56 protein-coding genes and 4 tRNA genes (1 of these 60 running past the window's edge) are annotated in these 57,671 nt (G+C 35.8%); 23 read left to right on the plus strand and 37 right to left on the minus strand.

Annotated elements, in window-relative coordinates; genetic code table 11:
- Window positions 1–78: 78 nt before the first annotated feature.
- From ACTJIP_RS22485 to ACTJIP_RS22580, 20 genes are all read right to left on the minus strand, one after another.
- Window positions 79–152 (minus strand) — tRNA-Asp (locus tag ACTJIP_RS22485).
- Between the two features lie 124 nt (window positions 153–276).
- Window positions 277–594 (minus strand): thioredoxin, encoded by a 318-nt coding sequence (trxA, locus tag ACTJIP_RS22490; RefSeq protein WP_047380983.1) that lies wholly within the window; start codon window positions 592–594, stop codon window positions 277–279.
- A gap of 83 nt (window positions 595–677) precedes the next feature.
- Window positions 678–1,853 (minus strand): cysteine desulfurase family protein, encoded by a 1,176-nt coding sequence (locus ACTJIP_RS22495; protein WP_077415683.1) that lies wholly within the window; start codon window positions 1,851–1,853, stop codon window positions 678–680.
- A gap of 2 nt (window positions 1,854–1,855) precedes the next feature.
- A complete protein-coding gene (locus ACTJIP_RS22500; RefSeq protein ID WP_077415685.1) occupies window positions 1,856–2,323 on the minus strand; it encodes a hypothetical protein in 468 nt (155 codons plus the stop codon).
- Between the two features lie 24 nt (window positions 2,324–2,347).
- On the minus strand, window positions 2,348–2,935 hold the full coding sequence (locus ACTJIP_RS22505; RefSeq protein WP_077415687.1) for an HAD family hydrolase: 588 nt from the start codon (window positions 2,933–2,935) through the stop codon (window positions 2,348–2,350).
- 6 nt (window positions 2,936–2,941) lie between these two features.
- Window positions 2,942–3,667, minus strand: a complete 726-nt coding sequence (locus tag ACTJIP_RS22510) for an SDR family NAD(P)-dependent oxidoreductase (RefSeq protein WP_077415689.1) — start codon at window positions 3,665–3,667, stop codon at window positions 2,942–2,944.
- Window positions 3,667–4,986, minus strand: a complete 1,320-nt coding sequence (locus ACTJIP_RS22515; RefSeq protein ID WP_180565314.1) for an FAD-binding oxidoreductase — start codon at window positions 4,984–4,986, stop codon at window positions 3,667–3,669. Before ACTJIP_RS22515 ends, ACTJIP_RS22510 begins: the two co-directional genes overlap by 1 nt.
- The gene (locus ACTJIP_RS22520; protein WP_077415693.1) at window positions 4,983–5,870 is read right to left on the minus strand and encodes a decaprenyl-phosphate phosphoribosyltransferase; all 888 of its coding nucleotides are present in this window, start codon (window positions 5,868–5,870) and stop codon (window positions 4,983–4,985) included. The genes ACTJIP_RS22515 and ACTJIP_RS22520 overlap by 4 nt, the downstream gene beginning before the upstream one ends.
- 107 nt (window positions 5,871–5,977) lie before the next feature.
- Window positions 5,978–6,667 (minus strand): OmpA family protein, encoded by a 690-nt coding sequence (locus ACTJIP_RS22525; protein WP_180565313.1) that lies wholly within the window; start codon window positions 6,665–6,667, stop codon window positions 5,978–5,980.
- A 25-nt stretch (window positions 6,668–6,692) separates the two neighbouring features.
- Window positions 6,693–7,184: a lipocalin family protein gene (locus tag ACTJIP_RS22530; protein WP_077415696.1), complete on the minus strand. Its 492-nt coding sequence runs from the start codon at window positions 7,182–7,184 to the stop codon at window positions 6,693–6,695.
- 125 nt (window positions 7,185–7,309) lie between these two features.
- A complete protein-coding gene (locus ACTJIP_RS22535) occupies window positions 7,310–8,992 on the minus strand; it encodes a S8 family serine peptidase (protein WP_440705123.1) in 1,683 nt (560 codons plus the stop codon).
- 86 nt (window positions 8,993–9,078) lie between these two features.
- Complete coding sequence (locus ACTJIP_RS22540; RefSeq protein WP_410493597.1) at window positions 9,079–9,702, minus strand: WbqC family protein; 624 nt, start codon at window positions 9,700–9,702, stop codon at window positions 9,079–9,081.
- A 59-nt stretch (window positions 9,703–9,761) separates the two neighbouring features.
- Entirely contained in the window at window positions 9,762–11,408 is a 1,647-nt protein-coding gene (lepB, locus tag ACTJIP_RS22545; RefSeq protein WP_077415700.1) for a signal peptidase I, read from the minus strand.
- A 127-nt stretch (window positions 11,409–11,535) separates the two neighbouring features.
- On the minus strand, window positions 11,536–12,237 hold the full coding sequence (gene dapB, locus ACTJIP_RS22550) for a 4-hydroxy-tetrahydrodipicolinate reductase (protein WP_077415913.1): 702 nt from the start codon (window positions 12,235–12,237) through the stop codon (window positions 11,536–11,538).
- 61 nt (window positions 12,238–12,298) lie between these two features.
- Window positions 12,299–12,937, minus strand: coding sequence for a DUF5683 domain-containing protein (locus ACTJIP_RS22555; protein WP_047380957.1), 639 nt, complete (start codon window positions 12,935–12,937; stop codon window positions 12,299–12,301).
- Window positions 12,937–13,827 carry a ParB/RepB/Spo0J family partition protein gene (locus ACTJIP_RS22560; RefSeq protein ID WP_047380955.1) on the minus strand — a complete coding sequence of 297 codons (891 nt, stop codon included), beginning with the start codon at window positions 13,825–13,827 and terminating at the stop codon, window positions 12,937–12,939. The genes ACTJIP_RS22555 and ACTJIP_RS22560 overlap by 1 nt, the downstream gene beginning before the upstream one ends.
- Before the next feature lie 69 nt (window positions 13,828–13,896).
- The gene (locus ACTJIP_RS22565; protein ID WP_047374161.1) at window positions 13,897–14,670 is read right to left on the minus strand and encodes a ParA family protein; all 774 of its coding nucleotides are present in this window, start codon (window positions 14,668–14,670) and stop codon (window positions 13,897–13,899) included.
- Between the two features lie 164 nt (window positions 14,671–14,834).
- On the minus strand, window positions 14,835–15,680 hold the full coding sequence (locus ACTJIP_RS22570; RefSeq protein ID WP_180565310.1) for an energy transducer TonB: 846 nt from the start codon (window positions 15,678–15,680) through the stop codon (window positions 14,835–14,837).
- A 251-nt stretch (window positions 15,681–15,931) separates the two neighbouring features.
- The gene (locus ACTJIP_RS22575; RefSeq protein WP_180565309.1) at window positions 15,932–16,219 is read right to left on the minus strand and encodes a hypothetical protein; all 288 of its coding nucleotides are present in this window, start codon (window positions 16,217–16,219) and stop codon (window positions 15,932–15,934) included.
- Window positions 16,220–16,426: 207 nt separating this feature from the next.
- Complete coding sequence (locus ACTJIP_RS22580) at window positions 16,427–17,713, minus strand: adenylosuccinate synthase (RefSeq protein ID WP_077415708.1); 1,287 nt, start codon at window positions 17,711–17,713, stop codon at window positions 16,427–16,429.
- Between the two features lie 180 nt (window positions 17,714–17,893).
- On the opposite strand from ACTJIP_RS22580, the gene ACTJIP_RS22585 reads away from it, so the two are divergent.
- Genes ACTJIP_RS22585 through ACTJIP_RS22595 form a run of 3 tightly spaced genes read left to right on the plus strand, consistent with a single transcriptional unit; the run spans window position 17,894 to window position 20,027 of the window.
- Complete coding sequence (locus tag ACTJIP_RS22585) at window positions 17,894–18,478, plus strand: hypothetical protein (protein ID WP_077415710.1); 585 nt, start codon at window positions 17,894–17,896, stop codon at window positions 18,476–18,478.
- A 13-nt stretch (window positions 18,479–18,491) separates the two neighbouring features.
- The gene (locus ACTJIP_RS22590) at window positions 18,492–19,418 is read left to right on the plus strand and encodes an alpha/beta fold hydrolase (RefSeq protein ID WP_428168118.1); all 927 of its coding nucleotides are present in this window, start codon (window positions 18,492–18,494) and stop codon (window positions 19,416–19,418) included.
- 51 nt (window positions 19,419–19,469) lie between these two features.
- Window positions 19,470–20,027: an AAA family ATPase gene (locus ACTJIP_RS22595; RefSeq protein ID WP_219072325.1), complete on the plus strand. Its 558-nt coding sequence runs from the start codon at window positions 19,470–19,472 to the stop codon at window positions 20,025–20,027.
- A 182-nt stretch (window positions 20,028–20,209) separates the two neighbouring features.
- Here ACTJIP_RS22595 and ACTJIP_RS22600 read toward each other — a convergent pair whose 3' ends face one another.
- The gene (locus tag ACTJIP_RS22600) at window positions 20,210–21,799 is read right to left on the minus strand and encodes an ABC-F family ATP-binding cassette domain-containing protein (protein WP_219072324.1); all 1,590 of its coding nucleotides are present in this window, start codon (window positions 21,797–21,799) and stop codon (window positions 20,210–20,212) included.
- A 398-nt stretch (window positions 21,800–22,197) separates the two neighbouring features.
- On the opposite strand from ACTJIP_RS22600, the gene hpt reads away from it, so the two are divergent.
- The 6 genes from hpt to ACTJIP_RS22630 all read left to right on the plus strand — a co-directional run bounded on the left by hpt (window position 22,198) and on the right by ACTJIP_RS22630 (window position 27,556).
- Window positions 22,198–22,752 carry a hypoxanthine phosphoribosyltransferase gene (gene hpt, locus ACTJIP_RS22605; RefSeq protein WP_077415717.1) on the plus strand — a complete coding sequence of 185 codons (555 nt, stop codon included), beginning with the start codon at window positions 22,198–22,200 and terminating at the stop codon, window positions 22,750–22,752.
- Window positions 22,753–22,879: 127 nt separating this feature from the next.
- Entirely contained in the window at window positions 22,880–23,458 is a 579-nt protein-coding gene (locus tag ACTJIP_RS22610; RefSeq protein ID WP_077415719.1) for an adenylate kinase, read from the plus strand.
- 63 nt (window positions 23,459–23,521) lie between these two features.
- Complete coding sequence (gene obgE / locus ACTJIP_RS22615) at window positions 23,522–24,505, plus strand: GTPase ObgE (protein WP_077415721.1); 984 nt, start codon at window positions 23,522–23,524, stop codon at window positions 24,503–24,505.
- A gap of 341 nt (window positions 24,506–24,846) precedes the next feature.
- Window positions 24,847–25,335, plus strand: a complete 489-nt coding sequence (locus ACTJIP_RS22620) for a DUF6438 domain-containing protein (protein WP_180565304.1) — start codon at window positions 24,847–24,849, stop codon at window positions 25,333–25,335.
- A gap of 96 nt (window positions 25,336–25,431) precedes the next feature.
- Window positions 25,432–26,070: a porin family protein gene (locus ACTJIP_RS22625; protein WP_077415723.1), complete on the plus strand. Its 639-nt coding sequence runs from the start codon at window positions 25,432–25,434 to the stop codon at window positions 26,068–26,070.
- A 178-nt stretch (window positions 26,071–26,248) separates the two neighbouring features.
- Window positions 26,249–27,556, plus strand: coding sequence for a DEAD/DEAH box helicase (locus ACTJIP_RS22630; protein ID WP_077415725.1), 1,308 nt, complete (start codon window positions 26,249–26,251; stop codon window positions 27,554–27,556).
- Window positions 27,557–27,613: 57 nt separating this feature from the next.
- Here the strand turns inward: ACTJIP_RS22630 and ACTJIP_RS22635 are convergent, their stop codons facing one another.
- From ACTJIP_RS22635 to ACTJIP_RS22665, 7 genes are all read right to left on the minus strand, one after another.
- Complete coding sequence (locus tag ACTJIP_RS22635; protein ID WP_077415727.1) at window positions 27,614–28,378, minus strand: TatD family hydrolase; 765 nt, start codon at window positions 28,376–28,378, stop codon at window positions 27,614–27,616.
- Window positions 28,379–28,383: 5 nt separating this feature from the next.
- The gene (locus ACTJIP_RS22640; protein WP_077415729.1) at window positions 28,384–28,905 is read right to left on the minus strand and encodes a DUF4269 domain-containing protein; all 522 of its coding nucleotides are present in this window, start codon (window positions 28,903–28,905) and stop codon (window positions 28,384–28,386) included.
- Window positions 28,906–29,856 carry a GSCFA domain-containing protein gene (locus ACTJIP_RS22645; protein WP_077415731.1) on the minus strand — a complete coding sequence of 317 codons (951 nt, stop codon included), beginning with the start codon at window positions 29,854–29,856 and terminating at the stop codon, window positions 28,906–28,908.
- Window positions 29,857–29,931: 75 nt separating this feature from the next.
- On the minus strand, window positions 29,932–30,903 hold the full coding sequence (locus tag ACTJIP_RS22650) for a polyprenyl synthetase family protein (protein ID WP_077415733.1): 972 nt from the start codon (window positions 30,901–30,903) through the stop codon (window positions 29,932–29,934).
- Between the two features lie 101 nt (window positions 30,904–31,004).
- Complete coding sequence (locus tag ACTJIP_RS22655) at window positions 31,005–32,147, minus strand: inorganic phosphate transporter (protein ID WP_077415735.1); 1,143 nt, start codon at window positions 32,145–32,147, stop codon at window positions 31,005–31,007.
- A 13-nt stretch (window positions 32,148–32,160) separates the two neighbouring features.
- Window positions 32,161–32,799, minus strand: coding sequence for a DUF47 domain-containing protein (locus ACTJIP_RS22660; RefSeq protein WP_047374124.1), 639 nt, complete (start codon window positions 32,797–32,799; stop codon window positions 32,161–32,163).
- A 152-nt stretch (window positions 32,800–32,951) separates the two neighbouring features.
- Window positions 32,952–34,664: a DEAD/DEAH box helicase gene (locus ACTJIP_RS22665; protein ID WP_077415737.1), complete on the minus strand. Its 1,713-nt coding sequence runs from the start codon at window positions 34,662–34,664 to the stop codon at window positions 32,952–32,954.
- Between the two features lie 227 nt (window positions 34,665–34,891).
- Here ACTJIP_RS22665 and ACTJIP_RS22670 point away from each other — a divergent pair, with 227 nt between their 5' ends.
- The 7 genes from ACTJIP_RS22670 (at window position 34,892) to ACTJIP_RS22700 (ending at window position 42,844) form a co-directional block, all read left to right on the plus strand.
- Window positions 34,892–36,202, plus strand: coding sequence for a TolC family protein (locus ACTJIP_RS22670; RefSeq protein ID WP_428168120.1), 1,311 nt, complete (start codon window positions 34,892–34,894; stop codon window positions 36,200–36,202).
- Between the two features lie 3 nt (window positions 36,203–36,205).
- Window positions 36,206–37,471, plus strand: a complete 1,266-nt coding sequence (locus ACTJIP_RS22675) for an efflux RND transporter periplasmic adaptor subunit (protein WP_440705124.1) — start codon at window positions 36,206–36,208, stop codon at window positions 37,469–37,471.
- A gap of 44 nt (window positions 37,472–37,515) precedes the next feature.
- Window positions 37,516–38,265 (plus strand): ABC transporter ATP-binding protein, encoded by a 750-nt coding sequence (locus tag ACTJIP_RS22680; RefSeq protein WP_077415743.1) that lies wholly within the window; start codon window positions 37,516–37,518, stop codon window positions 38,263–38,265.
- Between the two features lie 23 nt (window positions 38,266–38,288).
- Window positions 38,289–39,518 (plus strand): ABC transporter permease, encoded by a 1,230-nt coding sequence (locus ACTJIP_RS22685; RefSeq protein WP_047380899.1) that lies wholly within the window; start codon window positions 38,289–38,291, stop codon window positions 39,516–39,518.
- Window positions 39,519–39,610: 92 nt separating this feature from the next.
- Window positions 39,611–40,276 (plus strand): DUF2461 domain-containing protein, encoded by a 666-nt coding sequence (locus ACTJIP_RS22690; RefSeq protein ID WP_077415745.1) that lies wholly within the window; start codon window positions 39,611–39,613, stop codon window positions 40,274–40,276.
- Window positions 40,277–40,540: 264 nt separating this feature from the next.
- The gene (locus ACTJIP_RS22695) at window positions 40,541–41,335 is read left to right on the plus strand and encodes an FkbM family methyltransferase (protein WP_077415747.1); all 795 of its coding nucleotides are present in this window, start codon (window positions 40,541–40,543) and stop codon (window positions 41,333–41,335) included.
- A 9-nt stretch (window positions 41,336–41,344) separates the two neighbouring features.
- Window positions 41,345–42,844, plus strand: a complete 1,500-nt coding sequence (locus ACTJIP_RS22700; protein ID WP_077415749.1) for a lipopolysaccharide biosynthesis protein — start codon at window positions 41,345–41,347, stop codon at window positions 42,842–42,844.
- A gap of 59 nt (window positions 42,845–42,903) precedes the next feature.
- Here the strand turns inward: ACTJIP_RS22700 and ACTJIP_RS22705 are convergent, their stop codons facing one another.
- The 4 genes from ACTJIP_RS22705 to ACTJIP_RS22720 form a co-directional block, all read right to left on the minus strand.
- Entirely contained in the window at window positions 42,904–43,944 is a 1,041-nt protein-coding gene (locus ACTJIP_RS22705; RefSeq protein WP_440705125.1) for a hypothetical protein, read from the minus strand.
- Between the two features lie 121 nt (window positions 43,945–44,065).
- The gene (locus ACTJIP_RS22710) at window positions 44,066–44,920 is read right to left on the minus strand and encodes a glycosyltransferase (RefSeq protein WP_219072318.1); all 855 of its coding nucleotides are present in this window, start codon (window positions 44,918–44,920) and stop codon (window positions 44,066–44,068) included.
- Between the two features lie 86 nt (window positions 44,921–45,006).
- On the minus strand, window positions 45,007–46,407 hold the full coding sequence (gene aspA / locus ACTJIP_RS22715; protein WP_077415755.1) for an aspartate ammonia-lyase: 1,401 nt from the start codon (window positions 46,405–46,407) through the stop codon (window positions 45,007–45,009).
- 72 nt (window positions 46,408–46,479) lie between these two features.
- Complete coding sequence (locus tag ACTJIP_RS22720; RefSeq protein WP_077415757.1) at window positions 46,480–47,505, minus strand: N-acetylmuramoyl-L-alanine amidase; 1,026 nt, start codon at window positions 47,503–47,505, stop codon at window positions 46,480–46,482.
- Window positions 47,506–47,640: 135 nt separating this feature from the next.
- Here ACTJIP_RS22720 and ACTJIP_RS22725 point away from each other — a divergent pair.
- From ACTJIP_RS22725 to ACTJIP_RS22735, 3 genes are all read left to right on the plus strand, one after another.
- Window positions 47,641–47,725: transfer RNA gene (locus ACTJIP_RS22725), tRNA-Ser, on the plus strand.
- Window positions 47,726–47,739: 14 nt separating this feature from the next.
- Window positions 47,740–47,814: transfer RNA gene (locus ACTJIP_RS22730), tRNA-Pro, on the plus strand.
- Between the two features lie 32 nt (window positions 47,815–47,846).
- Window positions 47,847–47,920, plus strand: a tRNA-Arg gene (locus ACTJIP_RS22735).
- Window positions 47,921–48,488: 568 nt separating this feature from the next.
- Here ACTJIP_RS22735 and ACTJIP_RS22740 read toward each other — a convergent pair.
- The 3 genes from ACTJIP_RS22740 to ACTJIP_RS22750 are packed head-to-tail and all read right to left on the minus strand — an operon-like array spanning window position 48,489 to window position 50,722.
- Complete coding sequence (locus ACTJIP_RS22740; RefSeq protein ID WP_077415759.1) at window positions 48,489–48,800, minus strand: hypothetical protein; 312 nt, start codon at window positions 48,798–48,800, stop codon at window positions 48,489–48,491.
- Window positions 48,801–48,831: 31 nt separating this feature from the next.
- Entirely contained in the window at window positions 48,832–49,254 is a 423-nt protein-coding gene (locus tag ACTJIP_RS22745) for a transposase (protein WP_077415761.1), read from the minus strand.
- Window positions 49,255–49,294: 40 nt separating this feature from the next.
- Entirely contained in the window at window positions 49,295–50,722 is a 1,428-nt protein-coding gene (locus ACTJIP_RS22750; protein ID WP_077415763.1) for a hypothetical protein, read from the minus strand.
- 551 nt (window positions 50,723–51,273) lie between these two features.
- Between ACTJIP_RS22750 and ACTJIP_RS22755 the strand changes: the two genes are divergently transcribed.
- Window positions 51,274–52,278: a helix-turn-helix domain-containing protein gene (locus ACTJIP_RS22755; RefSeq protein ID WP_219072315.1), complete on the plus strand. Its 1,005-nt coding sequence runs from the start codon at window positions 51,274–51,276 to the stop codon at window positions 52,276–52,278.
- A gap of 686 nt (window positions 52,279–52,964) precedes the next feature.
- Here ACTJIP_RS22755 and ACTJIP_RS22760 read toward each other — a convergent pair.
- A complete protein-coding gene (locus ACTJIP_RS22760; RefSeq protein ID WP_428168123.1) occupies window positions 52,965–53,648 on the minus strand; it encodes an MBL fold metallo-hydrolase in 684 nt (227 codons plus the stop codon).
- A gap of 54 nt (window positions 53,649–53,702) precedes the next feature.
- Window positions 53,703–54,290 (minus strand): Crp/Fnr family transcriptional regulator, encoded by a 588-nt coding sequence (locus ACTJIP_RS22765; protein WP_077415771.1) that lies wholly within the window; start codon window positions 54,288–54,290, stop codon window positions 53,703–53,705.
- A gap of 466 nt (window positions 54,291–54,756) precedes the next feature.
- Here ACTJIP_RS22765 and ACTJIP_RS22770 point away from each other — a divergent pair, with 466 nt between their 5' ends.
- The 3 genes in view from ACTJIP_RS22770 to ACTJIP_RS22780 are tightly spaced (each overlapping or abutting the next) and all read left to right on the plus strand, a layout consistent with a single transcriptional unit that may run on beyond the window.
- On the plus strand, window positions 54,757–56,031 hold the full coding sequence (locus tag ACTJIP_RS22770) for an erythromycin esterase family protein (RefSeq protein WP_077415773.1): 1,275 nt from the start codon (window positions 54,757–54,759) through the stop codon (window positions 56,029–56,031).
- Window positions 56,031–56,933, plus strand: coding sequence for an ABC transporter ATP-binding protein (locus ACTJIP_RS22775; RefSeq protein ID WP_180565292.1), 903 nt, complete (start codon window positions 56,031–56,033; stop codon window positions 56,931–56,933). The genes ACTJIP_RS22770 and ACTJIP_RS22775 overlap by 1 nt, the downstream gene beginning before the upstream one ends.
- A protein-coding gene (locus ACTJIP_RS22780; protein ID WP_440705126.1) for an ABC transporter permease crosses the window boundary here: on the plus strand, window positions 56,926–57,671 show its 5' portion. It continues 40 nt past the right edge of the window; 746 of the gene's 786 nt are visible here — the first part of the coding sequence; the start codon lies at window positions 56,926–56,928; its stop codon lies beyond the right edge, outside the window. Before ACTJIP_RS22775 ends, ACTJIP_RS22780 begins: the two co-directional genes overlap by 8 nt.

Here is a 57,671-nt window from a genome sequence, read left to right on the forward strand (position 1 = left end):
CCTCCGCCGTGACAGGGCGGCATTCTAACCAGCTGAACTACCGGATCAATTTTTTAAAAGAAATTGAGAAAACTTCTGCGATCCGGACGGGACTCGAACCCGCGACCTCCGCCGTGACAGGGCGGCATTCTAACCAGCTGAACTACCGGATCATTTTTTAAAGAACGTTGTTTCTTTTTCGTGGTTGCAAAATTACACCTTTTTTTGTTATCTGCAAATTATTTTAAAAAAAATGCCTCCCAATACTGGAAGGCATTCATTATCAAACTTATTTTTTTATAAGTGAGCGCTTAATTTTTCAGCGATTACCTCTTTTGGAGCCACACCTACTAATTTATCTACCACTTCCCCATTCTTAAAAATAAGAACTGTAGGGATATTTCTGATACCATACTGCATAGAAATCTCTTGGTTGTTGTCTACATCTACTTTCCCAACGATTGCTTTACCTTCAAAATCTGATGCTACTTCTTCGATGATTGGTCCTAAAGTTCTGCATGGTCCACACCATACTGCCCAAAAATCCACTAATACCGGTTTGTCAGATTTTAAAACCGTATCCTGAAATGAGCTGTCTGTAATTTCTAAAGCCATTTTTGTTTCTTTTATTTTAATTAATATTATTTTCTTTTAATCCTCTATTGGATGTTCAAAATTACGATTTTTAAAGCATAAGACTATCTATGCTCAACATTAGTTTTTTCTATAGTATAGTCGCTTGAAATTTCTTTCAGAGCCTTCACTAATGTATCGATATCCGCTTTGGTTGTCATATGGCTGAAAGAGATACGCAATGGTGTACAATGATCCATTTCGTCTTCAGAAAGCACCATCATCATAACCATTGAAGGTTTTGAAGCTCCTGATGAGCATGCACTTCCCTGAGAGATTGCAATTCCTTTCATATCCAACTGAAGTCCTATCAATGGATTTTTATAAGGTAGTAAAGCACTTAAAACCGTATAAAGGCTGTTTTCTTTTTCAGCACTTCTTCCGTTGAACTTAATTCCTTCAATTTCAGCAGAAAGTTTTTCAATTGCGTAATTTTTAATATCCTGCATATGGTTGGTATATTCATCCATATGATTCAGAGAAAGCTCTAACGCTTTACCCAGTCCTACGATGCCGCTAACATTTTCAGTTCCGGCTCTAAGGCTTCTTTCCTGAGGTCCTCCGGTAATAATTCCTTTTAAGCCCGTTGCTTTTCTGATAAATGCAAAACCAGCTCCTTTTGGTCCGTGAAACTTATGGGCACTACAGGAAGCGAAGTCTACAGGAATATCAGAGAAATCAAGATTCATATGAGCCATCGTCTGTACCGTATCCGAGTGGAAAAGGGCATGATGCTCTTTGCACAACTGGGCAACTTGTTTAAGATTAATGATATTTCCGATTTCGTTGTTGGCATGCATTAAGCTTACCAATGTTTTTTTATCTGAGGCTTTTAAAAGCTCTTCTAATTTTGTAAGGTCAATATCTCCTTTTTCATTCGGACGGATGTAGTTTACTTCTACTCCTTTTCTGTTTTTCATGTCCAAAATACTTTCAGAAACACATTTATGTTCCAGAGGAGAGCTGATGATTCTTTCTACTCCAAGGTGTTCTACCGAGGATTTGATGATCATATTGTTGGATTCGGTTCCACAGGAAGTAAAAATGATCTCAGCAGGAGTTACATGAAGATAGTCTGCAACCTGTCTTCTTACATTTTCAATAAGGATTTTTGCTTCCTGGCCAAAGCTGTGCGTTGAAGACGGGTTTCCGAAATTCATCTTCATAGTGCCCACCATTGCATCTATAACTTCTTCTGCAAGCGGAGTGGTTGCGGCATTATCTAAATATACTTTATCCATTATTATTTTGAATATTTTAATTCTACGGAGGTAAACTTGTAATCTGTGGGAACAGTAAAAATAAACCATGGACTGGAGATCACCTGAATTTCCATTCCACCGGAGGGTTCTCCTGCCGGAACTTCTACATAGAGAATCTGATTTTTTACAGAGATACTTTTGATTTCTTCAATTTTGTGACTTCCTGATCTGAAGGTTCCCAAATTGTATATAACAACTTTTTTATTTTTCGGAAATTTCGGATAGCTGACATAAGAATCTTTTCCCAGATCTGCGGTACCAAAACTTCCACTGATAATGTTACGAAACTCTTTTTCGTCTTCAATTATCTTAAAGCCTGGTTTATCAGTTCCTCCCTGAGATTCAGAAACAAGGAGTTCAGTATTTCCCTGCATAGCAGAAGACTTCTGAGATGAAGTGCTTGCACAGCTCATCAATATTACTGTACATGCAATTATCAGGCTTTTCATTTTTTACAATTTTATCTCCCAAAATTAGTGAAAAAATTGATAATGTCCTTCATTTGCCCATTTCAACATTGCCCGATCCCCTGAAGTATCCCCAAATGCAATAATTTTATCGTATTTAGAATTGTTTATTTCTTCTTTAATTCTTACCAGTTTTTCTTTCCCATTACAGTTTTTCCCTACAAAGTTTCCTGTGAAAATTCCGTTCTTAAACTCTGCCCGCGTAGAAACAAGCTCCATTTTAAGTTCCTCAGCGAAAGGCTTTACCCAAATATCTAAGGATGCGGTCACCAATAAACTTTGTGTATTATTCCTATCGATATTTTTTATAAAGTCTAATGCATTTTCCCTTACAATTTTAGGATAGTGAAGTTCAAAAAATTGTTTAGATTTCATTTCGATCTTTTCTTGAGACTGTCCTTTTAAAATAGACCCGATAAAACTTTTTTTCACTTTTTCTGTTTCGGCAAGCTTTAACTTCAATAGAATGAAAAGCGGTACATGTCTTAAAAATTGTATCCGGTATTTTGTAGAATCGTAGAATTTAAGATACATAAACATAGTATCCTTGTAGGTCAAAGTTCCGTCAAAATCAAAACAATACAATTTTTTCATTTCTCTTTAAAGCTTTAATTTTTTGAATATAAATTCAGGGATATTCCTGATAATCATCATAATAATACTCCAAACCGGCAAAACATATGCCACGTTTTTCTCCTTTTTAAAGGCTTTATAAATACAGGCAGCCGCTTGTTTCGGCGTTGCGGTCAGTTTTGGATTTAAAGGCAGACCTTCAGTCATTTTGGTTGCCATAAACCCAGGTTTTATCGTAAGAACGTGTACTTTTTTATCAAAGAGATAGTTTCTCAAACCACTCAGATAGGCTGTAAACGCAGCTTTTGCACTTCCATAGATAAAATTACTCTGTCTTCCCCTGTCTCCTGCTACTGATGAAAGCCCAATGATCGTTCCGGATCTTCTGTTTTCAAATTTATGAGCAAAATAGTTCATTACGGGAACCAGTTTTGAATAATTAATATCTATAATGCGTTCCGTATTCCTGTTATCATACAGTCCTTCTTCTGTTCCTTCTCCTAAATACCCTACGGCACAAAATAATACATTTGAATTGATATTATCAAATCTGTTGTAATCAATTTCTTTCGTCAGATCCAGTTCAATAACTTCTGCCTGCTGCAGAAATTTCACATCAATATGTCTTGCAAACCGTTCTGTAGTTTCTTTATTTGAGGTAAAAAGATAGATTTTTTCAAACTTTTCTCCTTCCTGAAGTGCTTTTTCCACAAAAGCCTGTGCCACTTCAGATGTGCTTCCCAGAACTATCATTATGAGTTGTTGTTTATGATTCTTTTGTGCTGTAAAGACACAAATTTAGGATTTTGAATATTTTTCAGATAATTGGTAAGTGATGATCTGCTCATACTGTCTTTGGTAAGGTAAATTCTTCCTCCGAACTCCTGAACAATTGCATCAAGCTGGTCTACCAGTTTTTTCAGTTTTGAATTCACTTTAAAATCCAAGGCCAGTGTATACCCTTCCACCGGAAATGAGTTATAAGCCTCCGGATTATGTTTTCCAAAAAGTTTTAAAACTGCTAAGAATGATCCATTCCCACTACTGGCAATCGTTTCAAGGATTTTTTTCATTCCTTCTTTTCCCGCTTCTTTAGGAATCACCATCTGATATTGTATAAAACCGGATTTCCCATAGATTTTGTTCCAATCATTAATAGCATCCAAAGGATAGAAAAATGTTTCGTAATCAATAAAGTTCTTGACTTCCTTCTTAGACTGTTTTTTATAATATAGCCAGTTGAATATTTTTACCGTAAGTGCATTCAGTACAAATCCCGGAAAATAAAAAGGAACTGTAGGTTGTAATTTTTTCTTTAATCTTAAAGGAGTTTTCGAAAGACTCTGGGGAAGCTCATGTTGGAAGGCATGCTCACCTCTCATCAGGATACTTCTTCCAATATTTTTTCCTTTCTGAAGACAATCGATCCATGCAACGGTATAAGTCCAGTTTTCACTTTCATCAAATAGTTTAAAGATTTCATCCAGGTTTTCTGCTTTGATACTTTCCTGGCGAATGTATGCGGATTCTATATTTTTAAGCTTAAATTTTGCTGTAAGAATAATCCCTGTAAGTCCCATTCCACCAATAGTAGCCCAGAATTTCTCTGAATTTTCTTCTCTGGAACAGGTAATAATTTGTCCGCTCTCAGTCATGAGCTTAAATTCAATCACGTATTCTGAAAAACATCCTTCTGCATGGTGGTTTTTCCCATGAACATCGGAAGCAATAGCTCCTCCCACTGATATAAACTTTGTCCCGGGAGTAACGTATAGAAAATATCCCTGCGGAACAGCAATTTCCAGAACATCTGAAAGCAGTACTCCGGATTCGCATTCTATCACCCCGTTTAAACGGTCAAAATTGATAAACTTATTTAATTTTTTTGTTGAAAATATAGATTCTCCCAACGAAGCATCTCCATAGCATCTTCCGTTTCCTCTGGCAATAATCTCGTTGTGATTGAGTACAAATTCTTTTATTTTTTTGAAACTGTCCTCTGATCTCATTTCTTTCTCCACTACCGGGTAATTACCCCAGTTTGTAACTTTCTGTGTGAAATTCGGCTTCATTTCTTAAAATAAATTTGAATTAAAAATGCAGCAACCCAAAGTAATAGGGTAACCTGTATATAGCGGTCCCGGTACACAATTTTTGTAGGAGATTCCGTTCTGTTGTAGACCAATGTCTGCTGAAGATATCTTAATAAGGCAAAAACCACGAAGATTACCGTATAAAAAACCCTTTCATGGAATCTTTCCTGAACTTCCGGTGACAGGGTAAACATCAGGTAACATACAATAGCCAGCGTAATAGAAATAGATAATGCAATATCTGCAAACTGAACATTATACCCGTCCAATGCCCGTCTTGTTTTTCCTGAAACCTGTGCATTGATCAATTCTCCTCTTCTTTTTCCAATAGCAAGCACGAGTGCCAATACAAACGTTAAAAGAATAGCCCATTGTGAAATACTGATTCCAGTAATATAACCTCCAGCCAATACACGAAGTACAAATCCTATGGCAATAATAAAAATATCGATGATCGGAACATGCTTAAGTCTAAATGTATATGCCAGATTCATCACTACATAGAATCCTATTATAATCGCAAACTTCCATAGCAACTCATGGAAATAGAATCGTGTAAAAAATACAAGAACAATATCTGTAATAATCAGACCGATAAGAATTCCTATAGCTGTTGCTTTTGAAATAGCACCACTCGCCAGAGGTCTTCTCCTTTTTTCAGGATGTTTTCTGTCTGCTTCAATATCATTATAATCATTCAGAATATATACAACACTAGCCGCAAGCGAAAATATTACAAATGCGAAAATGCTTTTAGTAAGCAGATCTATGTTGGTAATGTTACCTGAAAAGAAGAGCGGGACAAATACAAAAAGGTTTTTCACCCATTGCTCTACGCGGAGCAGCTTTAAATATTTCTTCATTTATGTTGTTTCAAGTGCAAAAGTAATCAATTCAAAATTTCTAGCATAAAAATACAAAAAAAACCGCCGGGGCGGTCTTTTACGAAAATATTTATATGTAAAATTAATTACTGCCCTTGCTTGGCATCATTAATCATTTTTTCATTTGCAGTGATCGCAAATTCAACTCTTCTGTTTTTAGCTCTTCCTTCATCAGTATCATTGCTGGCTACCGGCATATTTTTACCTTCCCCTTTTGTGAACATTCTGCTTGATACAATTCCTTTTCCTACTAAATAAGATTTCACGGCATCTGCTCTTCTTTGAGAAAGCGCCACGTTGTAAGCATCTTTACCTACGCTGTCTGTATGTCCGTAGATATTGATATTGGTATCAGGGTTATTCACTAATACCTGAGCCAGTTTATCCAGGTTAGTCTGTGCAACAGAAGTAAGGTTTGAAGAGTCGAATGCAAAATTAACGATACTTTCGTTCATTGTTACTTTAATACCATCTCCTACTCTTTCTACCTGAGCTCCTGGTAAAGTTTCTTTAATATCTTTAGCCTGCTTGTCCATTTTGTTACCGATAACATTACCAGCTACACCACCGATAATACCACCTAATACAGCACCAATAGCTCCATTTCCTCCTTTTCCTACATTGTTACCCAAGATACCTCCAAGTACTGCTCCTGAAGCAACACCTACTGCTGTACCTCTTTGTTGGTGATTTGAATTCTGAACCGCCTCACAGCTTGTCAATAATAATGCTGATGACAAGAAAAGGGCTCCTACGTATGTTTTATTAAAATTCATTTTTTTGATCTTTTATGTTGATAAATTATTTCATTCCTGCTCTCTGGAAGTTGTAAACTACTTTTACATTGCCTCCTTCAAAAGGAACATCTTGCTGAAGAGAAAACTGATCTGTAGTCTGGCTGATTAACGTCATTGTATAACCGGCTGTATTTTGTTTTGCTTTAGTACCTTGAGCAATTTTTTTAAACATAAACGTGTTACCGTCTTTTACTTCAAACTTGATAGGTTGTGTAATTGCCGGGCAATCTCCACCTCCGTTCAAAGTATACGCTCCTGTCCAGTTGTTAGGAATCAGTCTCCAGTGGCTTCCTACGAAACACTGCGCATCTGCACCTTCATCAAAAGGTTTGATTTTATAGCCTTTTTCATAATCTACGCTCACGATCTGCCAATCTCCTTTTAATTTAAGGAAGTCTGCTCTTTGATTTTGAGATGTAGCTGCTTTGTTAACAGAGGAACACGACACTGCAAAAAGTGATGTTCCCAACATCCCTGCAAGTAGTAACTTTTTCATTTTGTTGTTTATTATTTTGTTATTATAAAGTTACAAAAAACCGTGCCAAAATTTAAAATAAAAAATAAAAAGTCCGAAAAAAATCCGGACTTTCTATGGTTTCTCCTTAAACACAGGGAGATAAATTATTTTTTAACAGCCATTTTTACGGATTTCGAAGGCTTAGCAGTACTTGACGGCTTTCCTTTGTAGAAATTGGTATAGGCATATTCCGCAGCTTTTTTCAGGTCGATAACACCACCTGCCTGCGATTGATCTGTGAATCCGTTTGCAGTACTTGGATTGCTGCTTTTCACAAGCGCTTCAATAATCTGGTAAGGTTTCAGATCCGGCATATATGCTAATAAAACAGCAGCTCCTCCAGCTACCACAGGGGAAGCCATAGAAGTTCCCTGAAGGTATTTGTATTCGTTTTTAGGAACGGTAGAATAAATTTCCTCTCCCGGAGCGAAAACATTCACCATTTTTTTATTGTAGTTAGAAAAATCGGCTCTCAAAGCACTGTTTTTATTGGTACTTGCTCCTACCACAAGAACATTGCTTACAAATGGTTTTTCATCAGTAACATTTTTAAAGTTGGTAGGATATGCCAGATGTTCTGCTACATCTTCATTTTCATTACCTGCAGCTTTTACCAAAAGTACCCCTTTATCTTCGGCATATTTAAAAGCATCCCAGACTACATTTTTACCCGGGGAAACAGGTTTCCCGAAGCTCATATTTAAAACTTTCGCTCCGTTATCTACTGCATATCTGATGGCGTTGGCAACATCCTTATCTCTTTCATCGCCATTTGGAACTGTTCTTACAGACATGATCTTAGCAACTTTTGAAGCTACCCCGTGCTGAATCTCTTTTCCCTGGGGAAGTCCTGCAATGATTCCTGCTACGTGAGTTCCATGTTCTGCATCCGGTCCTTCGTAATGATTGTTACCATAGCCTTTTTCAGAATAATCATCATAGTTATCACCTACAATCTCTTTTCTAGGATCATAGGAAAGATCATATTGTTTTGCTGCCGGAGCAAAATGGTCTATTGCCTCCTTCATCTCTTCCTTCATCTTTTTTTCAAATTCAGTGGAAGATTTTCCTTTGAATTCAGGACTTTGAGAAATCTGGCCCAGGAATTCCAGTGCGATTGCATCTTTTTGATCTGTAGGGGCTTTAATTGCTGAAAGTGTTTCAGCTGTTACAGGCTTACCTCCTAATAATTTAACCATATTAGGAATCAGCTCATTCAGCATAGAATAGGTCATAAAATCCTGTTGAGCCTCGATACTTTTTGTATTGAACATATCTTTGGCCTTCATATACATTTCAAACTCTTCTTTCATTTGAGCCTGATTTGCTTTATTCTTAGTAGAATCACTTCCTTCAAAAACAGGTTTGTATTTGGCAACGACTCTTGTCACTTCCATATTGTCGATATCAATATCACCGTTTTTACCTCCAATGAAGTTCCAACCGTGTACATCATCAATATATCCGTTTCCGTCATCATCTTTACCATTTCCGGGAATTTCATTAGGGTTTGACCAAAGATTATTTACCAATCCGGGGTGGTCTACCTGTACTCCACTATCCAAAACTCCTACCACAACGGTTTTAGGCTTCAGTCCTTTAGATTCTAAGTATTTATAAACATTTGCCGTATTTACCCCATATACTTTTGAAGTTGTAAAATCCTTATGATACCATGTCATCAGATCTTTGTCTTCGTTTGGATCAATACTTTTAGCTTTAGATTCCTGTGCGAAAGAAAAACTAAAACCTGCTAAAAAAACTGCAGCTAATAATACCTTTTTCATATGTTGAAATTTATTTTTTAAAAAGATATACCAATCGCCAACTTCATCTGCTGTATGCTGAAAATTCCATTAATAGCGATGGTATGCTAATATGCTTGTTTTATATTTTTTATATACATAAGCGATTCCGGACCTTTATTGCATAGAAGATCAAGAACCGACAAATCCTCCAAAAATCCGAATTTATCAGAAAACGTCTGGTAATATTCTTCCATCTGAAACTCTGAAGGAAGTTTTGCCGAAAACTTTTCTCTGAAATTAATACTCTCAGGATTTTTGATATATTCTTCATTCAAAGAGTGTGCCTTTTCTGTTTTAAGTATCTGTTGGATGACTTCTATCCCTTTAAGGTTAAAATCAAGAAGATACTTTTCCTGAAGCTCAAATATTTTTCTGAACTTATCTTCATAGTATTCAAAATAAGGGGAACTCTGATATGCTGTTTTGATTGATTTCCAGTGCAGGGCTCTCCAATCTTCACGGTAAGAAATTTCAACATCTTTAAATTCTCTTTTTCCGTTATGATGGATAGGGATTATTAAAGACAGTTTTCCGTTGGCTCCATAGATGTTCGCTCTGTTTCTATAAGTCTGCTTGGGAAAGCTCTCAAACTGTTCCAATGTAATTTCATTCTCAGGATTTAACAACACTGAAAACCATGAAATTGGGGGCAAATAAAATGCCGGCAATAATACATTCTTCATATTCATAATGCAAAAATGAAGTATTTTTTCAAATACTTCATTCTATTTTAAGTTTAATTTTTCTATTAATCGTCTTCAGTTTTTTTCTTTCTGAATAATTTTACGAAATATTCCCATCCGAAGAACAAGATCAGGATCATCGCTGCAATCCACCAGTAAGAGGTTTTATTGGCTTCTCCTGTATTGGTTGCTTTGAACATTCTTTCCCAACGGATTTTGAATGGCGCCTGATAAGTAGAACTGCTGTCTGCAAATGCACCCTGAAGACTCATCCATGTAAACATTGGCTTTCCTACAATATTTTCTTCAGGAACAAAACCAAAGAATCTTGCATCTAAAGAAGCATCTCTATTGTCCCCTACCATCATATAATAATCCTGCTGAATAGTATACTGGGTTGCTTCTCTTCCGTTGATAAAGATTTTCCCGTTCTTTTTCTCTAAACTGTTGTGCTCATATTCAGAAATGATCCACTGATAGGTTGGAAGTGTTTCCTGGTTGATAGCTACCACATCTCCTTTTTTAGGAATTCTAAGCGGGCCGTACCAATCCTGATTCCAAGGTTTGTTGATCGGGAAAATAGACTGAGTAGTATCAATCTTTGTTTTGGCTTCATCTCTGTAATATACTGCAGCTTCACCTTTTGCTGAAACTTCTTCCTTCATATCAAGAACATGAGGAAGTTCTTTAATTTCTTTAGCCGTCTTATCCGTTAACCCCTGAAAACCATAAATAAATCCTCCGTTATCCTGTTGAAACTCCTGAACCGGTAAAAATCCATAAGCTTTATATAAGGTTGGGATATCTAATTGAGCATCGGTTGTTACAATATATCTGTGCTGTACTTCCTGATCTCCTAAAACAACTTCCGGCTTTCCGTTAACGAAAAGTCTTCCGGCTCTCATTTCAAAAGTATCACCTGCTGTAGCAACACAACGTTTTACGTAAGGATCTTTTCTGTCGATCGCTGTATGTACAGAATCCTGAGGATAGTTGAAAACCACCACATCATTTTTCTGCGGCTTGTTGAATTGTAAAATTCTTGTGTAAGGAAGCTTTATTCCGTCTACGTAAGATTTTGGATCATCCTTCGGGTTACCTTTCTGTCCTGTATCCATAATGGTCCCCTGAAGGAAAGGTATTGCTACCGGACGCATCGGAAGTCTGTAACCATAGCTCCATTTGTTTACAAAAAGGAAGTCACCCACCAATAATGTTCTTTCCATAGATCCTGTAGGAATCCCAAAAGGCTGTGTTACAAAAACGTGGATAATGGTTGCAAAAACTACCGCGAAGGTAATAGAACCTACGAATGTATCTTTCTTTTTATCATTTTTTTCTTCGTCTGTAAGAAACAGGTCGTTTGCATTTTCATCTTCTAACTCTACATCTTTAGAATAGTTGATCACAGCCATGTAAATAAACGGCAGGATCACGGTAAGAATCTGATCTTTGAAAAGGGTTTTCCCGAACTTTTTCACCAGATAAAGGTGGAAAACAGACATCATGATTGGCCCTACAATCGGAAGATAAGACAGAATCGCCCACCATTTCGGATGTTTTGTTTCTTTCAGAATGATGAAATAGTTGTAGAAAGGGATAAAAGCAAATAAAGGGCTATAGCCCATTTTCTTGAACAGTTTCCAAGATGAAACGCCCATCAATACGGATAGTATGAGGACATATACTGTATAAGTTAAAAAATAATTCATAAATTTTTTGTGCCTATTCTTATAATAAAAATGATGAGTAATAAATGATAAAAGCAGTCCGCTGTTTACAATTCACTATTCATCATTTTCTGTTTATTTGTCTGCAATTTACAGAATTTGTTACAAATTAAAGTCCCAAAACGTCTTTCATTGCGAAGTTTCCTTTTTTATCTTTGATCCATTCGGCAGCTACTACAGCTCCCAGCGCAAAACCGTTTCTGTTGAAAGCAGTGTGCTTGATCTCGATTTCGTCTACTTCACTTCTGTAATACACGCTATGAGTTCCCGGAACTTCATCTTCACGTACTGCAAAAATCCCTAATTGTTTACCTTCTGTTTCTTCCAGCTTCCAGGCATCAAATTTAGGATTGTTTTGGATGATTCCTTCTGCAATAGAAATAGCAGTTCCACTTGGAGCATCTTTTTTATGGATATGGTGAATCTCTTCCAACTGGCAAGAGTATTCATCTACATTTTTCATCAGATCTGCAAGCTTTTCGTTTAAAGCAAAAAATAAATTGACTCCTAAACTAAAGTTGGAACTATATAGGAATGCAGAGTCGTTTTCTACAGCCAGTTTTTCTATTTCTTCTTTTTGATCCAGCCAGCCTGTAGTTCCACAGATCACCGGAATTTTATTTTCAAGACAAGCTTTGATGTTTTCAAATGCCACTTCCGGCAATGAGAATTCAATCACAACATCCGGATTATTAAGATTCTCAGCAGTTGGGGTTTCCTTAAGACGGGCAACTACTTCATGACCTCGTTTCTGTGCGATCTCATCAATGATCTTACCCATTTTACCATAACCAACTAATGCTATTTTCATATAATCTTTTTTATTTTTAAATACTGCTTTCAACCGAAGTCTTTAGCAGATATGTTGTCTTCTAAAATCTATAACTTAAACTGAACCCTGTTTTGGGAGCACTGTACCCATACTGATCCTGAATAACAGATGGTTTAAAAACCAAATCCGGGTCATGACGGCTTTCGTAAAGGTGAGCATCTACTACGGCATCTACAATATTCAGAATATAAATAAGTCCTGTAATTGCAATAGCATAATCTCTTTGTCTCTTCGCTCTGTCCTGGGCGTTCCCCAATGCTCTTTTATCTAAAAACGGGTGGCTGTCCACAAACTCATTGGGTGTTCCATTAAGTTTCGCGATGTAGTATTCACGATATTTTTTATACTGGTTGTCATTCCATACAGCAATCCCCACTCCGGCTCCTACTGCTCCCCAAACAATGGGAATTTTCCAGTATTTTTTGTTATAAAACTGTCCCAATCCCGGTAAAACAGCAGAATATAATCCTGCTCTGGTGGGATTCAATTTTATAGTTTTTACTGTGGGACCATTGGCTTTTTCCAGATCTTCAATGATCTTTGCTTCTGTTTTACCTGGTTTTACCACACGGGGTTCCTCTTTCGGAGGAGTCTGCATCCGAACGGTATCAATAGGTTTTACTTGTGAATAGGCCAATGCAGCGATACACAAGAAAAATGTGAAAAATATTTTCTTCATTATTTAATATGGGATAAAATATATTCCAGCTCTTCTTCATTTTTGAAGTCCAGGACAATTTTACCTTTTTTACCATTTCCAGAAGATTTGATTTCCACTTTTACTTCCAAGATATCAGCGATTGTCTTCTGGGCTTTTTTATAGTTATTGGAAAGCTCCACTTTTGCTTTTTTTGCAGCGGGAGATTTTGGATTTTTCAATGCAGCAGCAGCCTGCTCTGCCTGACGAACGTTTAATTTTTCTTTGATAATAAGCTCGAACAAAACCTGCTGATCTTCTTCACTTTCAAGACTGATGATTGCTCTGCCGTGTCCTGCAGAAATTTCACCGCTTCTGATAGCATTCTGAATATCCGGATTTAGTCTTAACAGCCTGATAGAATTGGTAATGGTACTTCTGTCCTTTCCTATTCTCTGGCTCAGATTTTCCTGTGTAAGTCCTATTTCCTCTAAAAGCCTATGATAAGTCAATGCAATTTCGATGGCATCAAGATCTTCTCTCTGGATATTTTCAACAAGAGCCATCTCAAGAAGTTCCTGATCATTTACTAAACGGATATAGGCAGGAATAGTCGTTAACCCTGCAATTTTAGTTGCTCTGTAACGTCTTTCCCCGGAAATGATTTCAAACTTTTCACCATCTTTTCTCAGGGTAATCGGCTGGATTACACCTAGGTTTTCAATTGACTGTGCAAGCTCGTTTAATGCTTTTTCATCAAAATAAGTTCTCGGCTGCGTCGGGTTCGGATAGATATCTTCAAGCGAAACTTCTACAATATTTCCCACAAACTTATCTGCTCCTTCATCAGTAGCTGAATTGACAGTTGCTTTAGATTCTGCACTTAAAATAGCGCCCAAACCGCGTCCCATAGCTCTTTTTTTGTCCTTCATAGATATAATTGATAAATGATGTTTAACAAGTGATGACCAGCATACACTTATTGGCCATTTATTATTAATTTAATTCTTTATTAAGTTTTCGTTCCTTAAAAGAACTTCTTCAGCTAATTGAATATACTGAACAGCTCCTTTACTTTCTGCATCATAATTCAGGATACTTTCTCCAAAACTTGGTGCTTCACTCAATCTTACGTTTCTGCTGATAATGGTTTCAAAAACCATTTCCGGGAAGTGCAGATTTACTTCTTCCACTACCTGATTGGATAATCTCAATCGGCTGTCATACATCGTAAGAAGAAGACCTTCTATCCCAAGATCTTTATTATGGATCTTCTGAACGTTTTTAACGGTATTCAAAAGTTTCCCCAGTCCTTCTAATGCAAAATACTCACACTGGATCGGAATAATTACAGAATCTGCTGCAGTAAGAGCGTTTACTGTAATAAGACCTAAACTCGGTGCACAGTCGATGATGATATAGTCATAATCGTCTCTTACACTTGCCAGTGCTTTTCTCAGCATATACTCACGATCCTCCTTGTCTACCAATTCAATTTCCGCAGCTACCAAATCAATATGCGACGGAATAATATCCAGGTTCGGAGTCGCAGTTCTTTTGATGCAAACTCTTGTTTCTGCACTATGCTCCAAAAGATTATAAGTAGAATACTGAACATCTTCAACACCCAGACCGGATGTAGCATTCGCCTGAGGATCAGCATCAATGATTAATATTCTTTTTTCCAATACTCCTAATGCTGCCGCCAAGTTGACAGCGGTGGTAGTTTTACCAACGCCTCCTTTTTGATTAGCAATACCTATGATTTTTGCCATTATTAGAACTTTAAGTTTCAAAAATACACTTTTTTCTTTGCTCTCAGTGAGTGGGGAAAATCAAAATTGAGTTAAAATATTGTTAATAAGCAATTTAGCAATAAAAAAAATTATCCACAAAAAAAAATCTTTGTGGATAACTATTTGAAATGTGTTTTTCCTTATTAATTATCAAACTTCATTGAGATAGGAAATTTGAAATAACTTCTTACGAATTCTCCTTTTTTGTTTTTGGCTGGAATCCATTTTCCTTTGCTTGAGATATTTTTGATTGTTCTCATAGCTTCACTGTTAAAGTCGGCGTTGGTTCCATTAGCTTTTACCCCTGAGATGGTTCCGTCCATTTCTACAATAAAGGTAACTGTCGTTTTTACTACATCTTCTGATTCAAATCCTGAACCATCGAAGTTGTTCATTACTTTATTTCTGAAGGAGTCTATTCCTCCTGTGAAATTAGCTTCTACGCCAAGTTCTCCAGATTCTGCAATTTTATTTTTATCCACCGGATCAGAAATTACCGGTGGCAGAGTATTAATTACAGGGCCTGTTCCTACTGATACTGGAACATTCGGTGTATTAGGTGCTACAGGATCTCCTTTAAAGTTGTTTACAAAGCCCGCAACAGCGTCATCCGGTACAGGATCTTTTTTTACGTCATCTTTAGCTTCACTTGATGGTGTAGGCACTGTACTGTCAAACGTTTTCGTGTTTGGAGGTGCAACAGTTTTTACAATCTGGACAGGAGGATCTTTTTCAGGTGGTTCAACAATTTTAATTATTCTTCTTTCACCATTATCCTTAATTCTATCTATCATTACATCTGATTTCATTGCAGAAATCACAAACGGAGTAATAGATACTGCGGCCATTAAACTTGCTCCGATAAAAAGCGCTTTGGTTAATATTCGATCTGATTCGTTTCTTAATGCATAGGCACCATATTCTTTATTGCGGTGCTCAAAGAGAACTTCGTTAAAACGAAATTCCTGGTTTTGATTATGTTGTTTCATCACTACTACTTTTTAAACTGTTAAAAATTTTGATTATTAGTTTGGTTAGCTCTTATCGATAAGCAATGTTGTAATATCAAAACATTTGCCAAAATTTTAGCAAAACAACATAATATTAGAAAATTTTATGATAATGTTTGAATTTTAACATTTTTAAATAGAAAGTTGCACAGAAAAACAGCTCTATTTCTCATAAAAGTAAATAAGAACAACAAGCCACAAATACCATAGCCTTAGCGTAGTAGAAAAGATTATATAAGCAGGATAAGAAGAGTTAGCGGTATTAATAATCCCAAAGCATTAATAATAATGAGAATAACAGAACTGATCTTTGTTTTTGAATAACTTTTAGCAGCAAAATAGATTGCTCCTATGCTAAAAATCAAACTGCAGACAATAAACAGAATCAGTAAGAAATCTGAACTTATACTGAATGGTAAGCCTAAGTAAACAATAATCAAAACAGCATATGTAATGGTAAGATATAAACTGATCACAATATTATCCAGAAAACGCTGGGGTATTTTATTTTCTTCCATTAGATTAAAATTAATATTAAATATAAGAGGATTTCAATAAATGAAGATCTTAAAATCAAATATTCTCTTTTAAGCTGCACCCATGTCAAGGTTTAGAACCTTGACATGGGGTGACTAATTCAGGTAAAAAACGAAATTCATTAATTTTTAAACAAAAAAAAGAGACCATCCAATGATAGTCTCTCTGTTATTTTATAGTCTAAGAAATTAGAATAATTCTTTTCTGATGATGTTCTGACTTCTTTCAGGACCTACAGAAACTAAGTATACATTGATTCCTAAGTATTTCTCAATAAACTCGATGTATTTCTGAGCAGTGTCAGGAAGTTCATCATAGCTTCTTGCTTTTGTAATATCTTCGCTCCAACCTGGTAAATCCTGATAGATTGGCTCGTAATTGTATAGCTTTTCTGTTGAAGAAGTGAAATAATCAATAATTTTCCCGTCTTCAGTTTTGTAATGTGTTACTACTTTCAGGTTTTCAATTCCTGTAAGAACGTCAAGCTTAGTGATCACAAGATTGTTAATTCCGTTGATCATACAAGCGTGCTTTAAAGAAACAAGGTCTAACCAACCTGTTCTTCTCGGTCTACCTGTAGTAGCTCCGAATTCACCACCGATCTGTCTGATTTTCTCACCTAGTTCGTTATCTAATTCAGAAGGGAAAGGTCCGTTTCCAACTCTTGTACAGTATGCTTTTGCCACACCGATTAAGTTCTGAAGCGAAGTTGGCGGAACACCAGCTCCTGTACAAACTCCTCCTGTAGACGGAGAAGATGAAGTTACATATGGATAAGTACCGAAGTCGATATCCAACATCAACGCCTGTGCTCCTTCGAATAATACGTTTTTACCGTCTCTGATCGCTTCGTTCAGCTCTAATTCAGTATCAACGATTCTGTCCTGAAGCTGTTTTCCGATTGCTAAATATTCGTTGTAGATTTCTTCAACGTCTAATGTTGGTTTTCCGTAATATTTTTCAAAAAGAGAATTCTTAACTTTTAAGTTTTTCTCAATTTTATCTCTTAAAATTTCTGGATTTAAAAGATCTACCATTCTGATCCCGATTCTTGCAATTTTATCTTCATAACAAGGTCCGATTCCTTTTTTGGTAGTTCCAATCTGAGTTCCTCCGTGTTCCTCTTCACGGTAAGTATCCAAAAGGATGTGGTAAGGCATGATCACATGCGCTCTTCTGCTGATAAAGATGTGATCTGTTCTCAAGCCTTTGCTCTCGATCTGACCAACTTCTCTAATAAAAGACTTAGGGTTTACCACTACTCCGTTCGCAATGATACATTTCCCTTTGCATTGAAGAACTCCTGAAGGAAGAAGGTGCAAAACGAATTTTTCTTCACCCACATAAACCGTGTGACCTGCGTTATCTCCACCCTGGAAACGTACTACATAGTCCGATTTTGCTGATAAAACATCCGTGATTTTTCCTTTGCCTTCATCTCCGTACTGAAGACCTACAACTACATAAGTTGACATATTTTACTTTTGTTTTTAGATTCGTGCAAAATTACTTTTAAAAAAAATGACGACCAAATTATAGAGGATATTTATTTTGAGTTGGGATGAAAATCATGAGGTTGAATATTACTTTATATATATAATTTTACTTTCACAAGTATATAAAATGGGTTATATTTACTTTAGAAATTATACAAAATGAAATTAAGAATTCTGATTTTACTTTTAATAGTACCTCTGCTTTATGTAAATGCTCAAAATAAAGTAAATGATTATCTAAATATATCGGGTCCTATCAAATTGAATCAAAAAGAATATAATCTTGTTTGGAGCTCGCATCCCAATGAAAATTACTACAAGCAAGAATATTTAAGCTCAAATGAAAATATCAATAAATATGGTAGCATGATTTTAATCGACTTTATAAAAGGGGATTTCAATCTTAAAGATATTGTTGATCAAAAAGTAGGTGAACTTCAGGAGATGAAAAAAAACAACCCTGTTGTCAATTATCAGATTTTTGAAAATAATGGAGAGTATATTTTAGATTTTCTTATCAGTGAAAATTCAAAGGATGGCAAGGAGATATTAATTGCAGAAAGAAATATTTACCGCTATAAACTTGTTAATAAGGGTAAAAATAAAGGTATTCTTCTTTTTGCAATGAGTGAAAGAGGATACCCGGAAAATATGGATTCTTTCTTTAATAATTTAAAAGCCAATACTTCAAAATTAATTGAAATTGTTGGAAATTATAAACTTCCAGAAATTGAAATAAAATAATATTCCAATTGCTATGACCTCATCCCAACACTCAACCTATTTATCATCGATTACAGACAGTAAGTCTCAGCTTTTCCACACTCTATTCTCTCCACAAACAGCAAAAGCCACCCTTCTCATTGTTCACGGCATGCAGGAACACAGTGGAAGGTATGCGGAAATTGCAGAATATTTTGCCAGTCATGGCATTGCTGTACTGACCTATGATCATTTGGGACACGGAAAATCTGTCAAAGAGAAAAAAGACATTGGTTTCTTTCAGCTTGAAAAACCGGATGAAAGACTTGTTGCAGATGCAGAAATGATGGCAGATTATCTCGCAGAGCAATATCCGGATGTTCCGCATTTTATTTTGGGGCATTCTATGGGATCTTTTATTACACGATGTCTTCTTCAAAAAGCAAGCACTAAATTTGCAGGAGCTATTATTACAGGAACCGGCGGGCCTTTACCGGGAATAGATGTATTGAGAGTTTATTTATCATTAACCAATGCCATCGCCCCTCGTCATCGTACTTTTTTGAATTCTGTTTTTACGAGCGTTAATAACAAACATTTTAAAAAGGATAAAGATTTCAGTGATACCAGCTGGCTGAGCGTAAATCCTAACAACAGAAAAGCTTTTGAGCAGGATGAACTTTGTGGAATTCCGTTTACCCATAACGCTTTTTATACTTTATTTACTGTTTATAAAAAAGCTACGGCGAGAAACTGGGCTGCCACTATTTCTCAGTCATTTCCTTTTCTGTTTGTAAGCGGACAGAATGATCCGATAGGTGATTTTGGAAAAGGCGTAATGTATACAGTCAACAATTTAAAAACAGACGGTTTTCAGAATGTGGAAGTAAAGATCTATCCGGAAATGCGTCATGAGATTTTAAATGAATCCATAAGAGAAGAAGTCCTGAATGAGATCTATAACTGGATTTTAAAATCATAAAGACTCTCGCAGATCATTCAATTTCAGCAGCTTTAATAAACTTAAAAAGTCATGAGAATACATATTTTCGGAGCTTCAGGTTCCGGGGTTACCACTTTAGGAAAAGCATTATCTGAGGAACTCAATCTTGAATACTTTGACAGTGATGATTTTTTCTGGCTTACCACATCAAATCCCTTTACAGAAAGACAAAACCCGGAAATAAGAAACGCAGCTGTTTCAGATAAACTCCACTCCACAGACAGCTGGATTTTTGGAGGTTCAATCATTCATTGGGGTGAAAATGTATTTCCGGCATTTGACCTGATTATTTTCCTCTATCTTCCTCCTGAAGTACGACTGGACAGACTGCGAAAAAGAGAGTATGAAAGATATGGCGAAGAAATTATTACCCATCCGGAAAGAGCAGAAAAATTCCAGGAGTTTATGGATTGGGCTAAAGATTATGATCACAATACAGGTGTTGCCAACAGAACACTAAAAGCCCATCTGGAATGGCTGTCTGAGATGAATACTCCTTTGATTGAGCTTTCAGGTGATTATGACCTGCCTCAAAAGATGGATATTATTCTGAATAAAATAAAACAGGGAAATTTACAGGCTGGATAGAGATTGCTTCGCTTTGCCCGCAATAACAAAGGTTATGTTACTTAAAATTTATAAAAAAACCTGGAAATAAATTTCCAGATTTTCTTACATGTTTTGGACAAAGCCAATGAAACTGTTTTGATAATGAAGACGAGCTAAAACCCTCCCCTATTGAATATATTCCACATTATACAAATAATCACTTAGCCAAGCATCAATTCCCGATCAATCCCAATCTCTTCCAGAAAAACTTCATCATGCGAGATAACTAACAGCGTTCCATGATAATCTTTAATGGAATGGGTGAGAATTTCCACATTCTGAAGATCCAGGTTATTCGTGGGTTCATCAAGAATGATCATATCCGGAGCTTTATTGCTGATGGAAAGTCCGCATAGAAGCAAGCGCAAACGCTCCCCTCCACTCAGCATTCCACATTTTTTGTCCCAGGTATCTTTACCGAATAAAAATCTGGACAGTAATGTTTTCACCTCAAATTCCTGCAGTGCATGATCATTAAAGGTCTGGACAAAATCATAAAGAGTAGAATCATTATCAATCAGCGAATATTCCTGATCAATATAGATGCTGTTAAACTCCGCTCTGTCTATTATTCCTTCGGAAGGTTCAGTATTTCCCAACAGAAGTTTTATCAGACTTGTTTTTCCTGAGCCATTCGAACCTTTGATAGAAATTCTTTCCCCGCTTCGGATCTCAAGGTTGACATTTTCTTTCCATAGATTTCCATTTCCATAATTGAAATTAATATCTTCAGCCGTAATTAAAATCTTCCCTGAATGCAGATTGGAATCATTAAAGTTCACTTTCATCTGTTCAGAATTCTTTAAGGAGGAACGCAGGTCTCTCAAACCATCTGAAATCCCGCTGATTTTCTCTGCGTGCACACTTTTCAGCTTTGAACTATTTTTTTCAGCATTATTCCGAAGCGTGTTCATCATAATTCGTGCAACACCGGATTTTTCCTGCTTTTGCTTTCCTTTTGCATCCAGTTTCTGTTTCCGTTCCAGTGTTTCCCTTTCTTTCTCTTTCGCCTTTTTCAAGGCCCGTTCTTTTGCATGGATATCATTATATAAAGCTTCTTCCTCTACTTCTTTTTGCTCTGCATAGAAATCATAGTTTCCTCCATACGTGGCAATTCCCTGATTGCTTAATTCAAAGATGGTATCAACAAGATTAAGCAAAGTCCGGTCGTGGCTTACAATAACTACTGTTGCATCTGTTTTATCAATAAGATCATACAGGATCTTCCTTCCATCAAGATCCAAATGGTTAGTAGGTTCATCCAATATGATGATATCAGGCTGACTGATCTGAATGCCGGCAAGAAAGACCTTGGTTTTCTGACCGCCGCTCAGGCCTTCCAGTTTTTGAGACAGTTCAAAATTGTCAAGTCCCCAATGTTCCAATGCCTGCTGACAACGCTCTTCAATATCCCAATCGTCATTGAGAATTTCAAAATAAATTTCATCAACCTCTCCATTGGTAATTTTTTGGAGCGCATTCAGTTTCTGATCTATTTTAAGACATTCAGCAATAGTAAGATGATTAAAGTTCCCAAACATCTGAGGAATATAAAAAACAGAACCTGAAGTAGTAATATTTCCGCTTAAAGGCTGTATTTCACCCGCGATCATTTTCAGCAGGGTTGATTTTCCCATGCCATTACTTCCCACCAATGCAGATTTGGTGTGAGAAGGTATCGTTAAATGGGTATAATTAAATAGAAGATCTCCTCCCGGAAACCCAAAGGATATATTTTGTAGTAAAATCATGATTTCTTTCTTAAAAAATGGTTGAACACCAGTAACATCTTCGTTACTGTTTTATTGAATCTGAAAGAAATGATATCCTACATGTCCGTATTTTGGGTTTTGAAGGAACAAAGATACTCATTTTCCGCAATATTCATTTTTTCATAAATTATCAGGATATTTATCATCTCTTTTTTCTTCCACACTTAAACACCGGTTATTTATTCTCTTCCAAAGAATTCATTTTTCTAAGGCTATAGCTTCCTATGTTGTTCAATGACTTATACTTATTCTGATTTAAACAGGCTTCATCATAATCCCTCACTTTGTCATCCCGAAACCATCAAACTGTCAAACTAATAAAAACAGGAAAGTATTTTAATCAAAAATCCGTAACTTTGCCTCCTACTAAAAATTTTATGGAAAGCATTAAAGTTCACGACAAAACTTTCGTTCCTTATTTAAAGGATGCCGAAATTCAGGAAATTGTAAAAGAGACAGCGTTAAGAATTTATGAAGATTACAAAGATGAAGTGCCTGTTTTCATTGGCGTTTTAAATGGGGTGGTGATGTTCTTCTCAGATCTTTTAAAATATTACCCGGGGGAATGTGAAATTGCCTTCATTCAAATGAGTTCTTATGTAGGAACTGAATCTACAGGGATTGTTTATCAGAAAATGGAACTTACCAAAGACGTAAGAGACCGTCACATTATTATCGTAGAAGATATCGTAGATACAGGAAACACTGTTGAGAGTCTTTTCAAATATTTTAAGGAAACACAACGTCCTAAATCTGTAAAGCTGGCTAGTTTCTTACTGAAACCTGAGATTTACAAGAAAGATTTCAAGCTGGATTATATCGGAATGGAAATTCCAAACAAATTTGTACTTGGATACGGACTTGATTATGATGAATTGGGAAGAAACCTACCTAATTTATATCAATTGGAAGACGGACAAATCAACCATTAATTATTGTCATTAGCTACTGGCTATTGGCTGTTAGCTTTAAAACTTAATCGAAATAAAAGTAAAATATTAACTTAAAAAAGCTAAAAGCCAACAGTGTATTACTAATGGCTGGAAGCGTATCAACATTATGATAAACATTGTTCTGTTCGGCCCTCCAGGAAGTGGAAAAGGAACACAAGCTCAGAATCTAATCGAGAAATTCAATTTAAAACAGGTTTCAACAGGTGATCTTTTCAGATACAATATGAAAAATGACACTGAACTTGGAAAACTGGCTAAGTCATACATCGATAAGGGAGAATTGGTTCCGGATCAGGTAACAACAGATATGCTGATCGATGAGATCAAAAAACCTACTGATACCAATGGTTTTATTTTTGACGGATATCCAAGAACAACTGCACAGACAGAAGCTTTGGAAACCATCGTTAAGGAAGTACTGAATGACAATATTGACATCTGTCTTTCATTGGTAGTAGAGGATAAAATTTTGGTTGAAAGACTTCTGAAAAGAGGTGAAACCAGTGGAAGATCAGACGACAGCAATGTAGAGATCATCGAAAACAGAATTAAAGAATATTATACTAAAACAGCAGAAGTTGCCGAGCTTTATAAGCAGCAGGGTAAATATGTAGAGGTAAACGGTGTTGGAGAAATTGATGAAATTTCCCAAAAACTTTTCGCTGAAGTAGAGAAAATTAAATAATCGGGATACGGGTGCGGGATAGAAAATTTCGTCCCGTAGCCTGCAACTCGCAACACAAACTATATGTCTAACTTTGTAGATTACGTAAAGATCCATTGTAAAAGCGGACACGGAGGTGCTGGCTCTGCCCACCTTCGCCGTGAAAAGTATATCCCTAAAGGTGGTCCTGACGGTGGCGACGGAGGTCGTGGCGGACACGTCATCATGAGAGGAAATGCTAATGAATGGACTTTGCTTCCACTTCGATACACCCGTCACATAAAAGCAGAACGAGGTGAAAACGGAGCGAAAAACCAGCTTACAGGAGCTGACGGTTCTGATATTTATATTGATGTTCCCATTGGGACTATCGCTAAAAATGAAGAAGGTGAAATTATCGGAGAAATCCTTGATGACAAGCAGGAAATAATTTTGATGCTGGGTGGAAAAGGAGGAAGAGGAAATGAATTTTTCAAATCTTCTACTAATCAGACTCCAAGATTTGCTCAGCCCGGAATGGATGGCGAAGAAGGCTATGTTGTCTTCGAGCTTAAAATTTTGGCCGATGTAGGACTTGTTGGATTTCCAAACGCTGGAAAATCTACACTTTTAGCATCTGTTTCTGCAGCAAAACCAAAAATTGCCAATTACGCCTTCACTACTCTGACTCCTAACCTTGGAATTGTAGATTACAGAAATTACAAATCTTTTGTAATGGCTGATATTCCGGGAATTATTGAAGGAGCAGCAGAAGGAAAAGGCTTAGGACACAGATTCCTGAGACATATTGAAAGAAACTCTATCTTGTTATTTTTAATTCCTTCTGATTCTGAAGATCACTACCAGGAATTTAAAATTCTGGAGAATGAATTAAAAGAATACAATCCTGAACTTTTAGATAAAGACTTTATTATTTCTGTATCAAAATCTGACCTTTTGGATGATGAACTGAAAAAAGAAATTGCAGCAGAGTTTCCTGAAAACAAGCAGCCTTTGTTCTTCTCAGGAGTTACCGGAGAAGGCCTTATGGAACTTAAAGACGCCATCTGGAAACAATTGCACGGATAGAAAAAACATTGATTCACCAGTTTTATTTTAGAATGGAACTGCAACATACAAAACAGCCTTAGAAAAATCTGAGGCTGTTTTTTAATAAAATTAATTCTATTTCTTTTAGACAATATTTTAAACCATTAAGAAGGATTTAAAAAATAAAGTATAGTTAAGTAAATCATTCTGATTTTTAAGCGTAAAGCGAAGCTTATCTTCATATTCTTAACATCTTAATACAATCTTAATGGTTAAAATAAAAGGTTAAGCAGGTTTTCCATATATATTTAACATAAAAACAAAGGAAAATTTTGTCTTTTGGAACAATTATTGGGAGAATCTCCGAAATTGAAAAAACTATGAAATATTTACTGGGCCTTTGCGCATTTGTATTTTTATTTTCGTGTACTTCTCAGAAAGTAAATTCCAAATATTCTGCTATTGAATATGAGGCAACTCCCTGTTTTGGATTCTGTCCTGTTTTTAAAATGACTATCAGTCCGGACAGAACAGCAGTTTTTGAAGCAGAACATTTTAATTTTAATGATAAACCTTCAAAAGATGAATTTTCCAAGCCTCGCGAAGGAACTTTTAAAGGAACAATCAAGGAAGAGGATTACAATAAACTAATCAGTTTGCTGGATGGGCTCAATGCAAAAAACTTAAACGACAAATATGGTGAGCGAAACATTACCGATCTTCCAACCTCTTATTTAAGAATCAAATTCGCTGACGGTACTTCAAAAAATATTGAAGACTATGGAAAACACGGAAGTGAAAAGCTTTCAGAAGTCTATCAATTTTTTGAAAACTTAAGAAAAAACCAGGAATGGACTAAAGTGAAATAGTTTCACTAAAAAAATATTTAAATTATCTTTGTAACAGTAATTCCTTCATTTGGAGGAATTATTTTTTTGTAAAATTAATAACCATTTAAAATAAACATGAAGAAAAACATTTTTTTCCTTGCAGTATTTGCTTTCTCAGCACTATTTAATGCACAAGAAAATACAAAAGACCAGACATCTATGAGCTTTGGTGTAAAAGGAGGATATTCCTTATCCAATATGAAATTTTTTGGAACTGGGCTGGATTCAAAATCCTATTTCTATGCAGGTATCGTAGCAGAACAACCTTTATCTTCTAAATTTGGTTTGCAGGCTGAATTACTGTATACTCAATTGGGTGGTAAAGATGCTTATCCCTGGTATCAGTTGGTTGGCAGTGAAGTGGTAAGCATGGGTAATATGAACTTTGATTACAAATTCAATCAGATACAGGTTCCTATTTCATTAAAATACTATATTGTTCCACAACTTTCTGCATCTGCAGGAATCAACTTAGGGTTTAACATATCATCCAAAGTAAAAATGGATAATCTTTTTGATGAGGCAGAAACCCACAATTATGAATCTTTAAAAACCTTGAATTTATTTCCTTTCCTGGGTGCAGAATATAAGATTAATGAGAAGTTTTTTGTTGATGCCAGATATAATTTCAATTTTATAGAAATGAATAAAAGCAATGCAGTTCCTATTAAAATTGGATTTCTGCAGGCTGGTGTAGGATATAGATTTAAATAAATTTCAGACATTTAATAGAAAAAAAAGGCGGCTCATATTTGGGTGGCCATTTCTTTTTTCCAATAGTCAATAAGTCTAAAAAAGTGGAATAAGATACTTAAAAATATTTAGACTACCTTTGTAGAATGTAATTCTTTCAGACTGAAGGAATTTTTATTTAAATTTTAAAATAATTCATTTGAATTTTACAGACTTAAACTTAATAGAACCTATTGCAAAAGCAATTCAGGAACAGGGATACACGACTCCTACTCCTATCCAGGAAAGATCGATCCCTGATATATTAGACGGTAGAGACTTTTTAGGCTGCGCGCAGACAGGAACTGGTAAAACAGCTGCTTTTTCTATTCCTATTCTACAGAATTTATCCAAAAATAAAATTCCCAATAAACATATAAAAGCATTAATCCTTACACCAACCAGAGAACTTGCCATTCAGATTGAGGAAAACATTAACGCTTATGGTAAATATCTTCCATTAAAACAACTTGTTATTTTTGGAGGGGTAAAACAAGGAAACCAGGAAGCTGCTTTGAGAAAAGGAATTGATATTCTGGTAGCAACACCAGGAAGACTTCTTGACTTTATTGCTCAAGGCATCATCAGCTTAAAAAACCTTGAAATCTTTGTTCTTGATGAAGCAGACAGAATGCTGGATATGGGATTTGTACATGATGTAAAAAGAATCATCAAACTTTTACCTCAGAGAAGACAGACTTTGTTCTTTTCTGCAACAATGCCGGCTGAAATCCAGAAACTGGCTAATTCTATCCTGAATAATCCGGTAAAAGTAGAAGTAACTCCGGTTTCTTCTACAGCAGATACCATTAAACAATCTGTATATTTTGTAGAAAAAGATAACAAACTGAATTTGCTTTCTCACATTCTTCAAAATGATATTTCAGATTCTGTATTGGTATTTGCAAGAACAAAACACGGTGCAGATAAGATTTCGAGAAAACTTCAGAAAGACGATATTTCTGCTGAAGCCATTCATGGTAATAAATCTCAGAATGCGAGACAAAATGCTTTGAATAACTTTAAATCCGGAAAAACAAGAGTTCTTGTTGCCACGGATATTGCAGCAAGAGGAATTGATATTGATGAATTGAAATTCGTGATCAATTTTGAACTTTCCGATGTTTCCGAAACCTATGTACACAGAATCGGAAGAACAGGTAGAGCCGGAGCTGAAGGTAATTCTATATCTTTTGTAGACGGACTTGATCTTTTGAATTTAAAGAATACTGAAAAATTGATTGGGAAGAAAATTCCTGTGATCAAAGACCATCCGTTCCATACTGATGATTTGATTGCCCAGAAAAGGGATTCTAACAACAAACCTTTTCATGCAGGTGGTGAGAAACCTAAAACAACAGGAAACAGTAATAATTCAAGGCCAAATAATAACCGTAAGAAGCCTTCTACAGGAGCTTCAGTAGGTTTCAAAAAGCCTAAAAACAAGAATTTTACCAGAAAGAAATAAAAATAAAACCCTTTTCAAAATTGAAGAGGGTTTTGTTTATCTTAAAGTTGAGAACCTTTATGACTGAAAAAGATTCTTTGCATTTTCTGTAGTGATGCGATCTATCTCAGAGAAATCTTTCCCATAGATATCCACCAGTTTACCGGCTACCAGATCAAGGTAGGAGCTTTCATTTCTTTTTCCTCTGTGGGGAACCGGCGCCAGATAAGGAGAGTCTGTTTCCAGAACAATCTTATCCAGTGGAATTTCATTCAGAAACTGGTCTATTTTCCCGTTTTTGAACGTTACTACTCCACCAATTCCTAAAATGAAATTAAGGTCAACAGCGTGCTGTGCCTGTTCCAGATTTCCTGAAAAGCAATGGAAAATTCCTCTCAGCTTCGGGTGTTTTTTTCTTTCCAGCACTTCAAATGTCTCATCAAAGCTTTCTCTTGTATGAATCACAATCGGAAGATCCTTTTCTATGGCCCAGTCAATCTGCTGTTCAAAAGCTTTCACCTGAATATCCAAAGTTGTTTTATCCCAATACAGATCAATCCCGATTTCCCCAATTGCAGGAAAATGTCTCTGATCGAGATAATTTTTTACAATTTCAAGTTCTTTTTCCCACGATTCCGGTTTTACATAACAAGGGTGTAACCCCATCATTGAGAAAATTTGTCCCGGATATTCTGTTTCCAGCTGCAACATCTTCCCATGAGATTCAGAATCGATAGCAGGAAGATAGAATTCTGTAATTCCTTTATCTAAAGCCCTTTGAATAGCTTCTTTTCTGTCTTCATCAAATTCTTCTGCGTATAGATGTGTATGTGTATCAATCATTTTATTTAAAATTTCAATAGATCTTCATAAGGATTTTCAAGCCCCAGCAACATTCCGAAAGCCGGCTCTGTTTTTATTCCCTGCTTTTTAAGTTCTATTATTTTTTGTTTAAATTCTTCTCCTTTTTCCTTTAATATTTTATATTCAGCCACCATATGGAGATAAGCATTTTGCTTTTTTGTTGGCTTATTCTGTCCAAAAATTTCGATGGGAAACCCTTCCAGTACAAAATTCAATGTAATGCATTTTTCGCCGTTTACAATGGGATGCTCCACGTCCACATCGTAAGGAATAAACCTGCTAGTCATTAAATCATTCAGAAAGTCTTCTTCAAATCTTAAATCAATCTCAAAAATAAGATCCAGATCACTTCCTTCTATATCAATTTCAATAGGAACAGTTCCTGCTAAAATGGGTGAATAATTCTTTAATTTTTCAAAAATCTGATATTTTTCAAGAACTTCATAAGCCCTTTTCTGTCTCTCATTCCCACTTTTCAGATAGTCAATTCCAGTAAAATCAAGCATTTAAAAAATTTTATGTTTTACCTTTTTACGCTGAATTTCAATTTTTTGATCTAATTTCTCTCTGAATTCTATAAACTTAGGGTCTTTCTTATCACTGGTTTTATGTTCCAGTGCCTTAATAATCTTAAAGTTTTCTTTAATAAAATTCTGGGTATCAACTGAAAAATAGGCATTTCCAAATTTTTCAAAAATATAATTAACCGCCTGTGTGCTTGGATGAATCATATCTTCTTTATAAAAACGGTAATCCCGGAGGTCATCCATTAAAATCTCATAGACCGGCAGATAATGACAGTCTTCAAAGAGAGAAATAGACTCGTGGATGGCTGTAATTAATTTGGATTTACTTAGCTGGTTTTCTACCATTCCATCTTTAATATGTCTTACTGGGGAAACGGTAAACAGGATCTGTATTCCCTCTTTGCAAATATCTTTAAGGTCAAGAATCGTCTGGTAAATAGAACTTGTCAGTTCCTGATGGGAAAGCAGTCTTTTCTCAAAAAACTTTTGTGGAATTTTGTGACAGTTGGCCACCAGTTTGTTCTTGGGAAGAAACTCATAGATAAATGAGGATCCGTAGGTAATAATAATCCAGTCAGCTTCCTGAAGAAAGGAATTTCCTGCTTCAATAGCTCCATTAATTTTATCTAAGGTCTGATGAATATACCGGGTATCAAAACTGGTGTGATGATCCAGAGAAATATATTCTTCATTATAGGTAATCAGTTCCTCTTCTTCATAAAACGCAGAATCATGTAATCTGTTGATAGCATTATTGATTGAAAAAGGATTAAATATCGTCCCAAAAGGATTGTTAAGGGTCTGAAGTTGCCCATCATGAAGTAAATCAGTCATTTCAGAGGCAAAGCATGAGCCTATTGAAAATATTTTATCTTCAATCTCAATCTTCTTATCTGAGGCAGGAATATCAACTTCTGTTCTGAATTTCATTGTATAGGGATTAGGTTGCAGGAAATAGATCGCAGGTAAATGCTGCTACCTGCTACCTACTATCCACTACCTCTATTAACTTTCTCTTCTCAACAAATAATTTGCCAGTTCGATAAAAGGTTTTTTCTTTTCTTCAGGAACATCTATTTTCTGAAGATAGCTTTGTCCGATTTCATTATGTTTTTCGATCAGACGTAACGCTTTTTCATCTACTTTTGTTCTTCTGAATATCTTTTCTACGCCATAGACTTTATCAACATTTTCCGTCTTTTTAGAGTACCAGTAATCCAGCTCTTTTCTTTCTTCATCGGTAGCATGTTCTCTTGCCAACAAATACAGAACGGTTTTCTTGTTTTCGTAAATATCTCCGGCATGTTTTTTCCCAAACTGTGCCTGATCACCGAATACATCAAGATAATCATCCATAATCTGGAATGCAATTCCGATATGTTTTCCGAAATTGAAAATAGCTTTGGCATCTTTAAAATCTGCTCTTGCAATCAAAGCGCCAATCTCAAATGAAGAAGCACTCAAAACTCCTGTTTTATAAGTAATCATTCTGATGTAGTCATCAAAAGTAACGTCTTTCTGAGTTTCAAAGTTGATATCATACTGCTGCCCTTCACAAAGCAGAAGCCCGGTATGGGTAAATATTCTGATACATGCTTTAAAGATTTCAGGCTCCAGATCCTCAAAAAACTTATAGGCTTTAAGCATCAATCCGTCTCCGGAAAGGATTCCCACATTAAGACCGTGTAAAGTATGAATGGTAGGCTTATTTCTTCTTAAAGGAGCTTCATCCATAATATCATCATGGATCAGCGTGAAATTATGGAAAAACTCGATAGCCAAAGCGGGCTTAATTGCCTGCGTAAGATCTCCGCCGAACATCTCACAAGCCATCAGCACCATAATAGGACGAAGACGCTTTCCACCATGGGAAATAATATAATTCATCGGGTCATACAGCTCCGAAGGTTTATCTTTAAAAGTATATTTAGTGATGGCGTCCGCAACAATCTGCTGGTATCTGTCTAAAAATTCCATAAAATCTTTTAATTTGAACAAAAATACGATTTTTCGGGGCTTTATAAAACAAAAAACTTTGCCCAAACGGACAAAGTTTATATAATTATATGATTTGTTTTTTAGAAAAGGAAGGTTACCACAAGATAGGTAATTGCTGCCACTATTGCAGAGATTGGAATGGTAAGTACCCAAGCCCAAAGAAGACTTACTGTAATTCCCCATCTTACTGCTGAAATTCTTTTCGTTAATCCTACCCCGATGATAGAACCTGTGATCGTATGTGTAGTAGATACAGGAATACCAAAGTGATCTGTAATGAACAGGGTAATAGCCCCTGCAGTTTCTGCACTTACACCTTCTAATGAAGTTACTTTCGTAATCTTGGTACCCATTGTTTTGATGATCTTCCAACCACCACTCATTGTCCCTAAGGCAATTGCAATAAATGATACTAAAGGAACCCAAATATAATGTTGAGCAAAATAATCAAAACGTTCGGCAGAAGGAATATTCAAATATTGAGCATCCTGAAGCATGTTAACATGATAATAAATTACCGCTGCCCCAATGATTCCCATTACTTTCTGAGCATCATTCAAGCCGTGTCCTAAACTGAACAATGCTGACGATGCCAACTGTAATCTTTTGAAAGATTTGTCTGCTTTGTGCGGGTTTGATTTTTTATAAAGGTGTACAATAATCAATGTAATAATGATGGAGATAATCATCCCTATGATCGGTGCCATGAAAATGAACAGGAAGATAGGAATCACTTTGTCAAACTTCACCACACCCTGATGGGTTACCTGAACGAAAGCTTCCTTAGTGGTCTCCCATATCCCAAGCTCCGGCTGTGCTGCAGCCACGGCATGATAATCCATCATGAAAGCATGCATAAGAGCTGCCCCCAAGAAACCTCCGATCAGCGTATGTGATGATGATGAAGGGATTCCGAACCACCATGTAAGAAGGTTCCAGGCAATAGCCGCTATAAGACCGGAAAATATAACCTCAAGAGTAATAAAATTCTCATTAACTGTTTTGGCAATTGTATTACCAATTTTGAATTCTCCAATAATATAAGCAGCAATAAAGAACGCTGCAAAGTTCCAAAGTGCTGCCCAAAGTACAGCCTGGAATGGAGTTAAAACTTTTGTAGAAACAATAGTTGCAATTGAGTTGGCTGCATCATGAAAACCATTGATATAATCGAAGATCAGGGCCAACACAACAATAACTACAAGTAAAATCGGAAATTCCATTTTTTGCTATGTATTAGGCGTATTTAATCATGATGTTCTCAATTGTATTGGCAACATCTTCTGCTTTATCCGTTACAATTTCAAGGTAGTTCAATACAGATGAAACTTTAATAATGTTGATCGCATCATTGGTTTCAAATAAGTCTACCATTGAATTGGAAAGCAAATCGTCAGCAATATTCTCAATAGAGTTCACCTTAATACAAGCTTCTTTCACCTGTTCCATATTTTTGAACCCTTTAAGGTTTTTCATTGCATTCTGAATTTCAAGACATGCTTTATGGATCAATAAAGAGAAGTCTGAATAAGCCTTCATCTCAGGTGATTTGTAAAGGAAAATATATTTTGTGGAAGCGTAGATATAATCAGCGATATCATCCAGTCCTGTTGCCAATGTGTGGATATCCTCACGGTCAAAAGGTGTAATGAAGTTTTTCCCTAATTCTACGAAAATTTCGTGAGTAAGTTCATCATTCTTGTGTTCGAAGTCACTCATTTTCTTCAGCATAGAATCATCATTAAGATCGAAATCCTTGATTCCTGTGTTGAAATCTTCTGACATTGCAACTAGATTTTCAGTTACTTTTTCGAAAAGTACAAAGAAGATTTTATCTTTTGGTTGAAAAGCGTGGAAAATATTACCAATTCCCATTTTTTAGTATTTATAATTCGAGTGCAAATTTCCTAAAAAAGGATTGTACGTGAAACTATATGACATTAAGTTTTGTTAACATTCGCTTAACTCCTGATTATCAAATAAAAAAACCGGCATTAACGCCGGTTTTATATAGTAATTGATGAGATTTAGTTTGCAACTTCAGCTCTCATATCTTTTCCTTTGAATTTCATTGATTGAATATTGCTCAAGACATTGTCTTTAAACGATTTTTCAACCTCAAAGAAAGAGAATTTTTCTAAGATTTCGATATCTCCAATCTCAGCTCTTTTCTTGGATTTTCCATCACCTGTAGCCTTATTGATAATATCCAAAACATCAAGCTTCTTCAACTGGTCTTTTTTTCCAAGATTAAAGAAGAATCTTACCATATTCTCATCTCTTCTTCTTGGCTTTCCACCACGATCTCTGTCTCTTCCACCGCGATCTCTGTCTCGGCTGTTTTCTCTGTCACGGCCTCTATCTCTGTCTCTATCACGTCCACGGTCTCTTCTTGAGTAATCGTCATCTCTGCTGCTAAACTTCTGCTCAGCAAGATCGTGTTTATCTTTGTAATATAAAGCAAGATCCTTCAATTGGAACTGTAGCAGCTGGTGCACCAATTCTTCTTTTGTAAATTTGCTTAGATCAGGAATTAAGCTATCATCAAATTCGAAAAGATCCTCGTGCTCCGTCAATAATTTTTCGAATACACCTCCTACCTGAGCTTTGATAATATCTTCACCTGTAGGAATGAATTTTTCGTTGATTTCAATTTTTGTTGCAGATTTGATCTGTTTCAGTTTTCTGCTTTCTTCAGGCTTTATCAAAGCCATAGAAATACCGTCTTTTCCAGCTCTACCTGTTCTTCCGCTTCTGTGAACGAATACTTCAGGATCATCTGGTAAAGAGAAGTGAATAACGTGTGTAAGAGAGTTTACATCCAATCCTCTTGCTGCAACGTCTGTCGCTACAAGAATATCAATGTTTTTCAATCTGAATTTCTTCATTACCGTATCTCTCTGCGCCTGAGAAAGATCACCATGAAGAGCATCAGCTGCATAACCGTTCTGCATTAAGAAATCTGCTACCTCCTGAGTTTCCATTCTCGTTCTACAGAAGATAATGGAGTACTGATTAGGATTAGCATCGATCAATCTCTTCAACGCTTCTTTTTTCTGACGGTACCCTACTACATAGTATTCGTGAGTAATGTTCTTCTTCACTTCGTTGATAGAACCTACTGAAATACGGTGTGGTTTTGTAAGGTAATTTTTGGAAATTCTTTCCACCTCTTTATTCATCGTTGCAGAGAATAAGAAAGTTTGTTTAGTTTCCGGAGTTTCGCTTAGAATGGTTTCCAATTCGTCTTTGAATCCCATAGAAAGCATTTCATCAGCTTCGTCTAATACTAACCAATGAATCGCAGAAAAGTCTAATGCCTTTCTGTTGATAAGATCAATTACTCTTCCCGGAGTCCCCACAATAATCTGTGGTTTATCCTTCAAAGATCTCATCTGATCTACAATACTACTTCCACCATAAACTGCAGTAGTTTTGATGTCTTTCATGTACTTAGAGTAATTCTTTATGTCCTTCGAAATCTGAAGACATAATTCCCGTGTCGGACAAAGCACCAATAATTGGATTTTGCGACTCGTATCGTCAATCATATCCAAAATCGGAAGCGAAAACGCTGCTGTCTTGCCTGTCCCTGTTTGCGCAAGTGCGATCAAGTCGCGAATATCTGAAAGAATAAAAGGGATAGTCTGTTTTTGGATTTCTGTTGGGCTTTCGTAGCCCAGTTCGCCAATTGCCTTAAGGATATCAGGACTTAAATTGGTTTCCGTAAATAAATTCATTAACTATTTTAAAATTTTTGCAAAGATACAATAAATATTTGACTTGTTTTTGAATAAAGTTTTAAATATACAATCTTAAATTCAGAATCTTTTAATATATTTTTAATTTTTTGAAAATTAAATGTAAAAAAACCAGCTTTAGGTTAAAAACTTGTTAAACATTATTTTTTTTTATTAAATTGGATTGATTTTTTCTGTGTTATTTATGAATTTTCAAAAATAAAACCATGGAACGCAAATTTTTCTTTTTGATATTCTTATGCATGGCCTTGGAAATATTTTCCCAAACACCCAATTATCCGGCCGTCTGGACTCTGGAAAATTGCATTGAATATGCAAAAGCGAATAATATTTCCATTAATTCTCTAAGACTTTCAAAAAATGCTGCCCAACAGGATCTCCTTCAGGCAAAAGATGCAAAATATCCCAATTTAAGCGGAACCGTTTCACAAGGACTTTTTGCTGTCAACGGAAGTGACGGTCTTCATATGACAGGTGCACAATCTCAAAGTATCGGGGCCAATTCTTCCATGACCCTTTATCATGCCAATTATATTAAAAACAATGAAGCCTCAAAAAATCTGCTGGTTCAGATGGCAGACTTATCCGTCCAGGAAGCACAAAACAATATTACCCTCACGATCACCCAGGCTTATCTGAATATTCTGATGAATCAGGAAAATATTATTTCTCTTGAAAATGTTCTGAAAACAACACAAACTCAATTGAAACAAGGTGACCAGCTGTATAAAGCCGGAAGCCTTTCCAAATTAAATTATCTACAGATCCAGTCACAAGTTGCTCAGGATCAGTATAACCTGACAGCTACTCAAAACAATCTGCGCACGAATACTGTTAATTTAAAACAAATCCTGCAGCTTCCCTCAGGGTATGATTTTCAGGTTGTAAAACCCGACAGCATTGCTGTAGATGATCAGCTGAAAACCTTACAGGATGTTCAAAATCTGGCACAAAACCAACGTCCGGAAATAAAATACGGGGAACTTAACGTAGAAAATTCCAATACAAATCTAAAAATGACCAAAGCTTCCATTCAGCCTACCCTGAGTCTGACAGGAAATATTTCCACCAACTATTCCAATGGGAATGGAAATTACTTTAATCAGTTGGGAAATAACTTTTATATGCCCATTGGATTAAGCCTTGGAATTCCGATTTACAACAACAGAATTTACAAAACACAGATTGAGAAGTCAAAAATAGCGATTGAACAGGCCAATCTTGATTTACTGAATACAAAAACGGTCCTTAATCAGCAGGTAGAACAATCTTACATTAATCTCCAGAATGCGCTATCCCAGTACGACTCTGCCTACAAGCAAATGGACATCAGCAAACAGAGTTATGATATTGTGAATGCTCAGATGAAAATCGGAAGCATTGATTATGTACAGCTTCAGCAGCAAAGATTGCTTTATATACAGTCTGTCCAGAATTATCTTCAGGCAAAATACACTGCAATTCTCAATAAACAGATCTACGAATTTTACGCAGGTAACCCTATAAATCTAAAGTAAGCTATGAAAACAAAGAATAAAAAATGGTTGTACTGGGTTGTGGGCGGCATCATTGCAATAGGTGCAGCCTGGTTTTTTTTCATCAGAGAAAAAGAAATAAAAATCCAGCTGGAAACAGTAAAGCCTGAAATGGGACAAATTTCAAATTCCATTACTGCTACAGGAACCATTCAGCCTGTAGATACCGTTGCAGTAGGTACTCAGGTATCAGGAATCATTAAAAATATTTATGTTGACTTTAATTCTACAGTGAAAAAAGGCCAACTACTGGCTACTTTAGATCCGGATCTGCTTCAGTTCCAGTCACAGCAGATCAAAGCCAACCTGCAAAATGCAAAAAGCAATCTTGCTTACAACGAAATTAACATCAACAGACAGTCACAACTGTACAAAGTGGGAGCTATCAGTAAAGCAGATTATGATAATGCAACCAATCAGTACAATGCTGCGAAAGCACAGGTAGGATCTGTAAATGCTCAGATTTCTACTGCCAACAAAAACCTGTCTCTTACTAATATCTATTCCCCTATTGACGGAACTGTTCTCAACAGAAATGTGAGTGAGGGGCAGACCGTAGCTTCAAGCTTCAGTACTCCTACCCTTTTCAGTATTGCTAAAGATCTTACCAAAATGAGGGTACGTGCTTCTGTAGATGAAGCTGATATAGGAAATGTAAAAGTAGGTCAGAAAGCAACATTTACGGTAGATGCTTTTCCGGATGAAACCTTTGATGGTGAGGTTTCAGAAGTCCGTCTTCACCCTACCGTTTCATCGAATGTGGTGAATTATACCACCATCATCAACGCAGATAATTCGGGTTTAAAACTAAAGCCGGGAATGACGGCAAATATTACAATTTATACGCAGGTTTTAGACAGTATCATGAAAATTCCGGTAGCAGCAACCAGCTTCAGACCAGACAGTTTGATTATCAAAAAATATAAAATAAATTCTCCCTTTGCCAATGGTAAAAAACATGAAAAAGGACAATGGAAGAAACAGGGTAAAGAAACAGAGAATAAAAGTGAGGCAGCCGTCTGGATCATTGCTAAAGACAGTACTATTTCCCGCAAAAAAATAAAAACCGGAATGGATAATGACACCGAAATACAGGTTGTTTCAGGGTTAAATAAAAACGACAATATCATCACCGGCTATAAAGTTCTTTCAAAAAAATCATCCGGCGGGCAGGCTAAAAGTCCATTTATGCCTCAAAGAAGAGGGGGCGGAAACAATAGAAACAGTGGCGGTGGTGGCGGACCAAGATAATTCAAACCAAGCCTAAGCAACTAGCAAACCTAAAAACAAAAGTCATGGCAGAAAAAATTCTGGAGATCATAGATCTGAAAAGAGAATTCAAGATGGGTGAAGAAGTTGTTCATGCACTGAAAGGCGTCACATTCACAGTAGAGAAAGGTGAATTCGTTACCATTATGGGAAGCAGCGGTTCCGGAAAATCTACCCTGCTTAACATTATTGGTTGCCTGGATAAACCCTCTGGAGGTGATTATAGCCTGGATGGGGTTAATATTAAGAATCTTGACCGCGATGAGCTTGCTGTTCTCAGAAATCAAAAAATAGGTTTTGTATTTCAGTCTTACAACCTTCTTCCAAGGACCACAGCAAAAGAAAATGTAGAGCTTCCGCTTCTTTATAACTCAAAAATATCTACTGAAGAACGTCACAAAAGAGCTATACAGGCTCTGACTGCGGTAAAACTTGAAAGCAGGATTGATCATCTTCCCAATCAGATGTCCGGAGGGCAGCAGCAAAGAGTTGCCATCGCCAGAGCTTTGGTAAACGAACCTGTAATGATCCTTGCAGATGAAGCCACCGGAAACCTGGATACCAGAACTTCCTATGAAATCATGGCACTCATGCAGGATCTGCATAAACAGGGACGAACCATCGTTTTTGTAACTCATGAACCTGATATTGCCACTTTCAGCAGCAGAACAGTAACTCTTCGGGATGGAAAAGTCATTAAAGATGTCAATAATGATCACATCAAATCTGCCAGAGAAGCCCTCGAAAACCTTCCGGTAAATGATGATTACAAATAGTTTTAAACTGAAAATTTATTACAATGAACCTCTCAAACCTCTTTAGAATTGCCTGGAAAGCCCTCCTACGGAATAAACTTCGTGCATTTTTAACCATGCTCGGTATTATTATCGGTGTGGCTTCGGTAATTGCAATGACAGCCATTGGAGAAGGTTCAAAAAAAAGTATCAGTGATCAGCTTTCTTCTATGGGCTCCAATATGATTACCATACGTCCGTCCAGTAATGTGAATGTTTCCGGAGGGGCCAGAATCGGGGCTTCTGGATTACAGACACTGAGACCGCAGGATGCAGACGCTATTTCAAAAGGAGCTCCTGATGTTTCTTATGTCTCCCCTGCTGTACAAACTAATGGACAGTCTATCAACGGGCCTAATAACTGGCCTACTCAATTACAAGGTGTGAATGAAGAATATTTCAGCATCAGAGACTGGAGCATTGCGAATGGCAACTCTTTCACCAGAAAAGATGTGTCATCTTCCAATAAGGTCTGTCTTTTAGGGCAAACGGTTTACAATAATTTATTTCCCAATGGTGAAGATCCCGTAGGAGCCGTTATCAGGTTCAATAAAGTTCCCATGAAAGTTATCGGAATCCTGGCTCCAAAAGGCTCCAATGCATTTGGGCAGGATCAGGATGATGTCATTATTGCACCATTCAACACTGTTCAGAGAAGATTTTTAGGAATCACCTATGTTCAGACCATTTATGCAGCTTCTTCCAGTGAAAATACTTCACAGCAGGCTACCGATCAGGTTTCAGAAATTTTGAGAAAGCAACATAAGCTTCCTGTCGACGGAAGCAATGACGATTTCAGTGTGAGAACTCAGGCTGAGCTTATCTCTACCATGAGTTCCACCAGCCAGCTTCTGACAGTTCTGTTATCTGCTATTGCCGGTATTTCGCTTATTGTAGGAGGAATCGGAATTATGAATATTATGTATGTATCCGTTACGGAACGAACCAAAGAAATCGGGCTGAGAATGTCTATTGGTGCCAGAGGAAAAGATATCCTGTACCAGTTTCTTATTGAAGCTGTGCTTATCAGTATTACCGGTGGAATTCTTGGAGTACTTTTAGGTATTCTGTCTTCAGAACTGGTTACTTTTTTCCTTTCGTGGCCTACTTTCATTACGGAATCTTCCATTATTGTTTCCTTTATCGTATGTGCCGTGACGGGAGTATTTTTCGGGTATTATCCCGCGCTGAAAGCTTCAAAACTTGATCCTATTGAGGCATTGAGATATGAATAGTTTTTGTAAATTTGAGTTGTGAGATTCGGGATTCGGGGTTGAGAAGCCTTTATAAATCTCACTTAACAACGATAAAAAACACCTAATACGATATGTCTGCAAGTATTTCTTCCAAAACATTTGATTTTTTAAACAAATTAAATAAAAACAATAACCGAGAATGGTTTAATGAAAATAAAAACCTGTATACTGAATCTCAGCAAAACGTTGTTTCATTTCTGGATGAACTGATTAAAGAGATGTCAGGTTTTGATGAAGAACTTGCTAAAATTGACAGTAAAAAAGCCTTGTTCAGAATTTACAGAGACACAAGATTTTCAAAAGACAAATCTCCTTATAAAACCAATTTCGGAGCATCTCTGGGAATGGGAAAAGGAAATCAGAAAGGAGGTTACTATCTTCATATGGAACCTGGAAAATCCTTTTTAGCCGGAGGTATCTATATGCCAGAATCTTCAGTTCTGAAAGAAGTACGTAAAGAAATATCGTTGTATGGTGATGATTTCCTTAAAATTCTCAATAATAAGGATTTTAAAAAGCACTTCCCGGAACTTGACCAGGACGACAAACTGAAAAAAATCCCGCAAGGTTTCGAGAAAGAGGATCCTATGGGAGAATATCTGAAACTTAAAAATTTCATTGTAGTATACTCTTTAAAAGATGAGGAAGTACTGGATAAAAATGCTGTGAAAAACATGAATAAAGTTTTCAAACTGATGAAACCATTCAATGATTTCCTGAACACTCCTTTTCTTTAATTTATCCTGAAACACAGATGTTTTTTACCAACAGGTAACACAAGTTTTCACAGATAACTGGTAATAAACTTTCTATTTCTGAATCTTTACAAACATTCAGGGTATAGAGATGTTTCTGTGACAAATTTAAAATCCATTAAAAAACAACTGATTACAAAACAGAAACAAAAGATAATTATTGAGAATCAATCTATTATATTTAACATTTTTTAAGAAAAGTTTTACATTTTTGCTTATCTTTGCTGTTCGTCAAAACGCTTACGAATGTCTTTATACCAAAAAATCGCAGAAAAACTACAATATATAAGTCCGAATTTCTATAAAAAAAGATATTTTAAAACGTTAAATAATCTTAATAAAAATAATTTTTCGGAACGTAATGTAGAGCCGGAACTGGTATGGATCAAAGAATACCTTTCTAAGAATGCTGTTATATTGGACATTGGTGCTAATGTGGGAACTTTCCTATATCAATTGGAAAACACTTTGAACCACGATAACATTTATGGTTTTGAACCTAATAAAAAGCTTTACCGTAGATTAAAGAGACTGTTTCCTGCAATGCATATTTTTCCTCTGGCTCTTTCTGACGAAAACATAATGGCCGAGTTCAAAGTACCTATTATTAACGGAAAAATAATTGCTTCCCGCGGTACTTTAAACACTTCATACAAGGAAAAAGGAGAAGAAAAAAGCTATACGGAAAAAGTAAAAGTGATCAAACTGGATGAATGGGCTGCACTGGAACATTTCAAAAGGCTTGATTTTATCAAAATAGACGTTGAAGGAAACGAAATAAAAACACTTTTAGGAGCAAGAGAAACCATCCGACAGTTCACACCGACATTAATGGTTGAGATGGAACAAAGACACCACCAGACTCCTATATGGAATGAAATATCTGAAGTAATAAGCTGGGGATATGAAGCGAAATATCTGAACAGAAACAGCTTTACCCTGGAAAGTCTTACAGAAGATATCATAACACAAAATACAAACGACGAAAAAAATAAAACTCAGTACATCAACAATATTATTTTTATACCTAAAAACATTTAAAACAACTTTATGAGTGTAGTAGCAAGACAAGGCTTCAAATATTCCATTATCGGTTATATTGGGTTTTTGCTGGGCACAGTTTCCGCAATATTCATATTTCCGAATGATTTTGAATTTTATGGAAAGCTGCGCTACATTCTCCCTACTGCAGAAATGCTGGTTCCTTTTGTTGTCTTGGGAATTTCCTATTCAAACGTAAAATTTTTTCACACGGTAGAAAAAGACGGTAAAAAACAAAACATGCTGTCATTGTCGCTGCTCACTGTTTTTATCAACTTTCTTATTTTCACGGTTGTATTTTTTATACTTCCCTATTTTTATCCAAAATTCAGGCACTCGGAAGCATGGAAAATCAAAGAAATGATTCTTCCTCTGATTTTAATCCTTTCATTTTGTGCTATTTTTAATAAATATACTTCCAATTATAAAAGAATTGTGGTTTCCAATATTTTCGACAATCTGTTTCCGAAAATCGCAAATCTGGGAGCTTTCTGCCTCTTTTTCTTTGCTTTATCACAGAATCTTACTGCTGTAACATCGCAGAAAATTGCTTTTGCATTCTTTTTTGGAATATTCTTTTTAATGCTTTTGGGGTATATCTATTATACCAATAAACTGGAGAAAATCAAACTTGATTTTAATACAGATTATTTTAAGAAAAATAATTTCTGGAAAGATTTTTTCAATTACAGTTTCTTCGGATTCCTGGGAACTTTTGGAAATTATCTGGCAATCAACAGCTTTATGATCGGGGAATTCATGGGAATGGAAGAGGTAGGAATCTATTCTGTTTTATATGCCCTGATCTCATTAATCTCTATTCCACAGCTTGGATTATTTAATATTTCTGCTCCTATCATCAACAAGACGCTGGCAGACGGAGATATGGAAGAGCTGGACAGGTTTCACAAGAAAACATCTTTAACATTATATTTCCTTGGTGCTGTTTTATTCTCGTGCATCATGGTTGGATTCCCGTATCTGACCCAATTTATGCCCAAGAACGGAACTATGCTCAGAGAATATGAACCTGTAGTCTGGATCTGGGGTTCTGCCGTGTTGATAGATCTTGCAACAGGTTTCAACGGAAACATTATTTCTCTTTCAAAATATTACAGATTTAATATTCTGGTGATGCTTTTACTGGCGGGGCTGACAATTGGACTTAATTATTATTTCATTAAAAATACAGATCTGAAACTGATTGGAATTGCTTTATCTACAGCCATCTCTCTTACGATTTACAATGTTGTAAAAATCGTTTTCAATTATATTGTATTCAAGGTTTCACCTTTAAGCATTGAAATGATTTTTGTCTCTATTATCTGTACTTTAGCGATTACAGTAGCTATTGTTCTTCCCAACTTCAACAGCAATCTGCTTACTCTTGTTTATAAACCGGCAGTTGTTCTGATACTGATTTATATTGGAAATTATTTCACCAAAATATTCCCGGTTGAAGACTATCTGAATATGAGGTTCATCAAGAGTGTATTTAAGATTAAATAGACTTTTTAAGGCGAAAACACGGAGAAGGTAAGGTATTTATTGAAGTATATTGATTTTACTTACATCAGACTATGCAAAAACTGTTTCAGTTTTTTCTGCACCACTTCTTTACTGTAAGTATTATAAAAGTCAAATGGAGTCCCTGATAAAGTCTTTAACTGATCAAGAATATTTTCTTTTTCAGGAATGATAAATTCAAGTTTTGAAGGATAATCCTCAGGGAAAACGGCCAATTTCCCGTAAGCTACTGCATCCCCAAGATTTCCTGTCATTTTAGTCACGCCATACGTCTCTTTCATGCTGAAGAACTCTGTTTCCTGCTGAATAGGGCACCATAGGACATCCGCTTTCTGCATCCATTTTTCGAAATTTTCAGAAGAAACTCTATCGGAGAAATAAGTAATACTGATATTTTCAGGCAGTCTTTGCGACAGCTGTTCAAGCTCTTTTAATTCATGATCCTTTGCTTTTCCAAGGAATACAAACTCACAATGCTTATCTGTCTTTACATTCTGAATTGTTTTAAAAATATAAGCATAATCTCTTCTCTTCTGAGAAACTCCTCCCGGAATAACTACAATAAGATTATCATTTTTAATGGTATCAAAATCTCTGGTATAAAACAGTGGCAAAAACTGATGTCTTCCTGAAACCAAAGCCTCATCAAGCACTAAAAGCGATCGGGATGTCTTATAAACTTTAGTGTTATAAAATAATCCTTCTTTGAGCCACAATTTCACTCTGAAAATAATATCTCCTTTGAAAATACTTTTAATCAGATTCAGTTTTGAAGCTTTTGCAAAATTAAGATTATGGGTAATGATTGCTGTATTATACTTTTTTGTTATCGCCAAAAATGTATTAAAATAACGATGTACAGTTCCAATGACAACCAAATCATATCCTTTTCCTTTTAACTGATCCAGAATCATAGAACTGTCTGATAAAAAAACAGCTTCATTACGATGATTGATATGATCTTTGATTCTTTTTGAAAAATAATAATCTACCGTAAAATCCTGAGAGCCTTCCATAACATCTATAAAAGCCTGAGCAATTTCTGCGTGCGTGTCTATTTCTATGTAAGCTATTTTTTTCACAGGGTTAGCGGGAATTAAGTCTTATAAATTTTGGCTAAAGCCAGTGGATTTTTTATTTTTTTAATTAAACGGGCTAAAGCCCATTCCTATTGATCTATATCAAAGTTTACAAATTATTCCCTTACATCTTCAGCCATTTCTTCTTCAGCATTCTCCAACGCTGATCATTAATTGCTTTTTGCTCTTCTTTTGTAATTTTAAGCTCCATTTTTTTTGATCTGCAATTTTCATAGGAATTTATAATATCAAAGAAAAATGATGGAGACTTGCTTTTCATCGCTTCTTTTGAGGAGGCAATGTAAGCCAGAAACCTGTTCAGGCCTAAGAAATAAAAGTACCTGCCATAATAATCCGCAGGCCGTATGGTATAATCAGCTCCTTTTACTTTAATCAGCTTCACATTAAGTTCCGGAAGAACAATTTCCTTCCATCCCAGATTTTCCAACAGTATGGAATCAATATTATCCCAGCCTAAAGTTTCCCTTAAGCCTCCGATCTGAGTAAAACACTCTTTACGGTAAGCTTTCATAGGACCTCTTACGTGATGTTTATTGGAATTTCCTTCATAGATCCACTTTCCGTCTTTTTCTATGTACAAAAGACCTCCTACGAGCCCATATTCCGGATTGTTTGTAAAAGCTGTTTCTACTGCTGTCAGGTAGTTTTCCGGAAGGATGATATCGGCATCAAATTTACAGATGATATCAAATTCATCCATCGATTGAGTCCGGAGGCCATTTTTAAAAGCATGAACAACTTTAGAACCGGGCTGATGTGCAGATTTCTGAAGATTGACTGTTTCAAAACGGGAATCAGTCTTTGTATATTTCCTGATGATTTCAGGGGTTCTATCTACAGAACCGTCATTCACTACCACTACTTTAAAATCTTTGCTGCTTTGCTTTTGTAAAGAATCCAGCGTAAAGGAGAGGTTGTCTTCTTCGTTATGAGCAGGAATTATAATTAAAAACCTCACGAATTATCAATGATTAATGATCAATGATCAATGATAAGAAGATTTTAGGATATCAATTATCATTGATCATTCATCGTTTATAGAATTTATTTATTATGCGGTTTCAGCATATTTTTCGGATCAAGGATTTCGTCCAGTTTCTCCTGGGAAAGAATTCCCTTTTCAAGAACAAGGTTGTAAACGCTTTTCCCGGTTTCCAATGCTTCTTTGGCAATCTGTGTAGACTGTTTGTACCCGATATAAGGGTTAAGCGCTGTTACAATACCGATGCTGTGCTTCACCATATTCAGACAGATCTCTTTATTAGCCGTAATTCCAACCACACATTTCTCGCGAAGGGTATCTAAAGCATTGCAAAGAAAGTTGATATTTTCCATGATTGCATGGGAAAGTACCGGCTCCATTACATTAAGCTGCAGTTGTCCTGCTTCTGCTGCAAAAGTCACGGTAAGATCATTCCCGAACACTTTGAAACAAACCTGGTTTACCACTTCCGGAATTACCGGATTTACTTTACCTGGCATGATAGAAGATCCCGGCTGCATTGGCGGAAGGTTGATTTCAAAAAGCCCAGCTCTCGGACCTGATGACAATAATCTTAAATCGTTACAGATCTTTGATAATTTCACAGCAAGACGCTTCGTTGCTGAAGAGTAGATTACATAAGATCCTGTATCTGGTGTTGCTTCCACTAAATCCGGTGCTGAAACAATTGGGTATCCTGTAATCTGAGCCAAGTTTTTAGCACAAAGTGTAGCATAACCTACCGGAGCATTTAATCCCGTTCCGATAGCTGTTGCCCCCATGTTTACTTCAACAAAAAGATTTGCATTGTTATTCAGCTTGGAGATATCTTCTTCTAATGTAGCTGCATACGCTTCAAACTCCTGCCCCAAAGTCATTGGAACGGCATCCTGAAGCTGTGTACGGCCCATTTTGATGACATCATGAAACTCCTTTCCTTTTGCACGGAATGCAGCAATAATTTTTTCAAGCTTTTCTACCAGTCCGATGTTCATCTGCAGCAATCCCATTTTGATGGCTGTAGGATAAGCATCATTGGTTGACTGGGAAAGGTTGATATGATCATTAGGTGAACAGAATTCGTATTCTCCTTTATTTTTCCCTAATTTCTCCAATACTATATTGGCAATTACTTCATTGGCATTCATGTTGATGGAGGTTCCTGCCCCACCCTGAATCATATCTACCGGAAACTGGTCATGATATTTCCCGTCTACAATTTCATCACACGCTTCTGCTATTTTAAAATAGAGGCTTTCATCTAAAAGTCCTAGTTCATAATTGGTTTTTGCTGCCGCTTTTTTTACAAAAGCCAACCCTTTTATGAAATCCGGATATGAAGACAAAAGCTGTCCTGAAATTTTAAAATTATCAATAGCTCTTTGTGTCTGAACCCCATAATAAGCATCTAAAGGCACATTCAGTTCGCCTAATAGATCACTTTCTTTCCTGAAATTTTCCATTACAGATATTTTACTGTTTTTGATCGTTTAAAGATAGCAAAAACGCATCTAACCGATGCGCTTTAATTTGAATTATTTTACTGGATATTTTTGATTTAAAGCTTGCAGTATTGCCCATGTTTCGGCATCCATGATTCCGTCATAATTCTGCGGACGGAAATGGTACTGGAATGCTTCAATTGTCTTCTTGGTGGCATCATCCCAGGTTCCGCTAGGCTCCAATCCGTATCCAAATTTCTGCAATGAAGTCTGAATAAGGAAAATAAAGCTGGATTCATTATATCTTGCCGTAATGTCTGCCTGCGCTGCCTCAAGATAAGTTTGCTTGGCTGCTTCATCATACCACATCCCAATCTGGTATTCATCATACAGTTTTTTCCATGGGAACATTGGTCCCGGATCCTGTTTTCTTGTAGGAGCAATATCTGAATGAGCAAGTACATAATTAGGCTGAATCTGATATCTTGTTACAATATCTTTAACCAATGCTGCCACTTTTTTCACCTGATCATCACTAAAAGGAGCAAATGTTCTTTTACCTGTAGCATCTGTAGTATAGCCGGCATTTACAATTTCAATCCCAATAGAAGTATCATTAAGATTTTTGTCATTTCTCCATGAACTGATTCCTGCATGGTATGCTCTTTTGTTTTCGTCTACCAACTGATAGATCTCGTTGTCTCCTGTATTGTTTACCAGATAGTGGGCACTCACCGCCTGCTGGGTAAGAACGGTAATAGATTTGTCATCTGCAAGAGCTGTATAATGTAATATTAAGTAACGTTGTCTGAAGTTTTGGGCTACTGCAGGGAAATAAGTCTTTACAACTTTATATCCTCCCGGTTTTGCAGATACAATAGAACCATAACTTATCGTATTATCATTTTTTGTTGGGTCTGCTATATTAGTAGTAAAAAAGTCAACTCCACGATCGGATACTACTTTTGGTTTCGGAGCAACCGGAGGTGTTGTCTGAACCTTCGGTTTCGCCTGTGTTATTGGGGTTTTCGGTTTGTAAGTATTTTTTTTCACATTTTGCTGAGAAGTACATGAAAAAACAAAAGTGCTTAATCCGATGATATATAATGTCTTACGCATCAGTTTGGTTTTTGGATGATTTATTACTTCAAAAATACACAAAATTTTCTTGAATTTTATTTGGTAAATAAGGAAATCTGTTCTATATTTGCACTCGCAATAACGGAACAACGATCATTAAAAAATAAACAAAAAGGAGGGTTGCCAGAGTGGTTAATGGAGCAGTTTGCTAAACTGTCGACGCGAAAGTGTCGCAAGGGTTCGAATCCCTTACCCTCCGCTCTTTTATATATTCGGGGCGTAGCGTAGTCCGGTCATCGCGCCTGGTTTGGGACCAGGAGGTCGCAGGTTCGAATCCTGCCGCCCCGACTGTTTTAGTAGTTTTCTCAAAATTACTTAATGGGTGCGTAGCTCAGCTGGATAGAGCATCTGCCTTCTAAGCAGACGGTCAAAGGTTCGAATCCTTTCGCGCTCACATAAAGACTTACTGTTTCCAGTAAGTCTTTTTTGTTTCTATATTGCCCTGTTTATAACGCTTTGAGATACTTTGAAATAGGATTTAGGGTATTATCAAGCCTGGCTTGAATGTCATATACTAGTTTCTGAAACCAAATACCTCAGTTCTTCTTCCAGCTTATCAGCCTCTAATTTTGCACTGCTCTTTATTTCCTTTCCCTATAATCTTCTTTAAAGGTCATATTCTTCAAAATAAACGAGCCATAGAAATACTATAAAAACTTCTAGCCTCTAAACTGAATTAGCTACGATTTAGTCTGGAAATTAGGATCAATTAACGATACTTTTAATGAGACTATTAAAACTAACAGAACGAATATAGTAGCTATAACAAGCAAAGTAGGTCAACTCAGACTTGGCTGAAAACTTGTAAATGTACACATATAGTTAATTAATAGGATTGGATATTTTAAAACTAAAAAATCGAGGCATTCACTCCTCGATTTTTTTATATAGATTGTTGTGAGATAGTATTAATATAATAAAAACATGATTTAGAATCTATTATAGCAATTAAAAATACATTTTTACCAAACTATTCTCTTCCATTTGGTTAATGTATTTCTACTTAACTTAAAATGCCTTGCTGTTTGGGTATTGTTTAAATTATTATCTTTTTGATAATTAAGAACCATTAATATGGTTGTCTTATCATAAGATTTAAATTTTGCATTTTCATTATTGCTATCTTCCACCAGTAATTGGTTAATTTTTATGACATCTAATACCGTAAAATTCGTCTTTACGAGAGTTCCTATTGCACTTTCCATTTTATGAGGATATTTTCTAACAATCATATCGTAAAATATTTTCTTATAATTAGGTGAAGACGCTTTCATATCTTGTTATTAACAATTAAAATTACATAAACTACTGATTTACACTATATTTAACAACCCATTTATAAAGGGTAGTCTTTGGAATATTATATTCTTCAATAATCTCATTTTTACTTTTTTCTCCAGAATTTATTAACTCTAAGAAAAAATCAATTATCTCTTTGGTATAAATATTTTTTTTAAATCTTGGAAGGGTCGTTGATGAAGCTTTAACATTATTCTCAGTAGCTGGAGAATATAAAATTAAATGTTGCGTGTATATTCTAAAAAAATCATACTCGGTTAATTTACTCCAACGAAGAATAATTTCTGAATCCATACTTTTCAGGTGATACATTCTATAGACCTCCTCAGTACTACACATAAAGAAACTACAGATTCTTTCCAAATCTAATTCACATTCCAAAACTCTTTTTTCAATTAAACGACCAATATGAATATCTTTAAATTCCATATTTCCTTAACCATTTTTACGATTTAGTTAATTAACTTAATTAATATGTAGCATATGTTAAGTTTTGAACATCTCCAGTTGCCGGAGTAGTACCTAAACTTTTAAAACCATTATATCCTGCAACCAATAATCGGCTTCCACCTTCTGTAACACCACTTCCAGTCGCAATCATCACCCCATAATACCCCATATCCACAGCTGTTAATGTTACGTCACCATCAAGCAATGAAGTAGAATGCAATGTCCAGTTTACGCTTTGGCCAACACCACCATTTCCAAATCTATAACCATAAGAGAAACCTGTATACCATATAAAATGATTGGTAATCACTACGGCTCCGTCCATATCCATATCAAAATCAACAATTGTCTCACCAGAAGCTAAGGAAATACTGTCAGAAAGCAACATTAAATTACTGTTGGTGGCATTTGCATTTCCTTTACCTATCCTATATAGTGGAAATCCTTGTGCTACAGACCCCCATAATGTATTATTATCCATCAGCGCAATCAAAGAGTAATACCCAATCATTACTTTAACCACTTTAGCACCTGATGCTGTTGCCGGAGCAAAAAAACTGGTTATATCCTGAGGGGTAGAAATAAATGTTGCAGTGGCTCCCCAAGGTCCTGCATAGAAATTATATCCCCAGGCAAATACTTTACCCGTTGCATCGATAGCAGTAAACATATTATAAGGAGTTCTTTCTTGTTCACTCCAAATAGATTTAATATTGCTCAATGTTGGTATTTTAGTATAAGTTAAAGTATTTCCTACTGTAGTTCCTAGTCCGGTTTGCCCTCTTGCATTTTCACCCGCAGCATATACGTTACCAAGATTTGTTAATATGATTGTATTATAAGCACTCTGCTGAACCTGAATTGGATTTTCCCCAGCTGCCAAACCTGCTATAGTAACTTTCGTCCAGCTGCTTATCACATCTCCATTACCTCCGGTGCCAAGTTTCCCACCATAATTAGATCCGGTAACAAAGATATCCCCGGAAGTGGTAATGACAGTTCTAGACTCTAAACCACTATTTGTTGTAAGTGCCGATTTTGCCATCAATCTGGTAGCTGGACTTTGGGTTCCGGCAGGGGAAAGACCTAAACCATATGATGTATAACCAGCCCCCGTAAGAAAGTTCTTATCTGTAATACTATTGAAAGCACTAGTATAATACGAATAATCAAATCTTTTTTGCATAAGCGGACTAGTAGTACTAGAATATTTGCTAACCATCCAAAACCTATCTCCTAGAACAGATGTTGATATCAATCCCTCTACTGTTGACTTATCCAGAAGGCAATCTGACCATCCTGCAGATGTATTCAGTCGTAAACATTGCTTTATAGAATCATATACAACCGTAGCTTCCACTGGAACAGCACCTGCTGGAGTAACTGTTGAGGGAGCAGAATCCACAATAGGCATCACTACACCTAATTTCTTTGTTACGTTTTTCATGTGAAGTATACCCTGAGGGTTTGTTGTGTTTATACCTACTTGACAAAAAACATTCGATACTGTTAAAATGGTAATTAGTAAGGGTAATAAATTTTTTTTCATGATTGTAAATGTATTTGATTTGTTTTTTAGGGAAATTGCCTCACTTGGCACAAGACAAATGTATTTATAAACAAACAGGATATTTACAATACCATTAATTCATTTATGCAATATGATTTAAAACAACCTCTTTATTATTCCAATAGATTAAAACATATTTAATATATGAATTGTTATTTACAAAGAGTAATCAAAACACTTAACGTCTTGATATAAAGATCATTAAAGAAGACAATATTAAAATTTACTTTAGTTTAAACACTCGCGAATGTTTTGATATAGAAATCAAATAGTAATTGATTTATTTTTTCGTTTATTTTGCCAACAGAATTTTCTTTAGAAGATTGAAAAACATATTTGATAATTGTTATAAAAATTATCATTTAAAAAAGCAATTGTTTTTTTTAAATGGTAAAATCATAATCCTTATAATGAAAAATGTCAGTTAAATGAAATTAGTTAGGAACACCCAAAATATGACGAGTGATCAATTAAAAAGAGATCTTATAGCCAAATATGTCTTGATAATAACAATCGTTTTAAGCTTTTATTCTATTTATTTATACTTTTTTGCTTCAACAACTTTTTTCTCATATTATATTTTGGGATTTCTATTTCTTGTTTTATATACCTGGGTAATTATTCTTCCAAAATATGATATCAATAAAATTGTCCATATCTATATAATTTCTGTTTCGATATTTCTTACTTATATAATGCTTAATGTCTGGAAAAACAATACACTTGTTTCAATGTGGTTTTTACCAATAATTGTGGCCGCTGACACATTTTTTTCAAAAAAATATGTATACATATATACTATATATGTAACTCTATTAATTATTACCATATTTTTATTAAATCAAATATATGACTTCAATGAATTGACACTTGTATCCGAATCATCAAGAAAAGCATCTGAAGTGATTATATTTTTTTCAAATTTATTTATACTAATACTGTTAATGCATTATAATCGTTTGATAAAAAAAAAGGAAAGTGAAGAAAAATATAGCAGTGGTAACTTAGAAAACAAAGATAGTTTTCCCAATATCAATTCATTAGATCTCGAGAAAAAGGAAGATAAAGATATTGAAAAGTATATGATTTTATACGCTAGTATTAAAAAAATCATTGAGGATGAACGTTACTTTGCAAATTCGAATTTTAGTTTATCAGACTTATCTTCACTTATTAATTCAAATGTAATATATATATCAACAGCAATAAAATTAAATGGTTATGACAATTACACTCACTATTTAAACTTCTGCAGAATACAAAATGTAAAAAAAATGCTTAAAGAAGAAGATTTGAATAAAGTTAATTTTATGTATATTTATACCGCTTCAGGATTTTCCAACCAAGTTACGTTCAATAGAGCTTTCAAAAGAATTGAAGGAATTACACCTTCAGAATATATTAAAAATCTTAATGTTGACACTATAGATTAATCATTTATTACTAGATGGTTTTTACAGGAAATGAGGTAAAACGGCCATCTCTTTAAAACTTCTTAATCATAAATTTTTCTTTATTTAAAATTAATTATTTTTCAAAAAACATCTACTTTTAACGGATGCTATTTTCTCATCTTCGGTCACGGAAAGACTGTTGAATCAGAAGCGAAGCTTGATACTTTTGATAAGAATAGTGAACCAACTATGACCTTTTTAAATAATTCAGAAGATGCCACTAGATATCCATTTTATTCCTCTATAAATGATACTCAGAATGTAATAAAAATACATTTATCATATTCTGATAAACTCAAAAATATTGATTCTCTATATATTTCTGGCCCAATAACATCCCCCACTAGAATTCTCAAATGAACCAATAAAAACACCTGTAGTCGCTGGATTATTTTGATAATCAGCTTCATTTACCGTCCGGTGATAAAATAAAGCCTCCATGAGTAATATTATAACTACCTCCCATTATGTTTAATTCATCAAATAACAGACTATATCATATACCCGTTGTGCATTTTAAATTATATTTGATTTTACATTGTTGATGTTTCTGTTGAAGTAATTTTCATTGATGAACTGAACAGTGAGTCTTTTTTGTTTATATTAGTTCCATGTATATAATAAATGCGTCTTCTTTTAAACCGCAATCACAGTACGATCTACCTTTAGATAGCCGTACTGCATTTAGCCACAAATTGTTCAAACTTCCGATCGGTATTTTGCATAATCGGTCCATGACCGAAACAGATAATGGCAGGGTTCAGTTCTGCTAACTTCTGGAGCGATTTAATGTTTCGTTGCTGATCCGAAGTGAATATGTTAGGCGGAAGCCGCAAACCAGTTGCTGTCGTAAGCAGGTTCATATTTACCGCCGCATCTCCGATGATCAGTATACCATCTCGCTCACGGAATAAAGAAATATGACCCGCTGAATGCCCGGGCGTCTCAATTACCCGAAAGTTTCCGATCTTATCGTTTTCAATGATTGTCTGTTCAACTTTATGTCCCTGACCTGCCCAGTACTTTTGCTGCAACTTTGCTACCCAATGTTGTGGAGTTGGGTAATCGTTGGTCACCATACCCGTTTCAGTCCTAAAAACTTCGTCGGGATGACAGAGTAAAGGGATTTCAAACTCAGCACAAATCTGATCACTACAGCCCTGATGGTCTGCATGCGCATGTGTCAGTACATGTTGATAAACAGGAATTTTCTGGAGAGTTTTTTTTACATTGGTATATGAACTACGTATTCCGGAGTCTACCAATACGCCTTCGATAATATAACAGTTGATACTATTTCGGGGCATCAGTGAAATCTGGAACACTTCAGGAGCAATTTGACGTAACATTGTTTTTTTGTGCAAATCTACTTCGCTGACAAGGACTTCATAAGGACATTTGTCCTATAATACACTGGGTCTGTGTATTTGTCCTTTCGCGCGTGTAAGTGATCGCTGCGTGATACCCAGATATGATGCAAGATCCTGTGTCGTTACGCGCTGAACGAGCTTCGGTTCGTTAGACAATACATGACGGTACTTATCCAGAGCGGACCTATTATTGTAGTTCAGCAGATAACGTTCCTTTTGGTTGTACTCCTGCTCCATCACCGATTTTATAACACTATTCCAGGCAGCCACCTGACAAAGCAGATGCTGATAGTCCGGATAATTTATCCTATAGATTATGCTATCTTCTATAGCTCTGATACTCCTTCTGGATTTTTCCCGGGTTATAAACTCTGAAAACGAGGTGACAAATTCATTTTCAAATTTAAAGCAGGTTATATTTTCTTTTCCTTCTTTGTCGATAGCGTATGCTTTTACAGCACCACTAACTATAAATCCAACATAACGGCAGGATTCATCTTCGCGAATAAAAAAATCACCTTTTTTTAAGCGGACAGATTTGAAGAACTGAGCAGAAAAGTTGATTTCCCCAGCTGATAGTTCTCCTGTAGAGGATAGATAATTTTCAAATATGTCAGTCATTTCTCAATCTTTTTCAGCCTTTTATTTCTTTTTAACCATCTATGGATTACATATCAAATCCAGCATCCAAATCTAAGAATTATTGTATATTCAAAACGAACGGTTATTGTATATTCAAAAAAAGTTGCAGCTTTTTTGTTCTGCTTAAGTCTGAGTAAAGATATGGTATATGAGCAATAAAGGATCTGGAATTCTCTTAATAAAAATTGAAATTTCAGGTTTATAAGCATTTATTCTTATCTAAAAAACAGTGAAACTACCAGCTAAACGTGCAGCTATTTTTGAGACAGTTTTTATCCTTACCACTAAGGTATTTCCCAACATCAGGAAAAACATGACGAATTGACATTATTTTTCCCTTGGCATCATTTTCGACTAAATGATAAATAGTTTTCATAAAAAGCTTTTATTTTTTATTAAATTTAAAATTAAATAAGGCATTTAGTAACTGTATAATTTTGAATGGATGAAAAAAATACTTTACACTTTTATAGTTTCTGTAATTGCAGTTTTAATCCTGAATAAAATTGTTTTTAAAGATATCCCTGAAAAAGAAAAACAGGAACTCCTGAACGATGTCCAGCGGTATAAACACCCTATAAAAAGTATTTCTATGGAATATCCGGATAACAGCGACCTGAAGATTCTGGATTATGTGCTCAAAGACAACAGGATTGTAATGCTGGGAGAAAACATTCATTATGACGGCGCTACCATGAAAGCCAAAAGCAGACTCATCAAATATCTCCATGAGAATCTGGGGTATCATGTTGTATTGTATGAAGCCGGCCAGTATGATACCTGGATGATGAATGAGGAAATGAAAAACCACAGCCTGAAAATTCCTTCGGCTTCTATAGGAGGAATGGGACTTTTCGATTTCTGGTGGAACAACAGGGAGACCCAGCCTCTGATCAGCTATTATCAGAAAACGAAAGCTTCAAATCACCCCATAAAACTGGGTGGGTTTGATATACAGTTTTCCGGAGAGGAACTTTATGACAGACGCAGTAAGCTTTTGAAGGATTTTTTAAGCAAAAATTCGATTGACCTTAAGCCATTTCCTCTTTTAAACAAAAACCTTAATCAGATTTCCAATTTTATGTACAAGGGGTTTGCCGGAAAAATTTTATCCGGAAATCAGAAAAAGGACTTTCTCAATGAAATAAGCCGACTTGAACAGATAGTTTCAAAACTGAAAAAAACACCTGAAAACAGAATATATACCCGGTATTTACATGATATGAGAAACAATTTTGATAAAATATGGAAATATGAAGCAGGATCTACGCAGAGTATGCAGTTCAGGGATTCTCTGATGGCTAAAAACCTTATTTATCAGATTGATTCTGTGTATCAGGGACAAAAAATCATTGTGTGGTGTTCAAACCTTCATACTTTTGCAAGCCGGTACAGCAAAAATTATTTACCTCTGGGCGCTCATATCAAAAGTAAATACGGAAAGGCTTCTTATATGATTGATTTTTCATCCTATACCAAATACAATAAAACCGGAACTCCCATTGATAAGCCTGGAAAGCTCGCCATCGAAAATACATTTCATGCAACAAAGACTCCTTATTTCTTTATCAATCTCAGAAGTACCCCGGAAAGTTCTGTACTGAAGAAAGAGTTTATATCCACCATCAATCAGGGAACAGATCAGAAAAAGATCTGGAGCCAGTTTTTTGACGGAATATTTTATATAGACACCAATACTTTTTTAACCTCTCACGAATAATGGAAAGCATTACTACTAAAAACCTCAGTTATACCATAGGTTCTAAAACCATTCTGAACAATATCAATCTCAATATTCCTGAAGGCAGTGTTTATGGCTATCTTGGAAGGAACGGAGCGGGAAAATCGACTACGATTAAACTTCTTTTAGGGCTTCTGGAATCATCGGCCGACAATATTTTCATTCAAAATAAAAGTTTACAACAGAACCGGACAGAGATTCTTGCCAGTACAGGAAACCTGATTGAATCCCCTTGTTTTTATACAAAACTTACTGTTTTTGAAAACCTAAAATACCTGGATATTATCTATGGCAAAGGAAACAAAAGAATTGATGAAGTTCTGGAACTGGTAGATCTGCATAACGAGAAGAAAAAAAAGGTGACAGCTCTATCCATGGGAATGAAGCAGCGCCTGGGAATTGCAATGGCCATTTTTCACGATCCCAAACTTCTGATTCTGGATGAACCTCTCAACGGGCTTGATCCTCAGGGAATTTTTGAAATGAGAAAACTCTTCCAGCATCTGAATGAACAAGGGAAAACCATTTTCCTTTCGAGCCATATTTTGAGTGAGCTTGAAAAAACAGCTACCCATATCGGAATTATTGAAGGCGGGCAAATAATTTTCCAGGGAACAAAGAACGAACTTTTAAGCAAAGTCGAAAAAGAAGTTGTTTTAAAAGTCAATCCTGTTGAAAAAGCATTATCTCTACTCCAAGACACTTATTCCGCAACACTGAATAATATGAACAAAATTTCAGTGAAAATCAATGATGACAAAAAATTCAATGGTCTTCTTACCATGTTAATCCAAAATGGAATTGAGATTTATGACATAGAGTCTCAAAGCACCAATCTTGAGCAGATCTTCATTAATTTAATTTCTAAAAACCATGACTAATACTAATACTTTTTTAAAGGCATTTTCATCCGAACAGTATAAACTTTCCAAAAACAAAGAAATTTTCGGAATTCTGCTCGTTCCTGTCCTGATTATCTTCGCGGTTGATCTGTATATGGTTTATGATGTACTCCGCTCCGGAATAGAAGAATCTGAGGGAACAATAAATCCATGGAAAGCTTCATTGGGAAAAATCGTATTTATGTTTTTTTATCTGTTGTTTCCTATACTCGTTTCTCTTTTTGTGCATGCCTGCTGCGATGTGGAATACAGAAATAATAATTATAAAATTCTCTTCACGCTTCCGGTTTCCAAGACTAAAATATTTTTCTCGAAAGCTATATTCATCCAGATCACTGTTTTTTTCTCAGTGCTTTTCTCTTATCTGGCTTTATTGTTAAGCGGATATTTGCTAAGTATTGCTTTTCCACAGCTGGGCTTCCAGAATTATGACTTCAGAGAAGTGATATTTTATGTCTTTGTGAAATTCTTCATTACTCTTTCTGCTATTGCCATGGTGCAGCTAACTTTGAGTCTTCTTTTTAAAAACTTCATTTACCCTATCGGTTTTGGTGTATTCATGCTACTTTTCACGACGATTATCTATCAGAAAAAATTCTCTGATTTTTTGATTTATACCGGAGGCTACAAATCAATGGATAACTTCATGAGTGAAAATATCGCTTTTGAAAGAATAGATTACTGTAATATCGCCGCCGTTTTTATCTTCATGGCTGC

Source organism: Chryseobacterium sp. 22543 (assembly GCF_052044565.1).
GTDB lineage: Bacteria > Bacteroidota > Bacteroidia > Flavobacteriales > Weeksellaceae > Chryseobacterium.

Excerpts from the sequence above, each read along its gene's own strand:
- ACTJIP_RS22620 (WP_180565304.1), top strand. The coding sequence starts at position 24,847 with ATGAAATATTTACTGGGCCTTTGCGCATTTGTATTTTTATTTTCGTGT.
- ACTJIP_RS22570 (WP_180565310.1), bottom strand. The coding sequence starts at position 15,680 with ATGAAACAACATAATCAAAACCAGGAATTTCGTTTTAACGAAGTTCTC.
- ACTJIP_RS22525 (WP_180565313.1), bottom strand. The coding sequence starts at position 6,667 with ATGAATTTTAATAAAACATACGTAGGAGCCCTTTTCTTGTCATCAGCA.
- ACTJIP_RS22755 (WP_219072315.1), top strand. The coding sequence starts at position 51,274 with ATGAAATTAGTTAGGAACACCCAAAATATGACGAGTGATCAATTAAAA.
- ACTJIP_RS22740 (WP_077415759.1), bottom strand. The coding sequence starts at position 48,800 with ATGAAAGCGTCTTCACCTAATTATAAGAAAATATTTTACGATATGATT.
- ACTJIP_RS22765 (WP_077415771.1), bottom strand. The coding sequence starts at position 54,290 with ATGACTGACATATTTGAAAATTATCTATCCTCTACAGGAGAACTATCA.
- ACTJIP_RS22670 (WP_428168120.1), top strand. The coding sequence starts at position 34,892 with ATGGAACGCAAATTTTTCTTTTTGATATTCTTATGCATGGCCTTGGAA.
- ACTJIP_RS22635 (WP_077415727.1), bottom strand. The coding sequence starts at position 28,378 with ATGATTGATACACATACACATCTATACGCAGAAGAATTTGATGAAGAC.
- ACTJIP_RS22685 (WP_047380899.1), top strand. The coding sequence starts at position 38,289 with ATGAACCTCTCAAACCTCTTTAGAATTGCCTGGAAAGCCCTCCTACGG.
- ACTJIP_RS22660 (WP_047374124.1), bottom strand. The coding sequence starts at position 32,799 with ATGGGAATTGGTAATATTTTCCACGCTTTTCAACCAAAAGATAAAATC.
- ACTJIP_RS22535 (WP_440705123.1), bottom strand. The coding sequence starts at position 8,992 with ATGAAAAAGGTATTATTAGCTGCAGTTTTTTTAGCAGGTTTTAGTTTT.
- ACTJIP_RS22585 (WP_077415710.1), top strand. The coding sequence starts at position 17,894 with ATGAAATTAAGAATTCTGATTTTACTTTTAATAGTACCTCTGCTTTAT.
- ACTJIP_RS22595 (WP_219072325.1), top strand. The coding sequence starts at position 19,470 with ATGAGAATACATATTTTCGGAGCTTCAGGTTCCGGGGTTACCACTTTA.
- ACTJIP_RS22540 (WP_410493597.1), bottom strand. The coding sequence starts at position 9,702 with ATGAATATGAAGAATGTATTATTGCCGGCATTTTATTTGCCCCCAATT.
- ACTJIP_RS22760 (WP_428168123.1), bottom strand. The coding sequence starts at position 53,648 with ATGTTACGTCAAATTGCTCCTGAAGTGTTCCAGATTTCACTGATGCCC.
- ACTJIP_RS22600 (WP_219072324.1), bottom strand. The coding sequence starts at position 21,799 with ATGATTTTACTACAAAATATATCCTTTGGGTTTCCGGGAGGAGATCTT.
- trxA (WP_047380983.1), bottom strand. The coding sequence starts at position 594 with ATGGCTTTAGAAATTACAGACAGCTCATTTCAGGATACGGTTTTAAAA.
- ACTJIP_RS22520 (WP_077415693.1), bottom strand. The coding sequence starts at position 5,870 with ATGAAGAAATATTTAAAGCTGCTCCGCGTAGAGCAATGGGTGAAAAAC.
- ACTJIP_RS22720 (WP_077415757.1), bottom strand. The coding sequence starts at position 47,505 with ATGCGTAAGACATTATATATCATCGGATTAAGCACTTTTGTTTTTTCA.
- ACTJIP_RS22565 (WP_047374161.1), bottom strand. The coding sequence starts at position 14,670 with ATGGCAAAAATCATAGGTATTGCTAATCAAAAAGGAGGCGTTGGTAAA.
- ACTJIP_RS22625 (WP_077415723.1), top strand. The coding sequence starts at position 25,432 with ATGAAGAAAAACATTTTTTTCCTTGCAGTATTTGCTTTCTCAGCACTA.
- ACTJIP_RS22695 (WP_077415747.1), top strand. The coding sequence starts at position 40,541 with ATGTCTTTATACCAAAAAATCGCAGAAAAACTACAATATATAAGTCCG.
- hpt (WP_077415717.1), top strand. The coding sequence starts at position 22,198 with ATGGAAAGCATTAAAGTTCACGACAAAACTTTCGTTCCTTATTTAAAG.
- ACTJIP_RS22675 (WP_440705124.1), top strand. The coding sequence starts at position 36,206 with ATGAAAACAAAGAATAAAAAATGGTTGTACTGGGTTGTGGGCGGCATC.
- ACTJIP_RS22495 (WP_077415683.1), bottom strand. The coding sequence starts at position 1,853 with ATGGATAAAGTATATTTAGATAATGCCGCAACCACTCCGCTTGCAGAA.
- aspA (WP_077415755.1), bottom strand. The coding sequence starts at position 46,407 with ATGGAAAATTTCAGGAAAGAAAGTGATCTATTAGGCGAACTGAATGTG.
- ACTJIP_RS22745 (WP_077415761.1), bottom strand. The coding sequence starts at position 49,254 with ATGGAATTTAAAGATATTCATATTGGTCGTTTAATTGAAAAAAGAGTT.
- ACTJIP_RS22590 (WP_428168118.1), top strand. The coding sequence starts at position 18,492 with ATGACCTCATCCCAACACTCAACCTATTTATCATCGATTACAGACAGT.
- ACTJIP_RS22650 (WP_077415733.1), bottom strand. The coding sequence starts at position 30,903 with ATGGAATTTTTAGACAGATACCAGCAGATTGTTGCGGACGCCATCACT.
- ACTJIP_RS22610 (WP_077415719.1), top strand. The coding sequence starts at position 22,880 with ATGATAAACATTGTTCTGTTCGGCCCTCCAGGAAGTGGAAAAGGAACA.
- ACTJIP_RS22775 (WP_180565292.1), top strand. The coding sequence starts at position 56,031 with ATGGAAAGCATTACTACTAAAAACCTCAGTTATACCATAGGTTCTAAA.
- obgE (WP_077415721.1), top strand. The coding sequence starts at position 23,522 with ATGTCTAACTTTGTAGATTACGTAAAGATCCATTGTAAAAGCGGACAC.
- ACTJIP_RS22665 (WP_077415737.1), bottom strand. The coding sequence starts at position 34,664 with ATGAATTTATTTACGGAAACCAATTTAAGTCCTGATATCCTTAAGGCA.
- ACTJIP_RS22700 (WP_077415749.1), top strand. The coding sequence starts at position 41,345 with ATGAGTGTAGTAGCAAGACAAGGCTTCAAATATTCCATTATCGGTTAT.
- ACTJIP_RS22510 (WP_077415689.1), bottom strand. The coding sequence starts at position 3,667 with ATGATAGTTCTGGGAAGCACATCTGAAGTGGCACAGGCTTTTGTGGAA.
- ACTJIP_RS22560 (WP_047380955.1), bottom strand. The coding sequence starts at position 13,827 with ATGAAGGACAAAAAAAGAGCTATGGGACGCGGTTTGGGCGCTATTTTA.
- ACTJIP_RS22500 (WP_077415685.1), bottom strand. The coding sequence starts at position 2,323 with ATGAAAAGCCTGATAATTGCATGTACAGTAATATTGATGAGCTGTGCA.
- ACTJIP_RS22655 (WP_077415735.1), bottom strand. The coding sequence starts at position 32,147 with ATGGAATTTCCGATTTTACTTGTAGTTATTGTTGTGTTGGCCCTGATC.
- ACTJIP_RS22750 (WP_077415763.1), bottom strand. The coding sequence starts at position 50,722 with ATGAAAAACGTAACAAAGAAATTAGGTGTAGTGATGCCTATTGTGGAT.
- dapB (WP_077415913.1), bottom strand. The coding sequence starts at position 12,237 with ATGAAAATAGCATTAGTTGGTTATGGTAAAATGGGTAAGATCATTGAT.
- ACTJIP_RS22555 (WP_047380957.1), bottom strand. The coding sequence starts at position 12,937 with ATGAAGAAAATATTTTTCACATTTTTCTTGTGTATCGCTGCATTGGCC.
- ACTJIP_RS22575 (WP_180565309.1), bottom strand. The coding sequence starts at position 16,219 with ATGGAAGAAAATAAAATACCCCAGCGTTTTCTGGATAATATTGTGATC.
- ACTJIP_RS22515 (WP_180565314.1), bottom strand. The coding sequence starts at position 4,986 with ATGAAGCCGAATTTCACACAGAAAGTTACAAACTGGGGTAATTACCCG.
- ACTJIP_RS22580 (WP_077415708.1), bottom strand. The coding sequence starts at position 17,713 with ATGTCAACTTATGTAGTTGTAGGTCTTCAGTACGGAGATGAAGGCAAA.
- ACTJIP_RS22505 (WP_077415687.1), bottom strand. The coding sequence starts at position 2,935 with ATGAAAAAATTGTATTGTTTTGATTTTGACGGAACTTTGACCTACAAG.
- ACTJIP_RS22640 (WP_077415729.1), bottom strand. The coding sequence starts at position 28,905 with ATGCTTGATTTTACTGGAATTGACTATCTGAAAAGTGGGAATGAGAGA.
- ACTJIP_RS22690 (WP_077415745.1), top strand. The coding sequence starts at position 39,611 with ATGTCTGCAAGTATTTCTTCCAAAACATTTGATTTTTTAAACAAATTA.
- ACTJIP_RS22645 (WP_077415731.1), bottom strand. The coding sequence starts at position 29,856 with ATGAAATTCAGAACAGAAGTTGATATTCCTGCCTCAGATAAGAAGATT.
- ACTJIP_RS22770 (WP_077415773.1), top strand. The coding sequence starts at position 54,757 with ATGAAAAAAATACTTTACACTTTTATAGTTTCTGTAATTGCAGTTTTA.
- ACTJIP_RS22680 (WP_077415743.1), top strand. The coding sequence starts at position 37,516 with ATGGCAGAAAAAATTCTGGAGATCATAGATCTGAAAAGAGAATTCAAG.
- lepB (WP_077415700.1), bottom strand. The coding sequence starts at position 11,408 with ATGAATTATTTTTTAACTTATACAGTATATGTCCTCATACTATCCGTA.
- ACTJIP_RS22530 (WP_077415696.1), bottom strand. The coding sequence starts at position 7,184 with ATGAAAAAGTTACTACTTGCAGGGATGTTGGGAACATCACTTTTTGCA.